The sequence below is a fragment of the Paractinoplanes bogorensis genome (assembly GCF_018829635.1).
GTDB lineage: Bacteria > Actinomycetota > Actinomycetes > Mycobacteriales > Micromonosporaceae > Actinoplanes > Actinoplanes bogorensis.
The window spans coordinates 1-43,034 of record NZ_JAHKKG010000025.1; the positions used below are offsets into that span (position 1 = coordinate 1).

Below are 43,034 nucleotides of genomic sequence, written 5' to 3' on the forward strand. Positions count from 1 at the left end.
TCGGTCGCGACGAAGTCGCCAACCCCAACCGCGACGCCAGTCGCAGGACCCAGACCTGTCGGTCGCGACGAAGTCGCCAACCCCAACCGCGACGCCAGTCGCAGGACCCAGACCTGTCGGTCGCGACAAAGTCGCCAACCCCGACCGCGACGCCAGTCGCAGGACCAACCCGCCACCGACCCACCAGCCGCAGGCACCGGAACGTGGGGTCTGGGGGCTCGGCCCCCAGGCAGAAATGCGAAAAGTCCCCGGTCCGCGCACTCGGCGGACAGGGGACTCCCGGACTTGTAGCGGGGACAGGATTTGAACCTGCGACCTCTGGGTTATGAGCCCAGCGAGCTACCGAGCTGCTCCACCCCGCGTCGGCTCGTTAACACTAGCGCAACCCTGCCGTTGGCTGCAAAACGGCCCCTGGTGACCCGCGACACCGCGGGTCACCAGGGGTTTGCTGTCAGCCGCTGGGTGTGGGGGTGGGTGCGGCCGAACCGGACGGGGTGGCCGAGGCGTTGGGCGCCGGCGTGCCGTTGGCGGCCTTCTGGGCGTTCTGGAAGTTGTTCATTGCCGTGTCCAGCTCGGACAGCGCCTTGCCGTAGGCGGCGAAGTCGCCGGACTGCTGGGCCGACTTGACGTTGGCGATGGCCGTGTCGAGCGCGGCCGCGGCCTGGGCCAGTTCGCCGGTCAGGTTGGCCGGTGGCGGGTTGTCGGTGTTGCCGGGCGGGTTGTTGGTGTTCCCGGTGTTGTTGTTGCCGCTCTGTGCCGCCTTGCCCTGCTGGACGAGCTGTTGCAGACCGTCCTGCAGGTTGTTGGCCAGCACGACGTAGGTGCCGCCGTCGCCGTACGACATCAGGATCTTCTGCAGCTGTGGGGCCGCGTTTTCCTGGTTGCCGGGTTTGACGTAGACCGGCTCCACATAGAGCACGCCGCCCTCGACCGGCAGGGTCAGCAGGTTGCCGTAGAGCACCTGGGACTGCGAGTTGTTCGACAGCAGGGTGATCTCTTGTCGCACCGACGCGTTCGCGGTCATCTTCTGATGGACCTGGACCGGGCCTGGTGTGACCGTCTGGTCGGGTAGTTCGAGGACCTGGATCACGGGTTTGTTGTCGACGTAGGAGCCCGAGATCAGCGCGGCCAGGTTTTCGCGGTTGGCCGGTGTGACGCCGGCCGTCAGCTGGAACCGGGTCTGTTCCTGTTCGGGCATCTGCACGTTGAGGTAGAACGGCGGCTGCTTCTGGTTGCTGGACGGCGCGTCGGGCGCGTTGGGCACCTGCCAGAAGTCCTGGCCCGAGAAGAACGCCTGCGGGTCGGTCACGTGGAACCGGGTGAGCAGGTTGCGCTGCACCTTGAACAGGTCTTGCGGGTAGCGGAAGTGCGCCGCCAGCGAGGCCGGGGTCTCCGCCTTCGGGATGATCAGGTCACCGCCGAAGGCCTTGTTCCAGGCCTTGAGCACCGGGTCGTTGTCGTCGAACTCGTAGAGCTTGACGGTGCCGTCGTATGCGTCGACGGTCGCCTTGACCGAGTTGCGCATGTAGTTGACGTCGTCACGGGCCAGCGCGAACTGGCCCTGGCCGGTGAGCTCGTCCTGCGTCTCGGTGGCCAGGTTGATCTTTTGCGCGTACGGATACGTCGCCGACGTCGTGTAGCCGTCGAGGATCCACACGATCCGGCCGTCGACGGCAGCCGGATAGGGGTCGCCGTCGATCGTCAGGAACGGCGCGACCTTGGCCACCCGCTCGCGCGGCTCACGGATGTACATGAGCTTGGAGTCGGCGTTGACCGCGTCGGAGAGCACGAAGTTGCTCTCGGTGTTCTTGATCGCGAAGACGAGCCGGCGGAAGAACGAGCCGATCGAGACGCCACCCGAACCGGTGTAGGTGTAGAGCTCCTCAGCGTTGTTGTTGTCTTCCTGCGGGCGGTCGAACTCGACTCGGCGGTCTTTGTTCTCCTGGCCGACGATCGCGTATTCGGTCGACTGCTCGCCGTAGTAGATGCGCGGCTGCTCGACCTTGATCTCTTCGGTGGCCGAGGAGCAGCCGGTCGGGCGGTCGTCGCCCAGGAACCCGGAGACGAAGCAGGGCAGACCACCGCTGAACCGGTTGGCCGGGGCCGCCACCAGGCCGTAGCCGTGGGTGTAGACGGTGTGCCGGTTGAGCCAGTTGCGCTGCTGGGTGGTGAGCTTGTCGTCGTTGATCTCGCGGACGCCGACCACGTAGTCGCCGGTCTTGTTGTCGACCGTGTAGCGGTCGACGTCGAGCTTGGCGCCGAAGTCGTAGAAGCCGCGGGACTGCTGCGACTGGGTGAACGCCTGCGAGACGAGCTGCGGGTCGATCAGGCGGGCATTTTGCGCGCTGGTGTTGGCGGTCAGGGTGCTGGGTGGCACCACGGTGTTGGCCCGGTAGGGGGCAACCTCGGTGTTCTCCAGCCCGAAGGCCTGCCTGGTCGCGTCGATCGAGCGCTGGATGTACGGCGCTTCCTTCTCGCTCAGGCTGGGCTTGACCGAGAAGTTCTGCACCGCGAGCGGGTAGATGCCGCCGATCGCCACGGCCGAGATGGCCAGCAGGGCGAGCGAGACACCGGGCCATACCAGGTTTCGCATGCCCGCGTTGGAGAACACGATGATCGCGATGGCCACGACGATCGAGATGTAGGCGAGGATCTCCTTGGCCGGCATCAACGCGTTGACGTCGGTGTAGCCCGCGCCGTAGAGCCCCGGTGACACGTGCTGCTCGAGCAGCAGGGCCCGCCGGTCGAGCACGTAGGCCACCGCCTTGAGCAGCACGAAGAGCGCGACCAGGGAGGTCAGGTGAGCGCGGGCGCCGGTGGTCATCCGGTCGCCGACGCCCTGCAGGCGGACGCCGCCGAAGATGTAGTGCATGGCGAGCGAGCCGAGCACCGAGAGCACCACGACGGTGAAGGCGACGCCGAGCACGTAGCGCAGCATCGGGTAGTCGAAGATGTACCACCCGACGTCTACTTTGTGCTCCGGGTCCTGGACGCCGAAGCTGCCGCCGTTGCGGAACAGCATCCAGTCCTTCCACCGGCCCTGGGCGGACAGCCCGGCGAAGAAGCCGATGATCACCGTGAGCACGGCGATCCAGGTGCCGAGGCGCGGCGCCAGGATCATCCGGTAGCGCTCGAGGGTGGCCTGCTCGGCCGAGTGCGGACGAAGAAGGGGGCGCAGCCGGTAGGCCAGATAGAGGTTACCGGCGATGATCAGCGCGACCGCGAGGCCGATGACCAGGAAGAGAAGGAGTCGGGTGAGCAGAACACCGGAGAAGACGCTGGTGAAGTCGACCTCGTTGAACCACAGGTAATCGGTGTACGCGTCGATGCCCCACCCGAGCAGCGTGAAAAGAAGGAAGACCCCGACCAGGACGCCGACGGTGACGCGACCGCGCCGGCTCATCCTCGGTAGAGGGCTGTTACGCATAACCAACGGAGGCTCCACAATTCAGTCGGGCCGGTGTCTCACCGTACGTCATCTGTCACGCAGCCGAGCACGGCTTGGGGGTGCCACCACCGGTGAAGGTCTTGAGCGCGGTGAGCGCGTCGTCCACGGTGGCCACCTCGGCCATCGGAAGGCCGTCGACGGCGTTCCGAAGGGCCTCGGCGCAGTTGTCCTTGGGCACGAGGAAGAGTTGAGCGCCGGCTTTCTTGGCGCCGACGAGTTTCTGCGGGATGCCGCCGATCGGGCCGACGTTGCCGTCGTTGTCGATCGTGCCGGTGCCCGCGATTATCTTGCCGCCGGTGAGGTCCTCCGGCTCCAGCTTGTCCATGATCCCGAGGGTGAACATGAGACCGGCGCTCGGACCGCCGATCTTGTCGAGGTCGATCGACACCTTGAACGGGGCGTCCTGCTTGGTGCCGATCTCGATGCCCAGCCGCGGGGTGTTGTCGTCGGCCGAGGCCTTGGTGGTGACCTTGGCCGTGGCCGCCTTGCCGCCCCGCGTGTAGGAGATGGTCAGCGCCGTGCCGGCCGGCTTGGCGCGGACCAGTTCGGTCAGTTTCCCCGGGCTGTCGACCTTGGTGCCGTCGACCGCCGTGAGCACGTCGCCGGCCCGCAGGATGCCGGTCGCGGCGCCGCCCTCGGTGACCTTTTTGACCACGGTGAGCACCGGGTAGCCGAGTTTGGTCAGCGCGACCGTGACCGCGCTGTTCTGCGACTCGGTCCACTCCTCGGCGTTCTGCTGCTCGACCTGCTTCTCGGTGCGGTCGGGCGGATAGATCAGCTCGCGCGGCACGACCGCGTCGGACGAGCTGAACCAGCTGCTGATCGCCCAGACCAGCTCCACCTGCGACTGCACGTTGACCGTGGTCAGGCGTAGCTGCCCCTTCGACGTGGTGGTCTTCTCGCCCGTCACCTGGATCACCTCGGCCCCGTTGTCCGACCCGAGCGTGTTCACGGTCGGGCCGGGCTTGAGCACGACGTAGGGCAGGGGTGCGGCCATCACACCGACGGCCAGCAGGGCGGTGATCAGGGCGCCGAGGATTACGGTGACACCACGACGTCTCATGCGCGTGAGACTATCGCCCCTCCCTGAGTTCTCTCTGAGCTGACACCGCCATCGGTCCGGAGCGGGCTTTTCGCGCGTACGGTTGACCACGTGCCTGATATCCCGTTCGGCTTCAGCCTGCCGGGCGCCCAGCCGCCCGACCCCTCCGACCCGCAGCAGCTGCAGCAGTTCATGGCGCAGTTGCAGCAGATGTTCTCCGGCCCCGGCGACGGCCCGGTGAACTGGGACATGGCGCGGCAGGTGGCGGCAAGCCAGCTGTCCGCCGCCGGCGATCCCGCGGTGAACATGTTCGAGCGTCACCAGGTGGAAGAGTCGTTGCGGCTCGCAGACCTGTGGCTCGACCCGGCCTCGGCGCTGCCCAGCGGCATCCGCACGGCCGCCGCCTGGAACCGCAACGAGTGGATCTACAACACGCTCGACGTCTGGAAGAAGCTGTGCGACCCGATCGCCGGCCGCATGATGGGCGCCATGGGCGACCTCGTGCCGGACGAGGCGAAGTCCCAGCTCGGCCCGATGCAGTCGATGATGTCGACGCTCGGCGGGGCGCTGTTCGGCGGCCAGCTCGGTCAGGCCCTGGGCCAGCTCGCGGCCGAGGTGCTCTCGGCGGGCGACATCGGTCTGCCGCTCGGCCCCAGTGGCACCGCCGCTCTCGTGCCGGCCAACATCAAGGCGTACGGGGAAGGCCTGGAAATCCCTGAGGACCAGGTCCGCCTGTACGTTGCCTTGCGCGAGGCGGCCCACCAACGGCTCTTCGGGCACGTGCCCTGGCTGCGCGCGCACGTGCTGAGCGCTGTCGAGACGTACGCGAACGGCATCACGGTGAATCGTGAGGCCATCGAAGAGGCGATGAGCCGCGTCGACCCCGCCGACCCGGAGTCGATGCAGGCCATGGCGCTCGAGGGCATCTTCACGCCGGAAGACACGCCGCAGCAGAAGCAGAGCCTGGCCCGCCTCGAGACGGCGCTCGCGCTGATCGAGGGCTGGGTCGGTCACGTGGTCGACAACGCGGCCGGTGACCGGCTGCCTTCGGTGGTGCAGCTGGGCGAGGCGTTCCGGCGCCGGCGCGCGGCCGGCGGCCCGGCCGAGCAGACGTTCGCGGCGCTGGTCGGCCTCGAGCTGCGGCCCCGGCGGCTGCGCGAGGCGGGCGCGCTGTGGGCGGCGGTCACCGAGAAGCGCGGCGTGCAGGGTCGCGACGCCCTGTGGGGTCACCCCGACCTGCTGCCGACCGACGACGACTTCGCCAACCCGCAGGTGTTCGCCGAGGGCAGCGCCGACTGGGACATCAGCGAGCTCGACAACCTGGGCCCGGGCCAGAGCGAGGGCACGGACGCCGGCGAAGACAAGGACAAGTGAGAAGGCTCGTAGCGGCACTGCTGGTGCCGGTGGTGTGGAGCCCGCCCGGGACAGATCTGGTCACGTGGCGGGCCGCACTGGCCGAAGACGTGGTCGACCTGCTGGCCCGGCTGGCCCAGGCCGAGGCGGCCATCGCGGCCACCAGTGACGATCTCAAGCTGGCGGACGAGATCGCCTGGCCCGGCATGCGCATCTACGAGGTGCCCACGGCGACGTATCGACCGGTGCTCGAGGCGGCCGCGGCCGACGGGTTCGAGCAGGCCGCGGTGATCGCGGCCGACGCTCCCGACCTACCCGGGATGATCCTGGGCAAGCTGCTGCGGCCGCTGGAGAGCAAGGCGGTCGCGGTGGCCCCGGGCGGACCCGGCAACGGGCTGCTGGGCCTGGCCACGAGCCTGCCGGCGCCCGCGTGGCTGGCCGATCACGATCTCGACTCGGCCAGCGCCCAGGTGATCCGACGGGATGCCCCGCGGCCGGGTGACGTCTCGTCGACGCCCGAGTGGCGGCGACTGCGCGGGCCGGCCGAGCTGAGCACCCTGGACCCGGCCCTGGAGGGCTGGGAGAACACGAGAGCACTACTGGGTGGGTGATCACAGCCGGCGAACAAGGCTGATCAGTCGTCGGCGAGCACCAGTCCGGTCGCGGCCGAGATGCCCTCGAGGTAGCCCCGGGCCCGTTCGGCCTTGCCGAAGCGGTTGACCAGCTCCCAGAAGTCGGCGTTGTGGCTGGGCACGACCAGGTGCGACAGCTCGTGCAGCAGCACGTAGTCGATCACCCAGTCGGGCATCTCCTGGATCCGGTGCGAGATGCGGATCGTGCCGTCGTCGGGCGTGCAGGAGCCCCAGCGCCCGTTCTGGTTGGTCACCCAGCGCACGCTGGCCGGCTGCACCTGGTCGGCGTAGTCGGGCAGGTAGCGGCTGGTGAGGCGCCGGGCCCGGGCCAGCAGCTCGTCGTCGGTGCGCTGAACGCGCTCCTCACGGGCGGCCAGACGGGCCAGCATCCGCTCGACCCACTCGGTCTCTTCGGCCCGGGAGAACCGGTCGGGAATGAGCACGACCACGCGCTCACCGTCACGGTATGCGGACACTGTGCGTCGCCGGCGCTGGCTGCGCCGCACTTCCACGACAGGCTTGCGCGTCCGGGCCATTACCGGCTCGCGCGGCCCAGATTCGGGTTCACGTTGAGACGCTAATCCGTGAGACCCATGTCACCGCAAGGGTACGCACGATGACACGTGCCAGATATGGGCGCTTCGCCCCGGTAAGACCGAAAAAATTTTCCATCGCTGCAACATCGACAACCCAGCTCACCACGCGGACTCGTCGGCAACGCGCTCAACGTCCCTTTTCGCCTACTTTGATGGCAACATCCGGCGTGTTGCGACGCAATCTCCCAAAAAGGGCGATTCGGACGGGCACACTCAGCGTCGTCGGTGACACCGCCGACGTCGAGCTGACATGGAACAGGCTTGACCTGGGTAGTGACCGCCCCGACGGGTGGCCACATCCGCGTGGTCGGAGCGGTCCCAGCGGCTGACACAGGTCGCGGCCTGCCCACCGCGAGCAGGCATAGGGCCGATCCGGCCGACAATACGACGAGGAGGAACCGTGGCCGACAACACGTACAACGGCTACTGCGTGAAGTGCAAGGAGAAGCGCGACTTCCAGGGAACCGTCGAGGTCTCCAAGACGGGCATGAACATGGCCAAGGGCAAGTGCCCGGTCTGCGGTACGACGGTCAACCGCATCCTGGGCAAGGCCAAGGTCTGACGACGGACGGCCCGCAGGCTCTGCCCCACTAGGCCAACATCGAGCCTGCGACAAGGCCGTTCACCCACCCGGGGAGGGCAGTTCGCCCTCCCCGGTGCATTACTCCCGCACAACGCATCCGGATGGTTGTCCACACGTTGAGTGAGGTTGTGGATAACCCTCAGCGCCTGTGGATAACTTGCCCGGGCCTGTGGACAAACCGTGTCACGGGCCGTCGGGGCCTGTGGACAACTGATTCGCTCCGCATCGCTGTGGTGACATCCTGTGATGCGTGAACCGCCCCACCCTCATCCCCGGCATCCCCCGCGTCTGGCGTAACCGCCATGAGTTGCAGCTGGGCTCCGACCCCGCTTGCGCGGTGGTGCTGCGCCTGCCCGATCCGCGCGCGGCCCGGGTGCTCGACCTGCTCGACGGCAGCCGGCCCGAACGGGTGGTGATGCTCGAGGCCGTGCAGGAGGGCGTTCCACCTGACGACGCGCGAGCCGTTCTCGACGCTCTGGACGCGGCCGGGCTGACCGTGCCCGCCGCGGCGCTACTGCCCCCGACCCGCTCGGCCGGCCGGCTGACCGGCGAGGCCGCCGTGCTCGCGCTGCGCGGCAGCACCTCCCGCACCCCCGCGTCCCGGTTGCGCCGCCGCCAGGCCGCCCGGGTCGTGATCAGCGGGCGCGGCCGGCTCGGCGCCCCGATCGCGGTGGCGCTGGCCGAGGCGGGCGTCGGCCACATCCATCCCGATCTGCCCGGACGGGTGCAGCGCAGCGAACTCGCAGGCGGCCCGCTCCGCGCCTCCGACCTGGGCAAACCCCGCGGTGCGGCGGTCATCGAGGCGCTCCGGCGCTCCGTCGAGGGGATCGAGACCCAGGCCGTACGCGGTCAGCCCGCCACCCTGGTCGTGCAGCTCGACCCCGACCGTCCGGTCACGCTGGTGTCCGCGGCCCACGCCAGTCGTCGCCAGCCACACCTGGCCGTGACCATCCGCGACGGTGCCGCGGTGATCGGCCCCCTGGTCCCGGCCACCGGCGGCCCCTGCCTGGGCTGCCTCGACCTGCACCGCCGCGACCGTGACTCGGCCTGGCCGGGTCTGCCGCCGCACACCGCCCCCGAGCCGTGCACCGTGGCCACCCTGCTGGCGGCGACCGCCCTGGCCGTCGAAGAGGTGCTGACCTTCATCGACGACGGCGACCCGATGACCGCGGGCGCCTCGATCGAGTTGACCACCGCGTCCCGCCAGCGCCGCCGCACGTGGCCGCAGCACCCCGAATGCGACTGCGCCCGGCTCCGCCGACGGGCCAAAGGTCTGCGGACTTTTCCGTCCGAGTCCGGGCAAGCCGGGTAAGGCGGGCCGTTCTTCGTCCCGGAGTCGGTCACAATGATCTGGTGAGCGACATTCCGCGGCGTGCGGCGGCCCGCACGGCCAAGCTGGCGGCGTTGCCGCTGGGGTTCGCGGGGCGCACCGCACTGGGCCTCGGCAAGCGCGCCGTGGGGATGGCGTCCGACGTCATCTCGGCGGACATCCAGCAGCGCACCGCCGAGCAGCTGTTCAGCGTCCTGGGCCAGCTCAAGGGCGGCGCCATGAAGTTCGGGCAGGCGCTCAGCGTCTTCGAGGCCGCGATGCCCGAAGAGATGGCCGGGCCCTACCGGCAGGCGCTGACCAAGCTGCAGGAGGCGGCGCCCCCGATGCCGGTGGCCAGCCTGCACAAAGCGCTGGCCGAGCAGCTCGGGGAGGATTGGCGCTCGCTGTTCGCCGAGTTCGACGACAGCCCGGCCGCCGCGGCCAGCATCGGCCAGGTGCACCGCGCCACGTGGAAGCTCAAGCCGGCCCGCAGGAACGCCAGGCCGAAGACGATCGCCGTCGCGGTCAAGGTGCAATATCCGGGCGCCGGTGACGCGCTGCTGGCCGACCTCAAGCAGCTGTCCCGCCTGGCCCACATGTTCAAGATCATCCAGCCCGGGATGGACATCAAACCGCTGCTGGCCGAGCTCAAGGATCGGATCACCGAGGAACTCGACTACGCGATGGAGGCGGAGACGCATAGCGCCTTCGCCGAGGCGTACGCGAACGATCCGGAGATCTTCGTCCCCCGCGTGATCACCTCGGCGCCGCGGGTGCTGGTCACCGAGTGGGTCGACGGCACGCCGCTGGCCCAGGTGATCGCCGACGGCACGGTCGAGGAACGCGACGAGGCCGGACGCCTGATGGCGACGCTGCACTTCTCGGCGCCGGCCCGGGCCGGTCTGCTGCACGCCGACCCGCACCCGGGCAACTTCCGCATGCTGCCGGACGGGCGCCTCGGTGTGATCGACTTCGGCGCGGTGGCCCGGCTGCCCGGCGGGCACCCCGAGGCGATCGGCCGGCTGGTGCGCCTGGCCCTCGACGACGACGCCCAGGGCGTGGCCGACGGGCTGCGCGAAGAGGGCTTCATCAAACCGGACGACGAGATCGACGCGCGGGCGGTGCTCGACTTCCTGCGCCCGATGATCGAGCCGGTCGCGGTCGACCAGTTCCGCTTCACCCGGGCCTGGCTGCGCGCCGAGGCGACCCGGCTGAGCAGCCCGAGGTCACCGGCCTACCAGCTGAGCCGCAAGCTCAATCTGCCGCCGTCCTACCTGCTGATCCACCGGGTGACGCTGGGGTCGATCGGCGTGCTGTGCCAGCTCGAGGCCGAGGCGCCTTATCGGGCGATCCTGGAGAAGTGGCTGCCGGGCTTCGCGCCGGTGTCCTGAGCCGTCATGATTCGATGGCGGCATGGATGCGACTGCCCACATCGATGATCTGGCCGCTTTCGTCTCGGCGTCGCCGAGCTCCTATCACGCGGCCGCCGAGGTGGCGCGTCGGCTGACCGGGGCGGGCTACCAGACGCTCGACGAGACGGCCGACTGGACCGAGGCCGTACGCCCGGGCGCCCGCCTGCTGATCGTGCGGGACGGCTCGGTCATCGCCGTCGCTGTGCCTTCCACAGCCGGCCGGGGCACCCCGTTCCGGATCCTCGGCGCGCACACCGACTCGCCCGGCTTCAAGCTCAAGCCGAAGCCGACGACCGTCGCGTTCGGCTGGTGGCAGGCCGGGGTCGAGGTGTACGGCGGACCGGTCGTGCCGTCCTGGTTCGACCGCGAGCTCGAGTTCGCGGGGCGGGTCGTGCACCGCGACGGCACCACGCACCTGGTCCGCACCGGTCCGTTCGCGCGCATCCCGCACCTGGCGATCCACCTCGACCGTGGGGTCAACGACTCCTTCGCCCCGGACAAGCAGCGCGAGCTCCAGCCGATCTGGGGCGCCGGCGACACCGCGGGCGCCGATGTCGTCGGGCATCTGGCCGGACTGGCCGGCATCCCGGCCGACGACCTGGCCGGCTACGACGTGATCACCGTCGACTCGGCCGCCCCGGCCCGGTTCGGGGCGGGCGCGAACCTGTTCGCCTCGGCCCGGCTCGACAACCTGTCGTCGGTGCACGCCGGTGTGGTGGCCCTGCTCGGTGTGGAGAACGGTGACGCCATCGCGGTGCTGGCCGCCTTCGACCACGAGGAGATCGGGTCGGAGAGCCGCTCCGGGGCGGCCGGCCCGTTCCTGGCCGACGTGCTCGAGCGGGTCACGGCCGGGCTCGGCGGCGACCGGTCCGACCTGGCCCGGGCCGTCGCGGGCTCGTGGTGCCTGTCGTCCGACGCCGGTCACGCCGTGCACCCCAACCGCTCGGAGAAGCACGACCCGGTCAACCGCCCGGTGGCCGGGGCCGGCCCGCTGTTGAAGATCAATGCGAATCAGCGCTACATGACCGACGGGGTCGGCGCGGCCCTGTGGGCCCGCACGTGCGCGGCGGCCGGAGTGCCCTACCAGGAATTCGTGTCGAACAACTCGGTGCCGTGCGGGTCGACGATCGGGCCGATCACCGCCGCCAGGATCGGCATTCCGACCCTGGACGTGGGCACGCCGCTGCTCTCGATGCACTCGGCCCGCGAGATGTGCCACGTCGACGACCCGGCCTATCTGAGCAGCGCCATCGGGGTGTTCCTGTCCGCCGGGGCGTGATCGCGGCGCGGCAGCAGGAACGGGGTGGCCAGGAGCAGCAGACCGGCGATCGCGAGCGCGGTGCGCAGGCTGGTGAGGGTGGCGAGCAGGCCCCACAGCGCGGTCAGGGCGGCGACGGTGACGCTGCTGGTGACCGACCAGGCCGACAACGTACGGGCGACGCGGTCGGACGGGGTCCGGTCGAGGCGATAGGTGGCGAACACCGGGTTGAACACGCCCACGCAGGCGACCAGCCCGAACTGGACGGCGATGACGAGGACGAGTCCGGCCGGGCCGGGACCGACGAGGACGAGTCCGAGCGGCCAGCAGGCACGCAACGCACCGGCGGTGAGCAGGATCCGGTGTTGCCCGAACCGGGCGGCGAGAGGCCGAGCCAGCCGTGAGCCGATCAGCCCGCCCAGGCACGGGAGACCGAACGCGAGGCCGTACTGCCAGGGCGCGAACCCGAGCCGGCCGAGCATGAGCACGGCCAGCACCGGCGCGGTGGCCAGGATCAGGCCGTTGACCAGGACCGTGTTGAGGAACAGGGGCCGCAGCGCCGGGTGGGCCAGGATGAAGCGCCATCCGTCGAGCAGATCGCCGGCCTTCAGCCGTACGCCCTCGGTCCGCTCGGGACGCGGCTCCGGTCCCCCGATCGCCCGGATGCTCAGCGCCGAGAGCAGGAAGCTGACCGAGTCGACGGCCACGGTCACCACCGGGCCGAACAACCCGATCGCGGCGTTGCCGAGCGGTGGCCCGACCACGGTGGCGGTCCAGGTGGTCGCCTCGAACCGGCCGTTGGCGGCGAGCAGATCGGCCCGCGGGACCAGGGTCTTGAGGTAGGCGCCGCCGGCCGCCTTGAAGGTGATGTCGGACGCCGCGGCAATCACCGATACAACCACGAGTTGTGCAAAGGTCAACCAGCCGAGTGCGTAGGCGACCGGGACGCTCATCAGCGCGGCGCACCGAACGAGGTCCGTCGCGATCATCACCGGCCGCTTGCGGCGAAAGTCCACCCACGGGCCGAGCGGCACCGCGAGAACCGCCCCGATGGCCAGGCCGGCCGCCGACAGCAGCGACACCTCGACCGGGCCGGCGTGCAGCACCAGGATCGCGATCAGCGGAAACGCGCCGAATCCGAGCCACGTGCCGAACGTGCTCACCGTGTACGCCGTCCAGAGCCACCGGAACTGTCGCCCCACCGATCATCACCACCCCGTGTCGGCTCAGATCCCATCAGGCGGTGGAGCCGGTGAGCAAACAACCGCCACGCCGACCGTCAACAACTCCCGGTTGTGACGGTAGGGTCGGTCGGCATGGACTTCGACGCCGTACGCACCTTCGTGGCCGTCGCCGAGGCGGGCCAGTTCCAGGACGCCGCCGCCGAACTGTCGGTCACCCAGCAGGCCGTCTCCAAACGCGTCGCCGCGCTGGAGCGCAGCCTCGACGTCCGGCTGTTCACCCGCACCCCGCGCGGGGCCGAACTCACCCTGGACGGTCAGGCGTTCCTGCCCCATGCCCGCGAACTGCTCCGTGCGGCCGACCGGGCGATCGCCGCGGTGCGCCCCGGCCGCCGTTCGCTGCGGGTCGACGTGATCGCCTCGCGCATCGCCCCGACCGACCTGGTCCGGGGCTTCCACCAGGCCCATCCCGAGATCGCGCTCGACGTGCTGAAACTGTTCGACGTCGGTACGGCCGTCGCCGCTCTGCGGTCCGGGGCGATCGACGCTTCCTTCCGGGCCGTCGCCATGCCCGGCCCGGCCGTTCCCGAAGACATCGAGACGCTCCGGGTGCTCGACGAGCCGCTCCAACTGCTCACCGGTCCGGCCCATGCGCTGGCCTCGGCCCGGTCGGTGACGATGGCCCAGCTCGCCGGGCACCGCATCTGGATGCCCGGACTCGCTCCCGGCACCGAGTGGACCGCCTACTACGACGCCCTGGCCGCCGAGTTCCGGCTCACCATCGAAGCGACCGGCCCCAACCTCGGGGCCGACGCGCTGCTCGACACCGTCGCCGACACGCCGGCGCTGGCCACCTTCATCGGGGCGCGCACCCGCCTCGTCTGGCCCGTCGGCCACGGCCTGCGCCGCATCCCGGTGAGTGACCCCACGCCGGTCTATCCGCACTCGCTCCTCTGGCACCGTGACAATCGTCACCCGGCCCTGGCCGCCCTCCGCGATCACCTGGCGGCGTCGGCGGACGGCCACGACCACCCCGGGACCTGGGTGCCGAGCTGGGCGCGCGGACAAGCGTGAAGCCCGTCCGCATACCGCGGACGGGCTTCACGAATTCAGATCTTCAGTTGTCGCGGGGATCAGAAACGCCGGCCACCGAGTTCGCGCGAGGCGGTGTGACGTGCCTCGATGGCGATCTGGCGTGCGGGTCGGTGTGCCTCAGGTGTGTAGTCACTCTGAGGCCGACGCGTTCGAGCCCGGGATAACGCTTCTTGGAGGATTCTCATCTTGGTTTCTCCGTTCGAGGCCATCGCGAAGGTCTGCTTCCGGTTGTCGGTGAGGTTGGTCATGTCAGGCCGCCAGTCGGACGGCGTTGCGGGAGTCGAGTCCGTTCGCGGCGAGCCGCTCCTCGACCTCATGGGCCAGCTCGGCGTCACGCGCCACATCGACCTTCCGAGGACGGCCACGCGGCCGCTTGCGCGGAACCACGGCACCACGCTCGAAGATCTCGCCACCCCAGACACCCCAGGGCTCGTTCCGCTCGACCGCGCCGGCCAGGCACTCGACGCGCAGCGGGCAGTCCCCGCAGAGCGACTTGGCCAGTTCCAGCTGGGCCGGGGAGTCCGAGAACCAGAGGTCCGGGTCGAACTTCCGACAGGGCAGGTTTGCCTCGATCTCGACGCTCACGTCGAGTGGGGCCAGCGCCAGACTCATAAAGCCCGGTCACCTCTCTCTTCTCATCGATCTCTTGGATCGCCGTTCCGGATCGTGCACCGGCGGGTGAGCCGGCAAAAAATTAAGGCCGCGGATCCCGGTTACGGGTTCCGCGGCCTCGAGGTGAGCCGGAGGTCTGTTGATCAGACCGGCCTTCCTCGAGGCGGGACACCGCTGCCATCCGTGTAGCGCTTGGCGGAGACATTGATGCCCTTGAACCCAGTGCTGCCCTTGACCTGCAGAAGCTCCAGCGCGCCACCCAGCTCGGCCCGGGCGGAGACCTGGTGCACCTGCGAAGCCGGAGCCCGCTCGGCCGCCAGCACCGGCACCGTGATCGGCGCAGTGGTGGCTTCGAACGGAGCCCGCTCGACGGTCGCCGGCGCCCACACGGGAGCGGCGATCAGCGAGGCGGACGGAGCGCAGGCACGGGTCAGCGGCATCGACGCTTTGGTCAAGCTCATCGTGTAGATCTCCATCGGTGCCACCTCCTCCATTTGCGTTGCGCTCGTAGTTGCCTCGGCCCGCCGAACATCCCTGCTCGGCGAGGTGTGAACTGAGGCTATGCCTGCCCTACAGGAGGGCGCAAACGAATTATCCAAAGTTTTTTTGAGCGACTTCGGAAGCGCTTGCTCCGGCCACCAACGCGAACACGGATTCGCCGTACTGACCCAGCTTGCGGGGCCCGATCCCGGCGATCGCGAGCAGCTCGGCGGGCGACGACGGGCGGCGCTCGGCCATGGCCACCAGCGTGGCGTCGGTGAAGACCACGTACGCAGGAACTTTGAGCTCGGCCGCGGTGGCCGCCCGCCACACCTGGAGTCGCTCGAACAGCTCTTCGTCGAGGTCGGACGGGCAGGTCGGGCAGCGGCCCAGTTTGCGGTCGGCGCCGGCCAGCAGGGTGGCCCCGCAGATCCGGCACGAGGACACCTGCGGACGCCTTCGGTCGGGTTTCCGACTCCGGTCGCCGGCGCGCTCGGTCGACGACGTCCGCTCGAGCTGGGGCAGGAACCGGCACGGGCGGCGAGCCCGGCCGCCCGGCGAGCGGGATTGACCGTACGAGAGCCAGAGCCACTGCCGCGCCCGGGTGACCCCGACGTAGAGCAGGCGGCGCTCCTCCTCGAGCTGGTCGGGCGTCTTGGCGTAGGTCGTCGGCAGCGTGCCGTCGGCCAGCCCGACCAGGAAGACCGCCTCCCATTCCAGCCCCTTGGCCGAATGCAGCGAGGCCAGGGTGACGCCGGAGACGGTCGGGGCGTGCTGCTGCTCGGCCCGGCGGGCGAGTTCGTCGTTGAATGCGGTGAGCGTCACATCGCGCTGCACGGCACCGGCCTGCCCGATCGGTTCGAGGGCGGGCGCCCGCGCGTAGTCCTCGGCCAGCGCGACCAGCGCGGCCAGCGCCTCCCACTGCTCGCGGGCCGAGCCGCCGGGCGGGGGCTGCTCGCGCTGCCAGCCGGTCGCCGCGAGCGCCTCGACCACGGCCTGCACCAGCGGGGTCTCGCCGGGCGTGGACCGGACGGCGGCCCGCAACGCGATCATCGCCTGGCGGATCTCGGGCCGCTCGAAGAAGCGCTCGGCCCCGCGGACCACGTAGGGCACCTCGGCCTCGGCCAGTGCCTTTTCGTACGCCTCGGACTGCGCGTTCGTCCGGAACAGCACCGCCAGCTCACTGGCCGGCGTGCCGGACGCGATCAGGTCGCGGCACCGGCGGGCCACCGCGACCGCCTCGCCCGCCTCGTCCGGAAAAATCTTGAGCTCGGGCTCGGCCCCGGGCGGCCGCTGCCCGACCAGCTCGAGCCGCAGCCGGGCCTCGCTGCCCCGGGCCTGCCGGATCACCGCGTTGGCCAGGCCGACCACCTGTGGGGTGGAGCGGTAGTCGCGGACCAGCCGGACCACCACGGCCTCGCGGCGCTGCCGGGGGAAGTCGATCAGGTAGGCCGAGGTGGCGCCGGTGAACGAATAGATGGTCTGGCTGGCGTCGCCGACCACGGTCAGGTCGTCCCGCCCGCCCAGCCAGGCGTCGAGCAGCCGCTGCTGGAGCGGGTTGACGTCCTGGTATTCGTCGACCACGAAGTGGCGGTACTGCGAGCGGATCTGCTCGGCGACGTCGGGGTGCTCCTCGATGCCCCAGACCGCGGCGCGCAGCATGTCTTCGAAGTCGATCACGCCTTGGCGGCGCTTGAGCGACTCGTAGGCGGCGAAGACCTCGGCCACCTTGGCCGGCTCGAACGGCGGCTCGCGCAGCGCCTTCTTGGCCGCGACGGCGTATTCCGACGGTTCGACCAGCGACGACTTGGCCCACTCGATCTCGCTGGCCAGGTCGCGGGCGCCGGTGCGGTCGGCGCGTACCCCGGCCCGAGTGGCGGCCAGGCCGACCATCCGGGCCTTGCTCTCCAGCAGCTCGGGCATGGCCCGGCCCTCGAGCAGCCGGGGGGCGAAGTAGCGCACCTGACGCAGCGCGGCGGCGTGGAACGTGCGCGCCTGCACTCCGGCCGCGCCCAGCTCGGTGAGCCGGGTGCGCATCTCGGCCGCGGCCCGGGCGGTGAAGGTGACCGCGAGGATGTGCCGGGGGCTCACCTCACCGGTCAGCGTCCGGTAGGCGATCCGGTGGGTGATCGCCCGGGTCTTGCCGGTGCCGGCGCCGGCCAGGATGCAGACCGGGCCGGCGGGGGCGGTCACCGCCGTCCGCTGATCCGGGTCGAGCCCGGCCAGCACCGCATCAGTCCGCACAACAGGGAATCATGGCACCCGGGTCCGACGTTGTGCCGGAAGGCGCACTGCCATGTGACCCAGCCGAAGGGATTCCCGACCGATGTTGACCATGTACTCGACGTCCTGGTGCGGCTACTGCCACCGCCTCAAGTCGCAGCTCGATCGCGAGGGCATCGCCTATGAGGTGGTGGACATCGAGCAGCTCCCGGACGCGGCCGAGTTCGTGATGAGCGTCAACGGCGGCAACCAGACCGTGCCGACGCTGAAGTTCGACGACGGGTCGGCGCTGACCAACCCGTCCATCGTTCAGGTGAAGGAGCGGCTCGCGGCGCTGGCCGCCAGCTAGCCCCCGGTCTCGGCGATCCGGTCCACGGCGAGCTCCTCGGCCTCCACCACCAGGCCTTCGAGCTCGCCGTCGGTCAATGCCAGCTCGTCGACCAGACGGGCGAAGAGCAATAAATGCGCTCCCGTACGCACGGAGTCGTCGATCTCGTCGACCGGTACGTCCTCGCCCAGCGCCGCCCGGATCAGCATCTCGACCGTGAGCGGCGGCAGCACGACCGCCGAGTGCAGCTGCAGGGTCGCCGACACGGTGCGCCGGATCTCGGCCAGCGGGCTGTCCGGCTCGAACCGTCGACGGGCCGCGAGTCCGAAAGCGATCTCCCACACGTGGCGCGTGGCGGACGTCGGCGACTCGCTGCGCGCCGGGGCGTCCTCGTAGGCGACACGCTGCAGATAGCGGCCGGCGGCGGTGTGGATGCCGTGCACCGGCGAGAAGATCGGGCTCATAGCGACGGCCGGTCGAAGCGGGTGACCCGCCATTCCGCCTGATGCACGAGCGCGACCAGTTCGGCCGTGGGCACACCGGGCGGCCGGACCAGGTCGCCCACCACGAGGCAGATGACCTCGGAGCGGCGCCGTTCGGGGATGGTGCCGGTCAGCTCGGGCTCGCCGAGCGCGGCCCGGATCACGGCCTCGGTCTCGCGGGCCAGCTCGCCGCCGGTCGGCAACGACTCGTACTCGAGCAGATCGCGGACGTACGCCGTCACGTCGCGCGGATCGCGGCCCACGAAGCTGCGGCGCACGGCGACCGTGAAGAGTTCCCGCAGGAGCCGGCCGGCCCGCGGTGAATCGGTGAGACGTGCCAGCGACCGCGCCGGGCGCTCCTCCCCCAGAGCCTCGAGGAGAAGCCGGCCCGCCGCGGTCGCCGTCTTGTCTATTGTCCCGGTTTGCCCCACATATGCAGGATATCGGGATGTCGGGTGTTACGGGATGAGAGCCGGGATGCTGGAGTCGAGCAGGCCCCGCTCCTTGAGCGCGCCATAGAGCGGCGTCGTCTCGGGGTAGTGGCCCCAGGCGTGGTCGCCGCTGCCGTCGCCCTGCGGGCAGTGGCCCAGCAGCTGCTTCTGCACGTCGTTGAAGCCGGCCCACTCCGGGGTGTTCGGCAGGTCGGCGACCTCGTCGCGGCCGGCGATCCAGCGGAACGTGTAGCCGAAGAAGGCACCCACACGGGTGACGTCGGAGTAGTTGTCGGAGCGCGCGTGCCAGAGGCGGCGGTCGAAGACGACCAGGTCACCCGGGTTCGCGGTGATCTGCAGCGCGCCCTCGGGCTGCGGCCACGGGGTGCCCCGGGTCGGCGGGCCGGGCAGCCAGTTGGTCTTGTGGCTGCCGGGCAGCACGGTGAAGTTGCCCCGGCCGGTCTCGCTCACGTCGGACAGCCAGTAGGCCAGCTTGACCGACAACGTCGGGCGCGGGTCGGTCTCGATCTCCCGGTTCTGGCGGCCACCGTCCTGGTGCCAGTGCCACCATTCCTTCTGCTGCTCGTGGATCTGCGGGTGCACGTCGATGTGGGAGTGGTAGACGTGCACGTTCCAGCCGAGCAGCGACCAGATGTAGCGGAACGCCACCGGGTGGTCGAGCAGGAAGGCCAGCTCGGGCAGGGACGTCACCGCGGAGAGCTGGTGCAGCGCACCGGTCGAACCGAGCCCGTGCCCGCCGGGTTGCCCCGCTCGCTCGAAAGCGCCGAGAACCGCGTTGCGCGCGATCTCGATCTCACTGGGGGACAGCACCCCGCGCACCACGAGGAACCCGTCCCGGTCGAACTGGGCCCGCTCGTCGGCGGTCATCGGGGCCCATGCGGGTGCTTGCACCTGCGTCATCGATCTTCCACCTCTCGGTCTTTGTAAACCGAGACGCGGCAGAGGGCCGATCTGGTTACTCGCCGAGCCGAAAATCTCTCTGATTTGATCAACTTGAATCCGTTACCCGGCCAAACCGCCCAACCAGCGCTCAATCAGATAGAAAGCAATGGAGGCGGGCATCGGTAGTCCCATCGGGACACCTGTGCCGGGATGGTGGTAATCCCCCACGATCATCTTGGCGATGTCGTCGCGGGTGAACCAGTGCGCCTCGTCGATCTCGGCCGGGTCGAGGCGCATCGGCTGGGCCGGGTCGGCCGTGGCGTGGAAGCCGAGCATGAGCGAGCCCGGGAACGGCCACGACTGGCTGCCGGAATATCGCAGCGAGGTGAGGGTGAGCCCGACCTCTTCGCCGACCTCGCGGGCGACGCAGGCCTCGGCCGACTCGCCCGGCTCGACGTAACCGGCCAGGCACGAGAAGCGGGTGCCACCGTCGGCCGCGCGACCCCAGGCCGAGTTGTGGCCGAGCAGGCAGCGGCCCTCGGGACCGGCGACGCCGTCGTGGACCAGCACGATCATGGCCGGGTCGGTGCGCGGCCACATCAGGTTGCCCTCGGTGTCCTTACGCGCCCAGCCCGCCTCGACCGAGGTGGTGGGCAGGCCGGTGCGCGGCGAGAACTTGTGGCTGGCGTGCCAGTTGGCCAGGGCCACGGCCGTGGTGAAGACACCGGCGTCGCGGGCGTCGAGCAGGTGCCCGATGTCGCGCAGGGTCACCCCCTCGGCGCCGTCGATCTCGGGCAGCGGCGCGTCGACGGCCCACAGCGGGGTGCCGTCGAGGTCGACCCCGAGGAACCAGCGCTCGGCCTCGGGTGCCTCGGCCGCGGGCAGCAGGACGAGCCGGCCGTCGTCGGCCAGGGTACGGCCGCCTTTGCTCAGGTCGACGACGACGACCTGGCCGCGACCCCAGGCCGCGGCCAGCCACTCGTCGTCGGTGCGGTGCTCGGCGGCCCGGTCGAGGGTGCTGCGCGCCAGGGGTGGCGCGTCGACCTGCGCGCCCGGTTGTTCCCGGACGTCAGGCTCCTCGGGGGCGCTCACTCCGCGCTTCGTTCCACCGCGGTGAGCGCGGACAACGGGCCCTGCACCTTTTCGGCGTCGCCGAGCACGACCGTGACCGCCCGGGTCGGGGCGAGGAAGCGGGCGGCCGCGTCGGCCACCTGCTCGCGCGTCACCGTGGCCAGCGCGGCCGAGTACTGCGGAAGGTGGTCGAGACGCAGGCCGAAGTTCGCGTACATGCTGGCCAGGCTGGCCAGGCCGCCCTGGGTCGACATGCCCAGCCGCAGCGTGCCCAGGGCGTAGCGGCGGGCCTGTTCCAGCTCGTCCTCGGCCGGCGGCAGGCTGGCGATGCGGCCCAGCTCGTACAGGGTCTCGAGCAGGGACGGGCCGGTCACCTCGGTCGCGACCTCGGCCGAGACCGTCAGGGTCGAGCCGGCCAGGTAGTGCTCGATCGCGGTGTGCGGGCCGTAGGTGTAGCCCTTGTCCTCGCGCATGTTCTCGACCCAGCGCGACGAGAAGTAGCCGCCGAAGATCAGGTTGGCGATCTGCAGGGCGGCGTAGTCGGGGTCGGTGCGCTCGACGGCGGGCAGAGCCATGCGCAGCGACGACTGCACCGCGCCGGGCCGGTCGACCAGCAGCAGGGCGCCGGGTTCGAGCGGCGGGGTGGGCGGCATCTCGACGGTCTTGGCCGGGCCGGTCCAGCTGCCCAGGGCCTTCTCGGCCGCGTCGATCGCCTTCTCCGGGTTGAGATCGCCGACCAGCACCAGCACGGCACCCTCGGGGCGGACCCGCTCGGCGTGCAGGGTGCGCAGCTGGGCCGGACGCACCGCGCGCACCTGCTCGGGCTCGGGCGTCTGCACCGCGTAGGGGTGCTTGCCGAACATCCGCTTGAGCAGGGCCGTGCGGGCCAGGTGGGACGGCTGGGTCAGCGCCACCTGGATGTGGTCGACCAGCCGGTCGCGCTCGGTCGCCACCTCTTCGTTGGGGTAGGCGGGGTCGGTGAGCACCGCGGCCAGGATCTCGAGCATGCGGTCGAGCCCCGAGGCCAGCGAGTTGCCGCTGACGACCAGCCGGTCGGGGTCGAGCCCGGCCGACAGTCCGCCACCGACCGCCTGCAGCTCGGCCGCGATGTCGATGCTCGACATGGTGCCGGTGCCGGTGAACAGCGCCTGGGGCAGCAGAGTGGCCCGGGCCAGCGGGGCCTTGCCGAACGGCACCCGCAGGCGCAGCTCGACCAGCGGCACCGAGGTCCGCCGGATGGCGATCACGGTGAGGCCACCGGCCAGCGTGCGCTCGGCCTGCTTGGGGAGCTTGAGCTTCGCGTCCGGAATCAGGTCGGGCAGGGTCTTGGTGCTCATGCGGCAGCTCCGGGGATGACCTCGACGGTGGCGCGCCGCTCGGGGCGCAGGGTGGCGGCCGCGGCGACGATCTGCGCCTCGGTGACCTCGCCGACCAGCTTGGGCAGCTCGTTGAGCATCTCGGGACGGCCGCGCTGGAGCTCGAGCACCGCCATCGGCAGAGCCCGCCCGAGCACCGCGTCGGTGTCGCGCAGCAGGTGGGTGGCGATGCGGGCCTGGACCCGCTCGAGCTCGCCCGGCTTCAGCCCGTCGGCGGCCAGGCGGTCCATCTCCTCGTCGACCGTGCGGAGCACCTTTTCGGCGTCGCCACCGGGCGGCATGTGCGCCTGCAGCAGCATCGCGGTCGGGTTGCGGACCTGGAACTCGTCGCCCATGAAGCCGATGTAGCCGCCGATGCTGGTGACCGTGCGGTCGCGCTGCACCAGACGCTCGACCAGGCGGGACGCGTCGCCGTCGGTCAGCACCTCGGCCAGCACGACGAAGGGCAGGTAGTTCTCGAAGTCGCCGATCGGGTCGGGCACCCGCCACGCGCTGGCCACGCCGGGCAGCGGGGCGAGCTTGTCGGTGTAGACGTCGCGCTTCTCGCTCGTCAGGTCGGGCTCGTGGAAGTCGGGCAGCGCGGGGGCCGGGCGGGCCGGGACGTCGCCGAAGTGGCGGTGGATCATCTCGGTCGCCGTGGCCACGTCGAAGTCACCGGCCACGGCCAGGGTCGCGTTGCCGCAGGCGTAGTAGCGGTCGAAGAACGCCTGGGCGTCTTCCACCGTCGCGCTGTCGAGATCGCCGAACGAGCCGTAACCGTCGTGCGCGTTGGGGAACGTCGAGAACATCACCGGAGGCAACCGCAGCCACGGGAAACCCCCGTACGGACGGTTGAGGACGTTGACCCTGATCTCTTCCTTGACCACGTCGATCTGGTTGAGCAGGTTTTCCTCGGTCAGGCGCGGCCCGCGCATGCGGTCGGCCTCGAGGAACAGCGCCCGCTCGAGGGCGCCCGACGGCAGCACCTCGAAGTAGTCGGTGTAGTCGAGGTGGGTCGAGCCGTTGAAGGTGCCGCCGGCGCCCTGCACGTGCCGGAAGTGGGCGAGCTTCTCCAGGTTTTCCGAGCCCTGGAACATGAGGTGCTCGAAGAGGTGGGCGAAGCCGGTGCGGCCCTCGGGCTCGGACCGGATGCCCACGTCATAGACGACGGCGACCCCGACGACCGGGGCGCTGCGATCGGGGGTGAGCACCACCCGCAATCCGTTGGCCAGGGTGAATCGCTCCACCGGGTACTTCGTCGCGGGGATCTTGATTCTGCGCGCCACAAAATGACATTAGCGCCTTTGCAGGTCAGCGTCGCGACTGCAGGTCACCACGCGGCCACCCGGAGACGTCGATCTGCGGGTTGAGCTTGACCAACTGCCCGAGCACGTCGTTGCGGGCAGCCGGAAAACGCAAGCGGCCGCGGGAGACGTACGGGGTCCCGGTCGCTCTCGCCACCACGTCGGGCAGCAGGCCGGTGAGGATGAGCACCACCCCGGCCACACCGAACACCCCGAACAGGCCGCCGGGCACATCGAGCGATCCGAAGCGGCCCCAGAGGAGCAGCACGTCGGCCACCACGAAAAGCAGGATGATCGTGGGCGCCACCCCGTACCCGAAGATCTTGCGAAGCCGGGTCACCCGCGCGATGCCGCCCTCGGCGCTCTCCCCCAGCGGCACCTCGACGGCGGCCGTCGACCAGGGCAGGCGCGGCAGCGGTACGGCGATCGGGCGACGCGGACCGGTGCCGCTGAGCGGCTCCTTGGGCCAGCGCAGACCGTCGAGCTCATGCAGGCCGACGTGCACGGATGTCGTCTTCTCGTTCCCCACGGCGCGCAGGGTACCCCGGACGAGTCCTCCCGCATCGCGGATCGGCCTTGACGGCAATCCCCACTTAGACCATCATTCCTATCCACTAGATAGGTGAACGCGGGTTTCGGCGGACAGGGGGAAACGTGTACGTCTCGGCACGTACCGATTACGCCGTGAGGGCCATGCTCTCGGTCACGGCGGAACATCCCCGCCTGGTCAAGGCGGCCACCCTCGCCGCCGCCCAGGAGATTCCGCTCAGCTTCCTGCAAGGCATCCTGCTCGACCTGCGCCGCGCCGGCCTGCTGCACAGCCACCGCGGCGTCGACGGCGGATACGCGCTGGCCCGGCCGGCCGAAGAGATCACCGTGGGCGACGTGGTCCGGGCGGTCGGGGGCGCCCTGGCCACCGTCCGCGGTCTGCCCACCACCCATGCGACCTACCACGGAGCCGCCTTCGGGCTGCACGACGTGTGGGTCGCGGTCGAGGAAGCCATCGAGGGCGTCGTCGACCACAAAACGCTTGCTGAACTCTCCACCATCAAGGAGTCCGCATGACCTCCCGCACCATACGTGCGCTTGCCGTCGCCGCCACCGCCCTGCTGTCCGCATCGTTGCTGGCCGCGTGCGGTGGCGATGACGAGGCGGCGGGTGGCAGCACCGACGAGGCCGCGAGCATCCGCCTGGGGTACTTCCCCAACATCACCCACGCGCCCGCCCTGATCGGCGTGAACAAGGGCTACTTCCAGACCGCGCTGGGCAACACCAAACTCGAGACGAAGACGTTCAACGCCGGCCCGGCGGCGATCGAGGCGCTGTTCTCCGGTGCCATCGACGCCACGTACATCGGACCGAACCCGGCCATCAACGGCTGGGCCCAGTCCAAGGGCACCGGCCTGAAGATCATCGCGGGCAGCACCTCGGGCGGCGCCGGCCTGGTGGTCCGGGAGGGCATCAACTCCCCGGCCGACCTCAAGGGCAAGAAGATCGCCACCCCGCAGCTCGGCAACACCCAGGACGTCGCGCTGCGCGCCTGGCTCAAGGAGAACGGCCTCAACGCCGACCAGCAGGGTGGCGGCGACGTGTCGGTGCTGCCGCAGGACAACGCGACCGCGCTGCAGGCCTTCGCGCAGGGCTCGATCGACGGCGCCTGGGTGCCCGAGCCCAACTTCAGCCGGCTGATCCTGGAGAGCAAGGGCAAGGTGCTGGTCAACGAGAAGGACCTGTGGCCGTCGGGTCTCTTCGTGACCACCCACCTGATCGTCACGCAGGAGTTCCTCAAGAAGTACCCGGCCACGGTCAAGAAGCTGCTGCAGGGCCACCTCGAGTCGCTCGACTACATCGAGAAGAACAACGCGGACGCCCAGAAGGCCGCCAACGAGCAGCTGAAGGCGCTCAGTGGCAAGCCGCTCAAGGACGACGTACTCGCCGCCTCGTTCAAGAACCTGACCTTCACCGCCGACCCGGTCGCCTCGTCGCTGTTCACCAGCGCGAAGCACGCCGAGGACGTCGGCCTCCTCAAGCCGGTCGACCTCAAGGGCATCTACGACCTCGGGCCGCTCAACGAGCTGCTCAAGGCCGCGGGCAAGCCCGAGGTCAGCGACGCCGCCGCCTGAAAGGCCTGAGCCATGAGCCTCCTGCAAGAGAAGACCGAAGCGGTCGTACGGCTGGAGAACGTCTCCAAGAGCTACGGCGATCTGCTGGCCCTCGACCGGGTCTCGCTGAGCGTTCGCCAGGGTGAGTTCGTCTGCCTGCTGGGCGCCTCCGGCTGCGGCAAGAGCACGCTGCTGTCGCTGGTGGCCGGTCTGGACGCGATCACCGGCGGTGCGCTCGACATCGGCGGCCGCAAGGTGTCGCTGATGTTCCAGGAGGCCGCGCTCTTCCCGTGGCTCTCGGTCCGGGGCAACGTCGAGCTGCCGCTGCGGCTGCAGGGCGTGTCCCGGGCCGAGCGCCGCAAGCGGGCCGACGAGTTGCTCGACATCGTGCGGCTGCGCGGTTTCGGCGACAAGCGCCCGCACGAGCTGTCCGGCGGCATGCGCCAGCGCGTGGCCCTGGCCCGCGCGCTGGCCCAGAACGCCGACATCCTGCTGATGGACGAGCCGTTCGGCGCGCTGGACGCGATGACCCGCGACATCCTGCACGACGAGCTGGAGCGGATCTGGCGTGAGCAGCAGCTCACCGTTCTGTTCGTGACGCACAACGTGCGCGAGGCCGTCCGGCTGGGCGACCGCGTGATCCTGCTCAGCAGCCGGCCGGGCCGGGTGATCGAGGACTACCCGATCACCCACGAGCGCCCGCGCCGCATCGACTCCCCCGAGGTGTCCGGCCAGGCGGCCGAGATCACCGACCGGCTCCGCGCGGAGGTCGCCCGCCATGCCCAGTAATCTCCCGCCCGCGGTCGAGGCGCCGGTTCAACGCACACCGGACAAGCGCGAGGCGAACGAGGTCGCCGGGCTCGACGCGCTCGAACTCGGGCCCAAGCAGGTCCGGCCGAACCCGGGCAAGCGGATCTGGAAGAGCACCTGGCCCAAGCTGGCCGCGATCGCGATCGTGCTGCTGGTCTGGCAGATCGTGGTCTGGTCGGAGTGGAAGCCGATCTACGTACTGCCGTCGCCCGAGACGGTCTTCACCGACCTGGGCAACGTCATCACGACCGGCGACTTCTGGAACGGCGTACGGGTGACCATGACCCGGGCCTTCACCGGCTTCCTGCTGGCCGTGGTGATCGGCACCGTCATCGGCGCGCTGGTGTCCCAGTTCGCGCCGTTGCGGGCGGCGATCGGCTCGCTGATCACCGGCCTGCAGACGATGCCCTCGATCATGTGGTTCCCGCTGGCCATCCTGCTCTTCCAGCTCAGCGAGAGCGCCATCCTGTTCGTGGTGATCCTGGGGGCCGCGCCGTCGGTGGCCAACGGTCTGATCAGCGGCATCGACTACGTCCCGCGTACGTGGTTGCGGGTCGGCCAGGTGCTGGGGATGCGGGGCTTCGCCAAGTACCGGCACCTGATCCTGCCCGCGTCGCTGCCCTCGTTCATCTCGGGGCTCAAGCAGGGCTGGGCGTTCTCGTGGCGCAGCCTGATGGCGGGTGAGCTGCTGGTCATCGTGCCGGGGGCGCTGTCCATCGGCGTACGGATGCAGCAGGCCCGTGATCTCAGTGACTCGAGCCTGGTGATCTGTTACATCATCGTCGTGCTGATCATCGGCATCATGATCGACGTGCTGTTCAACGCAGCCGACAACGCTCTCAGAAAGCGCTGGGGGCTGGTCTAGATGGCTCCGCTTCGCTCCGCGGCAAGCGCCTTGTAACCGGTGAGATGGCAGGCGATTTTCCGCCGTCTGCAAACCCCGCAGCCGTCGAAAAATCGACTGCCATCTCACCGGCGGCGCTTGCGATTAGACGGGGCGAACAGACGCAAGGACGTCGTCGATCACGTAGTCCCACTGTTTGTGGGTGCCGGGGATCGAGATGTAGAGGACGGCCGCGGTCGTCTTGCCGACGTCGATGACCGCCACCGCGGAGAGTTCCTCGGTGGCGGTCAGTCCGGGCGCCGTGAAGTGCAGGCGGAACTCGCTCACGTAGGCCGGCCGCCCGCCCACCGTGGTGAGCTCGTCGCGGATCGGGTCCATCGTGTTGGGCTGCGGGTAGTACTCGGCCCGCACGTCCGCCGCGACCTGCCGGCCCACGCATTCCAGGTTGAGCGTCACCGCGTCGTTGTCGGCCGCGGGCACCGCCGCCGACAGGATCGAGGCGTGGTAGCTGCCGCCGCTGTACTGCTCGGTGACGAAGTGCTGACCCACCTTGTAGGGCACCTCGAGGGTCCCGGCGCGCCAGGTGTCGGTCCATGGTTCCCAGGGCGGCCCGTACGCCTTGTACGAGATGCCGGCCTCGGTGTCAGTGGTGCGCGCCCCGGTCTCGGGCGGCAACGCACTCGGCGTCTGGGTCGGCGCGGCACTCGGCGAGCCGGTGGGGGCCGGGCAGGCCTGAGCCAGCGGCGGGCGTACGTCGGTCGGGGCGGACGCCTTGGAGTGGAACGGGTCGTCGCCCGAGAAAGCCAGAATCAGCACAATGGTCAGACCGATGGCCAGGATCGCCCCCGCGATGCCGCCGAAGATGAGCATCTGCTGACGGCGCCGCCTGGGTCCGTCCGGACGTTCCGGATCTTCCGGCGGGGCGGGCGGCGGCGGGGGCGGCGGTGTGCCCGGAGCGGTGGTGACCAGGCCGGAACCGAACCGGGAACCTGGCGGTATCTGCTCGGACATGAAACCCAGTGAACACCACGAGCCTGGGGATCAGGTCACGGCGTCGGCGTGGTGCCGGCCTCGGCCGCGCCGAACAAAGCGGTGACCTGCTGCCACATCGTCGGGCTGACCTCCGGTGAGCTGCCGGGCACCGGATACCACGGCGCGAAAGCGACCACGAGTACCAGCGCCAGGCCGGCCACGGCGAGCGCGAGTACGAATCCGAATTCCCGGCGGGCGGATGGTCCGCGCATGCCGGTACCTCCAAGATCAAGTGCGTTACATAAACAGCCGATAATTCTTTAGACGCACGATCGGGCTCCGGCGTTGCACCTGACCCAGGAGAAGTTCAGCGAGTTCGGCTACCGTCTTGCCATGGAACTCGTGTATCCGCCGGTCGTCGCCCTCGCCAAGACGATGTTCCGGGTGCTCGACATGAAGATCGAGATCGACGGCGCCGAGAACATCCCGCGCGAGGGCGGGGCGGTGCTGGCGAGCAACCACGTGAGCTATCTCGACTTCATCTTCTGCGGTCTGGGTGCTCAGCCGGCCAAGCGCCTGGTGCGCTTCATGGCGAAAAAGGCGGTCTTCGACCACAAGGTCAGCGGCCCGCTGATGCGCGGCATGCGGCACATCCCGGTCGACCGCGACGCCGGTGCCGCCTCCTTCCGCGAGGCCAACGAGGCGCTGCGCAACGGCCAGATCGTCGGCGTCTTCCCCGAGGCCACGATCAGCGAGTCGTTCACGGTCAAGGAGTTGAAGTCGGGCGCCGTCCGGCTGGCCCGCTCGGCCAAGGTGCCGCTGATCCCGATGGCCGTCTGGGGTCCGCACCGGCTGTGGACCAAGGGCCGCAAGAAAGATCTGACCAAGCGGCACGTGCCGGTGATCATCAAGATCGGCCAAGCCATCGAGATGCCCAAGGGCACCTCCCCCGACGCGCTCACCGCCCTGCTCAAAGACCGTCTGAGCGAACTGCTCGACGCGGCCCAGAAGGCGTACCCGGAAAAGCCCTCGGGTCCGGACGACCGCTGGTGGCTGCCCGCCCACATGGGCGGCACGGCCCCTCTGCCGCAGGCCGCGGCTGTTTGACGGGACGAAAAAGCGCCGCACCCCCGAGGGGATGCGGCGCTTTTCAGTTACTTCAGAGCGGGCGGATGTTCGCGGCCTGCGGGCCCTTCTGGCCCTGGGTCACCTCGAACTCAACACGCTGGTTCTCGTCCAGGCTGCGGTAGCCGGAAGTCTGGATAGCGGAGAAGTGGGCGAAGACGTCGGCGCCGCCGTCGTCCGGGGTGATGAACCCGAAGCCCTTGTCCGCGTTGAACCACTTCACAACGCCGGTAACCATGATCGTCTCCTCGACGGTCGATCGCTCTCGCCCAACATGGACGGGAACGAAGTAATAAGACCCACACTTCGCGAGTCTCGTGCTGCCGTACTGATCGCCCGTACCGGAAGACCCGGGTTACGACAAAGAGCGCCTGGGGCAGACTTCCCCACAGGCGCTCCTACGTGCTTGGGAACCAAACTGACAACGCGGAGAGCCTAACACGTTCAAGGAGGCCTGACGGTGATCGGCGTACAACTCGCACAGCAGCTCAGGGAAGCCGGTCTGACCTGGAAGCCGGCGATCGGCGATCGCTTCGCCATTCCCGACCGCGATCTGGACGAAGAAGTGTTCGTGCTCAGCAACATGACGATCGAGGTCTACTCGATGCCGGAGGGGAGGGTGATCGGTTTCAACGGCACCACCGAGTGGGCCATGGACGACGTCGAACTGGACGAAACGGTCTGGCTGCCCCGGGAGGATCAGCTGCGGGAACTGCTCGGCGGCACATTCCGCTCACTGGCCCGGGGGCCGGCCGGCTACGAGGTACGGATCGACCTGCTCGGCGAGGAACGCTCGTTCGCGGGCGAGAACGTCGAACAGGCGTACGCGGCCGCGCTCCTGCACCTGCTGGCGGCGGCCGGCGCTGCCTAAATCACTCGTTCGGGAAGCCGCTCGACCAGGGCGGCGAGCCCGTCCGCGTCCAGCAGGTCGACCGGGCGCACGGTGACCTGGTCACGGACGTAGTGGAAGCCGGCCCGCACCCGGTTGAGCGGCACGTCGGCCAGCGAGGCCCAGGCCAGCCGGTACGCGGCCAGCTGCACCGCGGCGGCGTCGGCGTCCGCGCCCTCGGGCCGGCGGCCGGTCTTCCAGTCGATGACGTCGAACCGGTTGGCGGTGTCGGCGTAGACCGCGTCCATCCGGCCGCGCACGACCACCCCGGCGATCGTGGTCGCGAACGGCACCTCGACCTCGATCGGGGTCCGGTCGGCCCACTCGCCGGCCAGGAACGCCTGCTGCAGGGCGATCAGCTCCTCGTCGCCGGCCGCGTCGTCGTCGGCCGCGCCCGGCAGCTCGTCGATGTCGATCAGGCGGACCGCGCCGAACCGCTGCTCGAGCCACGCGTGGAACGCCGTGCCGCGCCGGGCGTGCGGGATCGGCCGGTGCGGCAGCGGGCGGCGCAGTGTGCGGGCCAGCGCCTGCGGGTCGCGGCGCAGCACCACCAGCTGGGAGACCGACAGGTGGGCGGGCAGGGCCACCTCGAGCGGGCCGTCGCGGCGGGTGCGCTCGTCGCGCTCGGCCAGCAGCAGATCGGCCTCGCGGCGCCAGCGCTCGATGTCGGCGTCCTCACCAGCCTCGTTCTGCCGCGGGAGGCCGACCAGTTCGGCGGCCAGGCCGGCCCGGCCGGCGATCGACGGGTGGTCGGCGGCCAGATCGGCGAACGCCTCGGCCGCCTCCGGATCGGGCGCGCTGATCATGCGGCGGATCAGGTCGGCCGCGGCCGCCATGGCCGGCCGGCGCAGGCCCAGCGGGTCGAACGGCCACTGCACGCTGACCACCACCTCGGCCGCCGGGTTGGTGGCGTCGGGTGCGGGTTCGGGCGTCCAGACGTCGACCACGCCCGCGCCCTCCTCGCAGGTCGCGCGGATCTCGTCGAGGAACACGGACGGGCCGCGCGGACGCTTCACGCCGTCGCCCCACCAGTAGCCCGAGGCCAGCAGCAGCCGCCGCGGACGGGTGACGGCGACGTAGGCCAGCCGGCGCTCCTCCCGCTCGTCGTGCTCGCGCCAGGCCGTCCCGAAGGTGGAGACCGCGGTCAGCACGCCCTTCTGATCGGTCGCGGGGTCGAGGTCGAGCCGTGGCAGCCCGTCGGAGTCGCCGCGCAGCGGGAACGGCAGCACGCCGATCCCCATCAGGTAGTGGTCGGAGTTGCGGACCAGACCCGGCCACACGCCCTTGCTCAGGCCCGCCACCGACACGACGTCCCACTCCAGGCCCTTGGCGGCGTGCGCGGTGAGGATCTGCACCGCGCCCTCGACCACGTCGACCTGACCCGGCTCGAGACCCCGCTCCTCCTCCTCGGCCGCGGTCAGGAAGGCCAGGAAACCGGCCAGGGTGCCCCCGTCGGTCTCGGCCGAATAGCGGGCGGCGGTGTCGGCCAGCGCGTCCAGATGCCCGCGGGCCAGCCCGGCATCACCGGCCGCCCACCCGCGCACGGCCACCTCGACATCCAGCCCGATGGTGCGTTCGATGTCCGCCACCAAATCGGGCAGAGGCTGATCGAGACGCTGCCGCAAAGAGCTGAGTTCCCGCCCGTACGCGTGCAGGCGTCCGAATCCCTCGGCCGAGTACTGCTGCGGCGCGCCCAGATCGGCCATCGCCTCGACCAGCGTGGCGTCGTCGAGCCGGTCGGCCACGATGTCGTCGGGCTCGGCCCCGGTGACCACCGCGGCCCGGGCGGCGGCCAGTCCGCGCGCCCGCCGGTGCAGCGCCACCAGGTCGCGCGGGCCGATCCGCCAGCGGGCCCCGGTGAGCAGGCGCAGCAGGGAGGCGCCGTCGGTCGGGTCGGCCAGCACCCGCATCGTGCAGACGACGTCGCGTACCTCCGGGGTGTCAAGCAGGCCGCCCAGGCCGACCACCTCGACCGGCAGCCCGCGTTTGCGCAGCGCGTCCTCGATCGCCGGGATCTGGCTGCGGACGCGCACCAGCACGGCACTGGTCGGGCGCTTCTCGACCGGGATCTCCTCGGGCAGCGCGCGGGGCATCCCGGCGGTGATCCGCCAGGCGGTGAGCATCGAGTCGCCGATCCAGTCGGCCTCCTCGGCGAACGTCGGCAACAGAGCGCAGGCCACCGTACGGCCACCGACCGCCCCCGACACCCGCTCGGCCGCCCGCAACTCGGTCACCCGGGCCCCGAACGCGCGCAGCGGGGCCGACAGGGTGTTGGCCACCCGCAGGATCTCGGGGCGGTTGCGCCAGCTGCGGGTCAGGCTGCCGACCCGGGCCGGATCGCCGCTGGGCAACGTGAACTCGTCGGGGAAACGGTCGAGCGTGCCCGCCGAGGCACCCCGCCAGCCGTAGATGGACTGGCACGGGTCGCCGACCGCGGTGACCGGGTGACCGCCGCCGAACAGCGCGTTGAGCATGGTGACCTGGGCGTGGCTGGTGTCCTGATACTCGTCCAGCAACACGATCTTGAAGCGGCCGCGCTCGATCTCGCCGACCTCGGGATGGTCCCGGGCGACCAGCGCCGCACGGGCCATCTGGTCGCCGAAATCCATCGCCTCCAGATCGAGTTTGCGCTGCTCGTAGAGGCGGACGAGGGGCAGCAGGGTGAGCCGCTGGCGCTGCCGGGACAGCACGTCGGCCACATCCTTGTAGACCTTGCCCGGCCGTTCCTGCACCTCGGCGAAGAACCGGCCGGTCCACGCCGACAGGTCGTCCGGCGAGACCAGGTGCTCGGCCAGCTCACCGGAGAGCGCGAGGACGTCGTCGGTGACCGTGCCCGGTGCGCGGTTCACCCCGGTCATCTCGCCCGTGTACGAGCGCACCAGCGAGTCGACGATCTGCCAGCGGGCGGCCTCGGTGAGCAGCCGGGCCGACGGTTCGAACCCGGCGCGCAGGCCGTGCTCGGTGACGACCCGGGCAGCGTACGAGTGGTAGGTCGAAATGGTGGCCTCACCCGCGAACGCGTCGTCCCGGCCGAGCCGGCGGATGAGCTGACCGAGCCGGGTGCGTACCCGGTGGGCGAGCTCCCCCGCGGCCTTACGGGTGAAGGTCAGACCGAGGATCTCGTCGGGGTGGGCATAGCTGTTGGCGACCAGCCAGACGACCCGGGACGCCATCGTCTCGGTCTTGCCCGAACCGGCCCCGGCCACCACCAGCAGCGGCTCGACCGGCGCCGAGATGATCTCGGACTGCTCCGGGGTCGGCCGCGGCAGCCGGAGCAGCCGGGCCAGCTCCTCCGGGGTGTAGCGCGGGCCCGAATCGGCACGGCGGCGGGGCGTCACCGGTTCGTCGGCGAACAGACTCGGTTGGGTCACTTGCCTTCATCCACGATCTGTCGGCCCTTACCGGAAATCGGGCAGCTCGTGCGGACCGGGCACACCCGGCACCGGCTGTTGGCGACGGCCGAGAAAGTGGCGGCGGCCATCGTCTCGGCCGTGCGCTTGACCATCTCGTGCGCCCACTGCGGGTCGGTGGCGTCGGCCAGCGGCAGCTGCATCTGCTCGCGGGCATCCTTGCCCGGGCCGAGCTGCACCAGCGCGGCGCCGCCGCTCTCGGCCCCGTAATCGGCGAACGCACCGGCCGCGACGGCGGTTTGATAGCCGGCCAACTGGGCGTGCTCGGCGACCTCGGCCGCGGCCACGGCGGTCGACTTGCCGGTCTTGAGATCGATCACGACCAGCCGGCCCTCGTCGTCGATCTCGAGCCGGTCGACCCGGCCGGTGAGCTGGATCGGGCGTTTCTCGTCCTCGAGACGCACGGTGAACTCGTGCTCGATGGCGAGCAGCCGGCGCGGGTTGACGGCCAGCCAGCGCAGCAGTTTGTCCACCATGGCCTGCGCGCGCTCCTGCTCCGGACCGGCCAGCCAGCGGGCGGCGAGCTCGATCGCGTCGAACCGGGCGCTGACGTATTCGACCAGTTTCTCCCGGTCGGCGTTGGCGTCCTCGGCCAGCATGGCGGCGGCGTGCACCAGGTTGCCGACGCCCTGCGCGGGTCCGGGCGGTGCGGCCCCACCGTGCCGTTCGAGCAGCCAGCGCAGGCTGCAGCGCAGGGCACTCTCCATCGAGGACGGGGTGACCTTGACCGGTTCGCCCTCGTCGACCAGCGGGCGGTCGTCGGAGAGCGGGCGCAGGCCCCACCACTCGTCCGGGTGGGCGCCGGGCACGCCGGCAGCGGCGAGCTTGGCGAGTTCGGCGGCGGCGGCACGCTTGCGGGCGGGCGTCTGGTCCGAGCCGACCACCACCGTACGCAGTTCGGCCACGAGCGCGGCCAGCGTGAGCGCGCGCGGCGGCCGGGCCACGGTCAGTTCCTCGGGCGCGTCGACCAGCGCCGCTTCCCCCGGGTCGTCGTCGGGCGGTTCCTCCGCGGCCTCGGCGGCGGCTTGAAACAGGTCGGGCGGACCAGCGAGGTCGGTGCCGTCCGAGCCGAGCTCGGCGTGCGGAGTGCTGCCCGATGCGACGTCAGAGCTGGGCACGGCATCGGACCTGGGCACGGCATCGGACCTGGGCACGTCGCCGGACCTCGGCGCGTCGCCGGAGCTAGGCGCGGCGTCGAAGCTCGGCGCGGCGTCGGACCTGGGCACGTGGCCGGAGCTGGGCACGTCGTCGGAGCCCGTCGCGGCGTCGGAGCCCGTCGCGTCCTCGGGGGTGGCGTCGGAGTCCGGGGTGTCGTCGGGGGGTGGGGTGCCGTCGGGGTCGGTGTCCCAGAGGTCGGGGCCCGGGGGTGGGGGTGGGTCGGTGGGTGGGGGTGCGTCGGGTGGGTGTGGGGTGCCGGAGTCGTCGTCGGAGAGGCCGAGCTCGCTCAAAAACCGACTGGGCTGCTCTTCGCCCTCGGAACCGCCGACGCCGGCCGAGGCGACCGCGGTGACGATGAGCTTGTGGCGGGCGCGGGTGGTGGCCACGTAGAAGAGCCGGCGCTCCTCGTCGAGCAGCGCCGACGTCTGACCGACCACGGCCGCCTGGCCCGAGGCGGCCCGGCCGGCCAGCACGTCGACCAGGCGTTCCGAACCGAGCAGGCTGCCCCGCAGGCGCAGGTCGGGCCAGATGCCCTCCTGCACGCCGGCCAGCACCACGACGTCCCACTCCAGGCCCTTGGCGGCGTGGGCGGTCAGCAGCCGGACCGCCTCGCCCCGGTCGGCGCTGGGCGCGATCGAGTCGGCCGGCAGGTCCTGGCCGAGCACGTGGTCGAGGAAGACCTCGGTGCGTGCGCCGGGCAGCCGGTCGACGAAGCGGGCGGCCGCGTCGAAGAGCACGACCATCGAGTCGAGGTCGCGGTCGGCCGCCTCGGCCCGCCACTGCCGGGCGCGGGCGACATCGGTGTTGTCGGCCATCGGGGCCGAGCGGGTGCTCATCGCATACCAGCGGTCGGCCAGCCCGCTCTCCCGCCAGACCGTCCACAAGGCCTGCTCGGCCGTGGCCCCCGGCGCCGCGGCGGCCTCACGCGCGGTCGCCAGCAGCCGGGCCACCTGCTGAGCGGGCGCGGCCCAGCGGCGTTCCACCATGTCGAGCCCGGCCGGATCGCGAACGGCGTCGACCAGCAACTCGCCCGACGGACGCCGGTCACCGGCCGACAGCGCCAAGGCCCGCAGCCCCTGCCGCAGCCGCCGCTCGGCCAGCGGGTCGGCCCCACCGAGCGACGAGTGCAGCAACGCGACGGCGGTCTCTTCGGTGAGGGCGTCGGGGTCGAGCGCACACCGCAGAAGCAGCAGGAACGGCGCCACCGCGGGCTGGAGATGCAGCGGCAGGTCTTCGGCGTAGGTCACCGTCGGCACACCCGCCGCGGCCAGCGCCCGCTGCAACGACGGCAGCTGCAACGACGTGCTGCGCAGGACCACCGCCATCCGCGACCACGGCACACCCTGCAGCAGGTGCGCCTCGCGCAGCGCATGGGCCACATAGGCCGCTTCGGCGGTGGCCGCCCGGAATGTCCGGACCACGGCCTCGCCCGCGGGAAGCCCGCCCGACCGATCCCCGCCCACGCGCCTCGCCGCCCCGGACGCCTGCCCAGGCACAGACCCGGGCACAGACGCGGCCCCGGACTCGCGGGGCGACGCCAGCCCAGGCACAGACCCGGGCACAGGCGCGGCCCCGGGCTCGGAGGGCGACGCCAGCCCAGGCACAGACCCCGGCACAGACGCAGCCCAGGACTCGCGGGGCGACGCCTGCCCAGGCACAGACGCGGGCTCGGACGCCTGCCCAGGCACAAGCCCAGGCACGGACGCGGCCTCGGGCTCGGACGCCTGCCCAGGCACAGAGCCCGGCACGGACGCGGCCCCGGACTCGGACGCCTGCCCAGGCACAGAGCCCGGCACGGACGCGGCCCCGGGCTCGGACGCCGACGCCTGCCCTGGCACAGACGCGGGCTCGGACGCGGCCCCGGACTCGCGGGGCGACGCCTGCTCGGGCACAGACCCCGGCACAGGCGCGGCCCCGGACTCGGACCTCGACGCCAGCCCAGGCACAGACCCCGGCACGGGCGCGTCGGCGTCGGGATCGCCGGGAGCATCCGCGCGATCGGGGGAGGTGGTGGACGAGTCGGCGGCAGGAGTGGCCTGAGCCGGCACGCGGAAACGGGGCGTGGGCGCGGACTTAGCGGACGAGGCGGGCAAAGACCCAACGCCGACGGCCGGTGTGGACAAGCCGGCAGACGGCGCAGGTGACCCGGCGGGCAGCGAACCGGATGCGGGGGTGTCGGCGGGCGGTGGGGGCTCGGGGCCGATGAACGGGGCCGGCGGGTGCATCGGGCGATGACTGATCGGGCCGCGCATGCGGCGGGCCACCCGGGACGTGGCCGAGAGCAGGGGCGCCGGCGCACGGTAGTTCGTGTGCAGGGTCAGAGTCTCGGCGAGCGCGCCGGACGGCGTACGGAAAAGGGTGGGGAAGTTGGCCACGGCCGCCGGGTCGGCGCCGCGGAAACCGTAGATCGAGGCGTCGGGGTCGCCGAAGGCCACGAGGGGCTTGCCGCCGCCGGCGACCAGGGACAACAGCTCGATCTGGGCCGGGTCGGTGTCGGCCAGTTCGTCGACGTAGACGTAGTCGAGGCGGCGGCGTTCGTCGTCGAGCAGGGCCGGGGTGTCGGCGAGTAGGCCGGAGGCGGCGCGGACCAACTCGGCCGGGTCGTAGGCCGAGGAACCGCGGGTGGTGATGTCGCGCAGGGCCAGGACGGCCACGTATTCGCGGAGGAAGCGGGCCGCGGCCGGCCAGTCGTCGCGGCCCAGGCGCTCGCCCAGGCGGGCCAGCTCGACCGCGCCGATGCCACGCTCGGCGGCACGCTGGAGAAGGTCGCGCAGCTGCTGGGCGAAAGCCCGGGTGGGCAGCGCGGGGCGCAACGCGGGAGGCCAGCCGATGGGGTCGTCGCTCGGCACAGAGGAGCTCGGCACAGAGGAGCTCGGCACAGAGGAGTCCGAGACGGAGGCCGCAAGCAGCTCGCGGATGATCAGGTCTTGCTCGGGGCCGGTGAGCAGCCTCGGGGACGGCTCGCCCCGTTCGGCCGCGGCCCGGCGGAGCAGGCCGAACGCGTACGCGTGGAAGGTCCGCACCAGCGGCTCGTGGACGATGCGGCCGGGATCGCCGGCGATGCGCGCCTCGATGCGGTCGCGCAGGGCGGTGGCGCCACGGCGGCCGAAGGTGAGGACCAGGATGCGCTCGGGGTCGACGCCGTCGGCGATGCGGGCGGCGACCGACTCGACGAGCGTGGTCGTCTTGCCCGTGCCGGGGCCGCCGACGACCAGCAGCGGACCGTCGACGTGGGCGGCCACATATGCCTGGATCGGATCGGTGAGCAGCGGCGGCACGACGGTCGGCGGGCGCCGGACCAGGCGATAGGCCGGGCGGCGAACCGCGGCGGGGGAAGAGGCCGGCGTGCTCACGGCAACAAGGAAACCATGCGGGTACGACGTTATCGAACTGGCGGTTTACCGATCGAGTCGCGCCGCCGCACCGGCATCGGCAGGCGGGACACGGCCGGGTCGGAGGGCGGGCCGAGCAGTTTCTCGACCGCCTGCCATCCGAGTTGGTAGTGCGGCAGCGAGATGCTGGTGAGTTGCGGGCGCAGCCACGCGGCCAGCTCGGAGTCGTCGAACGAGATGACCGACACGTCGTCCGGGATGGATCGGCCGGCCTCGCGCAGGGCCTGGTAGGTGCCGAGCGCGATCCGGTCGTTGAGGCAGATCAGCGCCTGCGGGTTGAGCCCACCGGCCAGGGCGCGGCTGACCGCCTCGTACGCCGGTTCGGGCCACCAGTCGCACTCGATGGTTCCCGCCAGCCTGGTGTCGGCCGCGGTCAGACCCTCCCGGATGCCGGCCAGCCGTTCCTTGCCGGCGAACGCGCCCGGGCTGCCGACCAGGTGGATCCCGCCGCGGTGACCCGACTCGATGAGGGTGGTGGCGGCGCTCCAGCCGGCCGCGAGTTCGTCCGGGATCACCTGGTGCTGTGCCGGACTGGGACCCCGGGTCAGGCAGTTGAGCAGCACCACCGTCCGTCCCTTGAGCTGCTTGGGCAGCCGGACGTAGCGGGTGGACATGCTCGCGTACAGGAAGGCGTCGACCTGCCGGTCGAGGAAGTCGGAGATCAGCTTCTCCTCGATCACCGGGTCGCCCTCGCTCTCCCCGATGAAGAGCAGGTGGCCGTGGGCCACGGCGGCGGCCAGGGCACCCTGGATGACCCGACCGGCGTACGGGTCGGAGGCCAGCGTGTCGGAGACCAGCGCGATGGTGCGGGTCACCTTCGTACGCAGGCTCCGCGCCATGAGGTTGGGCCGGTAGTCCAGCTCCTGGGCGGCCCGGAGAACCCGTTGCCGGGCGTCTTCCGAGATCCTCATGTCCAGGTGACGCCCGGCCAGGACGAAGGAGGCCGTGCTGCGGGACACGCCGGCCCGCTGTGCGACCTGAAGCAGGGTCGCCCGTTGCGGGGGCATGGTTCGCAGTGTTCCACGACGCCCCGATCGAGCACCATGCGCACGTTCGCAGATGCTCAATTGACGTTGACCGACTTCCCGGAGCAATGTCGGGCTCAACCGATCCAGCATGCGCGTCCCCGGCGGGCGCGACGCCGTCGGCGAGGCGGAGCGAGCGCACCGGCGTGTCCCGGTGAGAGCGCGTCCGGCGCGCCCCCGCGACGTTCGGCGGGCCCGCCGGGGCCCTGGTCACGCCGGGTGGGTGTGGTGACACCCATCCGGCGTGACGCCTATCGCGCGTTTACCCGTTCCTCGATGACATCCAACGCCGAGCCGATCGACTTCACCACGGTCACCCGTTCGAGGGCCGAGGTTCGCACGAACGCGGTATCGGCGAGCTGTCCCAGCCAGGCGAGCAGGCCGTCGTAGAAGCCGTCCGGGTCGAGCACCACGATCGGCTTGTCGTGCAGATCGAGGGTGGCCGTGGTCCACACCTCGAAGAGCTCGTCGAGGGTGCCGAGGCCGCCGGGCAGCGTGAGGAACGCGTCCGACCGCTCGATCATGATGTTCTTCCGCTCACCCATGTCGCCGGTGACGATCAGCTCGTCCGAGGCCAGGTCGGCCACCTCGAGATCGACCAGCGACTGCGGGATCACGCCGAGGGTGTGCCCGCCGCCGGCGCGGGTGCCGTCGGCGACCGCGCCCATCATGCCGACGCAGCCACCACCCGACACCAGACTGTGGCCGCGGGTGGCCAGCTCTTCGCCCGTACGGGAAGCAAGGTCCAGGTATTTCTGTTCGAGGGTGCTCGACGAGGCGCAGAAGACGCAGATCGCGGCCACGTCAGCGGGTCCCCTGGGCCTCGGCGAGGGCCGCGTCGGCGTCCACGATGATCTGAACCGCCTCGTCGACGTCGTCGGTCAGCTGGATCAGTTCGAGGTCGCTCTCGCTGACCTTGCCGTCGGCCAGCAACGTCTGCTTGACCCAGTCGAGCAGGCCCGACCAGTAGGCCGTGCCCATCAGGATCACCGGGAAGCGGGTGACCTTCTTGGTCTGCACCAGCGTGACCGCCTCGAACAGCTCGTCGAGCGTGCCGAAGCCGCCGGGCAGCACCACGAAGGCCTGCGCGTACTTCACGAACATGGTCTTGCGCACGAAGAAGTAGCGGAAGTCGATGCCGACGTCGACCCAGTCGTTGAGGCCCTGCTCGAACGGCAACTCGATGCCGAGCCCGACCGACATGCCGCCGGCCTCGGTCGCGCCGCGGTTGGCCGCCTCCATCACGCCGGGCCCGCCGCCGGTGATCACCGCGTAGCCCGCCTCGGCCAGGGCCGCGCCCAGGGCGGCGGCCATCTCGCACTCGGGGCTGTCCGGGTGGCTGCGGGCCGAACCGAAGACGCTCACCGCCGGCGGCAGGTCGGCCAGGGTGTCGAAGCCCTCGACGAATTCGGAGAGGATGCGCAGCGCCCGCCACGCGTCCTTGGTCTTCCACTCCCGCCGGTGGTGCGAATCGAGCAGTTTCTCGTCGGCCGTACTCGGCGGAATCGATTCACGCCGCAGCGTGACCGCGCCGCGATGACGCTCCGGCGGACCGCTGCGTCGCCCGTTGGTGCTGTCCGTCATGCCTAAAAGGTAGTGCGGACGGCCAGTGACCCGGTGAACAACCGGGTGGGTTTCGGTAAGAGGATTGCGGCTCGGCGACCTTTTTGCCAGATTGAAGCAACGGACGGTAGCTCTCAGGCGTCTGTTCAGTTACCAGATCCGATACGGCAACGATCGCACGGCGCCCGGTTTGTCCGGGTCCCCGGGCCTAAGGAGCCACCGTGACGTCACGATACGAGCGCATGAAAATGCAGCGCCGCATGCAGCGCCGCATCCAACTGGTGGTGGAGGAGCGCCGCATGGCGTTCGGCGATCGACCGCGGCCGGGTTTCGACCCCGAGGCCACGATGGAGATCCCGCCGATGAAGGTGGCCCGGGCGATCGGACGAGTGGCTGTCCGCCCGGCTCTCTAATTAGAGCCCGAGCCAGCGGTGCAGCGTCGCCGCACCGTCCCGGATCTTGCCGATCTCGACGTGCTCGTCCTGGGCGTGGGCCAGCAGTGGATCGCCGGGACCGTAGTTCAGCGCCGGAATGCCGAGCGCCGCGAACCGGGCCACATCGGTCCAGCCCAGCTTGGCCGCCGGTTCCGCCCCGACCGCGGTGAGGAACTCGCGGGCCGGCGCCGCGGTCAGCCCGGGCAGGGCGCCCGGAGCCGAGTCGGTCAGCTCGACCTCGAAGCCTTCGAAGACCTCGTGGACGTGCTCGAGGGCCTGCTTCTCGGTGCGGTCGGGAGCGAACCGCATGTTGACCTCGACCACGCACGCGTCCGGCACCACGTTGCCGGCCACGCCACCGGCGATCTTCACGGCGTTGAGACCCTCACGGTACGTACATCCGTCGATCGTCACCGTGCGCGGACGGTAGTCGGACAGTCGCTGCAACACCTCGCCCGCGGCGTGGATCGCGTTGCTGCCCCGCCAGGCCCGCGCGGTGTGCGCCCGGCGCCCGGTCGTCTTGACCAGCGCCCGCAGCGTGCCCTGGCAGCCGGCCTCGACCACCCCGTACGTCGGTTCGAGCAGCACGGCGAAGTCGGCCAGCAGCCACTCCGGCCGGGACTCCGAGACCAGGTGCAGGCCGTTGTACTTGGAGTCGATCTCCTCGGCCTCGTAGAACAGGTAGGTCAGGTCGTAGCGCGGGTCGGGCAGGGTGGCCGCCAGATGCAGCGCGAGCGCGACGCCGGACTTCATGTCGGAGGTGCCGCAGCCGTAGATCAGGTCGTCGACGACGGTGGACGGGAAGTTGTCGTTCAACGGCACGGTGTCCAGATGGCCGGCGAGCACCACGCGCTGTTCGCGCCCCAGATCCGTCCGGGCCATCACGGTGTTGCCGAGGCGGTCCACGCTCAGGTGGGCGGCGTCGCGGAGCACCTCTTCGACGTGATCGGCGATCGCCTGCTCGTGGCGGGAGACGGACTCGATGTCGACCAGGGTGCGGGTGAGCTCCACCGGGTCGACCAACACGTCCGGGGTCAGCGGGTTGGCCATAGCGCGCACGATACCGGCCGGACGTGAATCATCGCTTCGCCTGGGGCTTTAGTAGTGTCGGGACGTGGACACCTCGATCTCGACCTCGCCCGCCTGGGGCATCGGCCTGGCCACCGTCACCGCCGAGGGCCAGGTGCTCGACACCTGGTATCCGGAGGGTTTCCTCGGGCTGGGCGACCCGCCGGCCGAGGCCCCGGTGCTGCCCGCCGGGCTGACCGGGCCGCGCACTCTGCCCGGACTGTCGACGGTCGTGGTGCCGACGACGATCGCGTCGCTGGCCGACCCGATCAAGGACTCGGCCGACGCGTACCTGCGCCTGCACCTGCTGTCGCACCGCTTCGTGGTGCCGAACTCGCTCAACCTCGACGGCATCTTCGGCGCGCTGGCCAACGTGGCCTGGACGTCGGCCGGCCCGTGCCCGCCCGACCGGGTCGACGAGCTGCGCTTCCTCGAGCGCGCGGCGGGCCGCCACCTGGCCGTCTACGGGGTCGACAAGTTCCCGCGCATGACTGATTACGTGGTGCCGTCGGGCGTCCGGATCGCCGACGCCGACCGCGTGCGCCTCGGCGCCCACCTGGCCTCGGGCACGACGGTGATGCACGAAGGATTCGCCAACTTCAACGCGGGCACGCTCGGCACGTCGATGGTCGAGGGCCGCATCGTGCAGGGCGTCGTGGTCGGCGACAGCTCCGACGTCGGCGCCGGGTCGTCCATCATGGGCACGCTCTCGGGCGGCGGCAAGGACAAGGTGCGGATCGGCGAGCGCAGCCTGCTCGGCGCGAACGCGGGCATCGGCATCTCGCTCGGCGACGACTGCGTGGTCGAGGCCGGCTGCTACATCACCGCCGGGTCGAAGATCACACTGCCGGACGGCCGGGTGGTCAAGGCGCGCGAGCTCTCCGGCGTCAACGGCCTGCTCTTCTGGCGCAACTCGGTGACCGGGGCGCTCGAGGCCAAGCCGCGCAAGGGGCAGGGCATCGAGCTCAACGCGGCGTTGCACGCCAACTCTTAGGGCGCGTCTGGCGGATCACGCGGGTCTGCGGTGCGGTCCAGGTGGTGGCTGACGTCGGCCGCAGGGCGGTCGCATACCGGTGATGCCCCTATGGATGTCAAGCGGGTGTGGTGATGGCCTGGGTGATGAGTTGGTAGAGCTCTCGGGCTA

At 70.7% G+C, this 43,034-nt stretch carries 39 protein-coding genes and 1 tRNA gene; 16 read left to right on the forward strand and 24 right to left on the reverse strand.

Translation table 11 applies throughout. The features are described 5' to 3' along the window. Positions 1–288: 288 nt before the first annotated feature. The 3 genes from KOI35_RS45985 to KOI35_RS45995 all read right to left on the reverse strand — a co-directional run bounded on the left by KOI35_RS45985 (position 289) and on the right by KOI35_RS45995 (position 4,511). Positions 289–362 (reverse strand) — tRNA-Met (locus tag KOI35_RS45985). 89 nt (positions 363–451) lie between these two features. Further along, positions 452–3,403, reverse strand: a complete 2,952-nt coding sequence (locus KOI35_RS45990; protein ID WP_215796118.1) for a UPF0182 family membrane protein — start codon at positions 3,401–3,403, stop codon at positions 452–454. A 79-nt stretch (positions 3,404–3,482) separates the two neighbouring features. Next, positions 3,483–4,511 carry a YlbL family protein gene (locus tag KOI35_RS45995; protein ID WP_215796119.1) on the reverse strand — a complete coding sequence of 343 codons (1,029 nt, stop codon included), beginning with the start codon at positions 4,509–4,511 and terminating at the stop codon, positions 3,483–3,485. A gap of 90 nt (positions 4,512–4,601) precedes the next feature. Between KOI35_RS45995 and KOI35_RS46000 the strand changes: the two genes are divergently transcribed. Together KOI35_RS46000 and KOI35_RS46005 are read left to right on the forward strand one after the other, a co-directional pair. Further along, positions 4,602–5,864: a zinc-dependent metalloprotease gene (locus KOI35_RS46000; RefSeq protein ID WP_215796120.1), complete on the forward strand. Its 1,263-nt coding sequence runs from the start codon at positions 4,602–4,604 to the stop codon at positions 5,862–5,864. Next, positions 5,861–6,454, forward strand: a complete 594-nt coding sequence (locus KOI35_RS46005; protein ID WP_215796121.1) for a hypothetical protein — start codon at positions 5,861–5,863, stop codon at positions 6,452–6,454. The genes KOI35_RS46000 and KOI35_RS46005 overlap by 4 nt, the downstream gene beginning before the upstream one ends. Before the next feature lie 23 nt (positions 6,455–6,477). Here KOI35_RS46005 and KOI35_RS46010 read toward each other — a convergent pair whose 3' ends face one another. Then, on the reverse strand, positions 6,478–7,011 hold the full coding sequence (locus tag KOI35_RS46010) for a M48 metallopeptidase family protein (RefSeq protein WP_215796122.1): 534 nt from the start codon (positions 7,009–7,011) through the stop codon (positions 6,478–6,480). Between the two features lie 460 nt (positions 7,012–7,471). On the opposite strand from KOI35_RS46010, the gene KOI35_RS46015 reads away from it, so the two are divergent. The 4 genes from KOI35_RS46015 to KOI35_RS46030 all read left to right on the forward strand — a co-directional run bounded on the left by KOI35_RS46015 (position 7,472) and on the right by KOI35_RS46030 (position 11,654). Next, on the forward strand, positions 7,472–7,633 hold the full coding sequence (locus tag KOI35_RS46015; RefSeq protein WP_164842208.1) for a DUF5679 domain-containing protein: 162 nt from the start codon (positions 7,472–7,474) through the stop codon (positions 7,631–7,633). 271 nt (positions 7,634–7,904) lie between these two features. Further along, complete coding sequence (locus KOI35_RS46020) at positions 7,905–8,966, forward strand: ThiF family adenylyltransferase (protein WP_215796123.1); 1,062 nt, start codon at positions 7,905–7,907, stop codon at positions 8,964–8,966. Positions 8,967–9,007: 41 nt separating this feature from the next. After that, a complete protein-coding gene (locus KOI35_RS46025) occupies positions 9,008–10,354 on the forward strand; it encodes an ABC1 kinase family protein (RefSeq protein ID WP_215796124.1) in 1,347 nt (448 codons plus the stop codon). A gap of 22 nt (positions 10,355–10,376) precedes the next feature. Continuing rightward, on the forward strand, positions 10,377–11,654 hold the full coding sequence (locus KOI35_RS46030) for a M18 family aminopeptidase (RefSeq protein WP_215796125.1): 1,278 nt from the start codon (positions 10,377–10,379) through the stop codon (positions 11,652–11,654). On the opposite strand, the gene KOI35_RS46035 is transcribed toward KOI35_RS46030, so the two are convergent. Beyond that, positions 11,609–12,835 (reverse strand): MFS transporter, encoded by a 1,227-nt coding sequence (locus KOI35_RS46035; RefSeq protein ID WP_215796126.1) that lies wholly within the window; start codon positions 12,833–12,835, stop codon positions 11,609–11,611. The genes KOI35_RS46030 and KOI35_RS46035 overlap by 46 nt on opposite strands. A 114-nt stretch (positions 12,836–12,949) precedes the next feature. Here KOI35_RS46035 and KOI35_RS46040 point away from each other — a divergent pair, with 114 nt between their 5' ends. Further along, positions 12,950–13,888: a LysR family transcriptional regulator gene (locus KOI35_RS46040; protein ID WP_215796127.1), complete on the forward strand. Its 939-nt coding sequence runs from the start codon at positions 12,950–12,952 to the stop codon at positions 13,886–13,888. 270 nt (positions 13,889–14,158) lie between these two features. On the opposite strand, the gene KOI35_RS46045 is transcribed toward KOI35_RS46040, so the two are convergent. The 3 genes from KOI35_RS46045 to KOI35_RS46055 form a co-directional block, all read right to left on the reverse strand. After that, the gene (locus KOI35_RS46045) at positions 14,159–14,521 is read right to left on the reverse strand and encodes a WhiB family transcriptional regulator (protein ID WP_184955094.1); all 363 of its coding nucleotides are present in this window, start codon (positions 14,519–14,521) and stop codon (positions 14,159–14,161) included. Between the two features lie 143 nt (positions 14,522–14,664). After that, positions 14,665–14,997: a hypothetical protein gene (locus KOI35_RS46050; protein WP_215796128.1), complete on the reverse strand. Its 333-nt coding sequence runs from the start codon at positions 14,995–14,997 to the stop codon at positions 14,665–14,667. 115 nt (positions 14,998–15,112) lie between these two features. Next, positions 15,113–17,245, reverse strand: a complete 2,133-nt coding sequence (locus KOI35_RS46055) for an ATP-dependent DNA helicase UvrD2 (RefSeq protein ID WP_215796129.1) — start codon at positions 17,243–17,245, stop codon at positions 15,113–15,115. Positions 17,246–17,327: 82 nt separating this feature from the next. On the opposite strand from KOI35_RS46055, the gene KOI35_RS46060 reads away from it, so the two are divergent. Continuing rightward, on the forward strand, positions 17,328–17,573 hold the full coding sequence (locus KOI35_RS46060) for a mycoredoxin (RefSeq protein WP_215796130.1): 246 nt from the start codon (positions 17,328–17,330) through the stop codon (positions 17,571–17,573). On the opposite strand, the gene KOI35_RS46065 is transcribed toward KOI35_RS46060, so the two are convergent. From KOI35_RS46065 to KOI35_RS46095, 7 genes are all read right to left on the reverse strand, one after another. After that, positions 17,570–18,016 (reverse strand): hypothetical protein, encoded by a 447-nt coding sequence (locus KOI35_RS46065; protein WP_215796131.1) that lies wholly within the window; start codon positions 18,014–18,016, stop codon positions 17,570–17,572. The two genes, KOI35_RS46060 and KOI35_RS46065, sit on opposite strands and share 4 nt — an antisense overlap. Continuing rightward, the gene (locus tag KOI35_RS46070) at positions 18,013–18,465 is read right to left on the reverse strand and encodes a hypothetical protein (RefSeq protein WP_215796132.1); all 453 of its coding nucleotides are present in this window, start codon (positions 18,463–18,465) and stop codon (positions 18,013–18,015) included. Before KOI35_RS46070 ends, KOI35_RS46065 begins: the two co-directional genes overlap by 4 nt. A gap of 27 nt (positions 18,466–18,492) precedes the next feature. Continuing rightward, positions 18,493–19,386: a phytanoyl-CoA dioxygenase family protein gene (locus KOI35_RS46075; RefSeq protein WP_215796133.1), complete on the reverse strand. Its 894-nt coding sequence runs from the start codon at positions 19,384–19,386 to the stop codon at positions 18,493–18,495. A gap of 102 nt (positions 19,387–19,488) precedes the next feature. Next, positions 19,489–20,460 carry an NAD(+) diphosphatase gene (gene nudC / locus KOI35_RS46080; RefSeq protein ID WP_215796134.1) on the reverse strand — a complete coding sequence of 324 codons (972 nt, stop codon included), beginning with the start codon at positions 20,458–20,460 and terminating at the stop codon, positions 19,489–19,491. After that, on the reverse strand, positions 20,457–21,776 hold the full coding sequence (locus KOI35_RS46085) for a M16 family metallopeptidase (protein ID WP_215796135.1): 1,320 nt from the start codon (positions 21,774–21,776) through the stop codon (positions 20,457–20,459). The genes nudC and KOI35_RS46085 overlap by 4 nt, the downstream gene beginning before the upstream one ends. Continuing rightward, positions 21,773–23,080 (reverse strand): M16 family metallopeptidase, encoded by a 1,308-nt coding sequence (locus KOI35_RS46090; RefSeq protein ID WP_215796136.1) that lies wholly within the window; start codon positions 23,078–23,080, stop codon positions 21,773–21,775. Before KOI35_RS46090 ends, KOI35_RS46085 begins: the two co-directional genes overlap by 4 nt. 25 nt (positions 23,081–23,105) lie before the next feature. Further along, positions 23,106–23,627, reverse strand: coding sequence for a hypothetical protein (locus tag KOI35_RS46095; protein ID WP_215796137.1), 522 nt, complete (start codon positions 23,625–23,627; stop codon positions 23,106–23,108). 125 nt (positions 23,628–23,752) lie between these two features. Between KOI35_RS46095 and KOI35_RS46100 the strand changes: the two genes are divergently transcribed. Genes KOI35_RS46100 through KOI35_RS46115 form a run of 4 tightly spaced genes read left to right on the forward strand, consistent with a single transcriptional unit; the run spans position 23,753 to position 26,875 of the window. Then, positions 23,753–24,163: an RrF2 family transcriptional regulator gene (locus tag KOI35_RS46100; RefSeq protein WP_215796138.1), complete on the forward strand. Its 411-nt coding sequence runs from the start codon at positions 23,753–23,755 to the stop codon at positions 24,161–24,163. Beyond that, positions 24,160–25,221, forward strand: coding sequence for an ABC transporter substrate-binding protein (locus KOI35_RS46105; RefSeq protein WP_215796139.1), 1,062 nt, complete (start codon positions 24,160–24,162; stop codon positions 25,219–25,221). The genes KOI35_RS46100 and KOI35_RS46105 overlap by 4 nt, the downstream gene beginning before the upstream one ends. Positions 25,222–25,233: 12 nt before the next feature. Beyond that, positions 25,234–25,989 carry an ABC transporter ATP-binding protein gene (locus KOI35_RS46110; protein WP_215796140.1) on the forward strand — a complete coding sequence of 252 codons (756 nt, stop codon included), beginning with the start codon at positions 25,234–25,236 and terminating at the stop codon, positions 25,987–25,989. Next, positions 25,979–26,875 (forward strand): ABC transporter permease, encoded by an 897-nt coding sequence (locus tag KOI35_RS46115; RefSeq protein ID WP_215796141.1) that lies wholly within the window; start codon positions 25,979–25,981, stop codon positions 26,873–26,875. Before KOI35_RS46110 ends, KOI35_RS46115 begins: the two co-directional genes overlap by 11 nt. A 123-nt stretch (positions 26,876–26,998) precedes the next feature. Here KOI35_RS46115 and KOI35_RS46120 read toward each other — a convergent pair whose 3' ends face one another. Together KOI35_RS46120 and KOI35_RS46125 are read right to left on the reverse strand one after the other, a co-directional pair. After that, positions 26,999–27,865, reverse strand: coding sequence for a hypothetical protein (locus KOI35_RS46120; protein WP_215796142.1), 867 nt, complete (start codon positions 27,863–27,865; stop codon positions 26,999–27,001). 35 nt (positions 27,866–27,900) lie between these two features. Continuing rightward, positions 27,901–28,098, reverse strand: coding sequence for a hypothetical protein (locus KOI35_RS46125; protein WP_215796143.1), 198 nt, complete (start codon positions 28,096–28,098; stop codon positions 27,901–27,903). A gap of 121 nt (positions 28,099–28,219) precedes the next feature. Here KOI35_RS46125 and KOI35_RS46130 point away from each other — a divergent pair, with 121 nt between their 5' ends. Beyond that, entirely contained in the window at positions 28,220–28,933 is a 714-nt protein-coding gene (locus KOI35_RS46130; RefSeq protein ID WP_215796144.1) for a lysophospholipid acyltransferase family protein, read from the forward strand. 52 nt (positions 28,934–28,985) lie between these two features. On the opposite strand, the gene cspE is transcribed toward KOI35_RS46130, so the two are convergent. After that, a complete protein-coding gene (gene cspE, locus KOI35_RS46135; protein WP_015625344.1) occupies positions 28,986–29,189 on the reverse strand; it encodes a transcription antiterminator/RNA stability regulator CspE in 204 nt (67 codons plus the stop codon). Positions 29,190–29,411: 222 nt separating this feature from the next. Between cspE and KOI35_RS46140 the strand changes: the two genes are divergently transcribed. After that, the gene (locus KOI35_RS46140) at positions 29,412–29,822 is read left to right on the forward strand and encodes a pilus assembly protein CpaE (RefSeq protein WP_215796145.1); all 411 of its coding nucleotides are present in this window, start codon (positions 29,412–29,414) and stop codon (positions 29,820–29,822) included. On the opposite strand, the gene KOI35_RS46145 is transcribed toward KOI35_RS46140, so the two are convergent. The 5 genes from KOI35_RS46145 to KOI35_RS46170 all read right to left on the reverse strand — a co-directional run bounded on the left by KOI35_RS46145 (position 29,819) and on the right by KOI35_RS46170 (position 40,409). Continuing rightward, entirely contained in the window at positions 29,819–33,211 is a 3,393-nt protein-coding gene (locus tag KOI35_RS46145) for an ATP-dependent helicase (protein WP_215796146.1), read from the reverse strand. The genes KOI35_RS46140 and KOI35_RS46145 overlap by 4 nt on opposite strands. Continuing rightward, positions 33,208–37,761: a PD-(D/E)XK nuclease family protein gene (locus KOI35_RS48165; RefSeq protein WP_308121466.1), complete on the reverse strand. Its 4,554-nt coding sequence runs from the start codon at positions 37,759–37,761 to the stop codon at positions 33,208–33,210. The genes KOI35_RS46145 and KOI35_RS48165 overlap by 4 nt, the downstream gene beginning before the upstream one ends. Before the next feature lie 29 nt (positions 37,762–37,790). Next, complete coding sequence (locus KOI35_RS46160) at positions 37,791–38,807, reverse strand: LacI family DNA-binding transcriptional regulator (protein WP_215796147.1); 1,017 nt, start codon at positions 38,805–38,807, stop codon at positions 37,791–37,793. Positions 38,808–39,076: 269 nt separating this feature from the next. Beyond that, complete coding sequence (locus tag KOI35_RS46165; RefSeq protein ID WP_215796148.1) at positions 39,077–39,628, reverse strand: LOG family protein; 552 nt, start codon at positions 39,626–39,628, stop codon at positions 39,077–39,079. Position 39,629: 1 nt separating this feature from the next. Then, on the reverse strand, positions 39,630–40,409 hold the full coding sequence (locus tag KOI35_RS46170) for an LOG family protein (RefSeq protein WP_215796149.1): 780 nt from the start codon (positions 40,407–40,409) through the stop codon (positions 39,630–39,632). A 200-nt stretch (positions 40,410–40,609) separates the two neighbouring features. On the opposite strand from KOI35_RS46170, the gene KOI35_RS46175 reads away from it, so the two are divergent. Beyond that, a complete protein-coding gene (locus KOI35_RS46175; RefSeq protein WP_215796152.1) occupies positions 40,610–40,801 on the forward strand; it encodes a hypothetical protein in 192 nt (63 codons plus the stop codon). Here KOI35_RS46175 and dapE read toward each other — a convergent pair whose 3' ends face one another. Then, a complete protein-coding gene (gene dapE / locus KOI35_RS46180; RefSeq protein WP_215796150.1) occupies positions 40,802–41,872 on the reverse strand; it encodes a succinyl-diaminopimelate desuccinylase in 1,071 nt (356 codons plus the stop codon). It lies immediately after the preceding gene. A 64-nt stretch (positions 41,873–41,936) separates the two neighbouring features. Here dapE and dapD point away from each other — a divergent pair, with 64 nt between their 5' ends. Beyond that, on the forward strand, positions 41,937–42,884 hold the full coding sequence (gene dapD / locus KOI35_RS46185) for a 2,3,4,5-tetrahydropyridine-2,6-dicarboxylate N-succinyltransferase (RefSeq protein WP_215796151.1): 948 nt from the start codon (positions 41,937–41,939) through the stop codon (positions 42,882–42,884). Positions 42,885–43,034 lie beyond the last annotated feature (150 nt).

Bases quoted from the DNA above. Each gene is read 5' to 3' on its own strand.
- KOI35_RS45990 (WP_215796118.1), bottom strand. From the start codon at position 3,403: ATGAGCCGGCGCGGTCGCGTCACCGTCGGCGTCCTGGTCGGGGTCTTC.
- KOI35_RS45995 (WP_215796119.1), bottom strand. From the start codon at position 4,511: ATGAGACGTCGTGGTGTCACCGTAATCCTCGGCGCCCTGATCACCGCC.
- KOI35_RS46010 (WP_215796122.1), bottom strand. From the start codon at position 7,011: ATGGCCCGGACGCGCAAGCCTGTCGTGGAAGTGCGGCGCAGCCAGCGC.
- KOI35_RS46030 (WP_215796125.1), top strand. From the start codon at position 10,377: ATGGATGCGACTGCCCACATCGATGATCTGGCCGCTTTCGTCTCGGCG.
- KOI35_RS46040 (WP_215796127.1), top strand. From the start codon at position 12,950: ATGGACTTCGACGCCGTACGCACCTTCGTGGCCGTCGCCGAGGCGGGC.
- KOI35_RS46045 (WP_184955094.1), bottom strand. From the start codon at position 14,521: ATGAGTCTGGCGCTGGCCCCACTCGACGTGAGCGTCGAGATCGAGGCA.
- KOI35_RS46050 (WP_215796128.1), bottom strand. From the start codon at position 14,997: ATGGAGATCTACACGATGAGCTTGACCAAAGCGTCGATGCCGCTGACC.
- KOI35_RS46060 (WP_215796130.1), top strand. From the start codon at position 17,328: ATGTTGACCATGTACTCGACGTCCTGGTGCGGCTACTGCCACCGCCTC.
- KOI35_RS46065 (WP_215796131.1), bottom strand. From the start codon at position 18,016: ATGAGCCCGATCTTCTCGCCGGTGCACGGCATCCACACCGCCGCCGGC.
- KOI35_RS46075 (WP_215796133.1), bottom strand. From the start codon at position 19,386: ATGACGCAGGTGCAAGCACCCGCATGGGCCCCGATGACCGCCGACGAG.
- KOI35_RS46085 (WP_215796135.1), bottom strand. From the start codon at position 21,776: ATGAGCACCAAGACCCTGCCCGACCTGATTCCGGACGCGAAGCTCAAG.
- KOI35_RS46105 (WP_215796139.1), top strand. From the start codon at position 24,160: ATGACCTCCCGCACCATACGTGCGCTTGCCGTCGCCGCCACCGCCCTG.
- KOI35_RS46110 (WP_215796140.1), top strand. From the start codon at position 25,234: ATGAGCCTCCTGCAAGAGAAGACCGAAGCGGTCGTACGGCTGGAGAAC.
- KOI35_RS46115 (WP_215796141.1), top strand. From the start codon at position 25,979: ATGCCCAGTAATCTCCCGCCCGCGGTCGAGGCGCCGGTTCAACGCACA.
- KOI35_RS46120 (WP_215796142.1), bottom strand. From the start codon at position 27,865: ATGTCCGAGCAGATACCGCCAGGTTCCCGGTTCGGTTCCGGCCTGGTC.
- KOI35_RS46125 (WP_215796143.1), bottom strand. From the start codon at position 28,098: ATGCGCGGACCATCCGCCCGCCGGGAATTCGGATTCGTACTCGCGCTC.
- KOI35_RS46130 (WP_215796144.1), top strand. From the start codon at position 28,220: ATGGAACTCGTGTATCCGCCGGTCGTCGCCCTCGCCAAGACGATGTTC.
- cspE (WP_015625344.1), bottom strand. From the start codon at position 29,189: ATGGTTACCGGCGTTGTGAAGTGGTTCAACGCGGACAAGGGCTTCGGG.
- KOI35_RS46160 (WP_215796147.1), bottom strand. From the start codon at position 38,807: ATGCCCCCGCAACGGGCGACCCTGCTTCAGGTCGCACAGCGGGCCGGC.
- KOI35_RS46170 (WP_215796149.1), bottom strand. From the start codon at position 40,409: ATGACGGACAGCACCAACGGGCGACGCAGCGGTCCGCCGGAGCGTCAT.
- dapE (WP_215796150.1), bottom strand. From the start codon at position 41,872: ATGGCCAACCCGCTGACCCCGGACGTGTTGGTCGACCCGGTGGAGCTC.